This window comes from Nostoc sp. UHCC 0870, assembly GCF_022063185.1.
Taxonomy (GTDB): Bacteria; Cyanobacteriota; Cyanobacteriia; order Cyanobacteriales; family Nostocaceae; genus Trichormus.
The window spans coordinates 5,919,187-5,976,857 of sequence record NZ_CP091913.1; the positions used below are offsets into that span (position 1 = coordinate 5,919,187).

Annotated in this window: 43 protein-coding genes, 1 tRNA gene and 3 pseudogenes (2 of these 47 only partly in view); 30 read left to right on the forward strand and 17 right to left on the reverse strand. The window is 41.0% G+C overall.

Translation table 11 applies throughout. From position 1 onward, the window contains the following. The 6 genes from dapF to L6494_RS25155 form a co-directional block, all read left to right on the forward strand. Nucleotides 1-725, forward strand: partial view of a diaminopimelate epimerase gene (gene dapF, locus L6494_RS25120; RefSeq protein ID WP_237990447.1) — the 3' portion only. It extends 115 nt beyond the left edge of the window; only the last 725 of its 840 coding nucleotides appear in the window; the start codon falls outside the window, past its left edge; it ends in the stop codon at nucleotides 723-725. A gap of 616 nt (nucleotides 726-1,341) precedes the next feature. Then, the gene (locus L6494_RS30995) at nucleotides 1,342-2,625 is read left to right on the forward strand and encodes a hypothetical protein (protein ID WP_330911048.1); all 1,284 of its coding nucleotides are present in this window, start codon (nucleotides 1,342-1,344) and stop codon (nucleotides 2,623-2,625) included. A gap of 629 nt (nucleotides 2,626-3,254) precedes the next feature. Continuing rightward, on the forward strand, nucleotides 3,255-4,526 hold the full coding sequence (locus L6494_RS31000) for a calcium-binding protein (RefSeq protein WP_330911049.1): 1,272 nt from the start codon (nucleotides 3,255-3,257) through the stop codon (nucleotides 4,524-4,526). Between the two features lie 580 nt (nucleotides 4,527-5,106). Next, on the forward strand, nucleotides 5,107-5,454 hold the full coding sequence (locus L6494_RS25145) for a PAS domain S-box protein (protein WP_237990448.1): 348 nt from the start codon (nucleotides 5,107-5,109) through the stop codon (nucleotides 5,452-5,454). 149 nt (nucleotides 5,455-5,603) lie between these two features. After that, nucleotides 5,604-6,929 carry a sensor histidine kinase gene (locus L6494_RS25150; protein WP_237990449.1) on the forward strand — a complete coding sequence of 442 codons (1,326 nt, stop codon included), beginning with the start codon at nucleotides 5,604-5,606 and terminating at the stop codon, nucleotides 6,927-6,929. 240 nt (nucleotides 6,930-7,169) lie between these two features. Continuing rightward, nucleotides 7,170-7,493: a hypothetical protein gene (locus tag L6494_RS25155; RefSeq protein WP_237990450.1), complete on the forward strand. Its 324-nt coding sequence runs from the start codon at nucleotides 7,170-7,172 to the stop codon at nucleotides 7,491-7,493. Between the two features lie 22 nt (nucleotides 7,494-7,515). Here L6494_RS25155 and L6494_RS25160 read toward each other — a convergent pair whose 3' ends face one another. The 3 genes from L6494_RS25160 to L6494_RS25170 form a co-directional block, all read right to left on the reverse strand. After that, a complete protein-coding gene (locus L6494_RS25160; RefSeq protein ID WP_237990451.1) occupies nucleotides 7,516-7,839 on the reverse strand; it encodes a DUF2103 domain-containing protein in 324 nt (107 codons plus the stop codon). Between the two features lie 8 nt (nucleotides 7,840-7,847). Then, the gene (clpS, locus tag L6494_RS25165) at nucleotides 7,848-8,174 is read right to left on the reverse strand and encodes an ATP-dependent Clp protease adapter ClpS (RefSeq protein WP_330911050.1); all 327 of its coding nucleotides are present in this window, start codon (nucleotides 8,172-8,174) and stop codon (nucleotides 7,848-7,850) included. Nucleotides 8,175-8,292: 118 nt separating this feature from the next. Further along, a complete protein-coding gene (locus tag L6494_RS25170) occupies nucleotides 8,293-8,436 on the reverse strand; it encodes a hypothetical protein (protein ID WP_237990452.1) in 144 nt (47 codons plus the stop codon). Nucleotides 8,437-8,644: 208 nt separating this feature from the next. On the opposite strand from L6494_RS25170, the pseudogene L6494_RS25175 reads away from it, so the two are divergent. After that, nucleotides 8,645-9,553 (forward strand): annotated as a pseudogene (locus L6494_RS25175) (IS982 family transposase). Nucleotides 9,554-9,560: 7 nt separating this feature from the next. On the opposite strand, the gene L6494_RS25180 reads toward L6494_RS25175, so the two are convergent. After that, on the reverse strand, nucleotides 9,561-9,911 hold the full coding sequence (locus L6494_RS25180; protein WP_237990453.1) for a hypothetical protein: 351 nt from the start codon (nucleotides 9,909-9,911) through the stop codon (nucleotides 9,561-9,563). Between the two features lie 180 nt (nucleotides 9,912-10,091). On the opposite strand from L6494_RS25180, the gene L6494_RS25185 reads away from it, so the two are divergent. Beyond that, nucleotides 10,092-10,388, forward strand: coding sequence for a hypothetical protein (locus tag L6494_RS25185; protein WP_237990454.1), 297 nt, complete (start codon nucleotides 10,092-10,094; stop codon nucleotides 10,386-10,388). A gap of 82 nt (nucleotides 10,389-10,470) precedes the next feature. On the opposite strand, the gene L6494_RS25190 is transcribed toward L6494_RS25185, so the two are convergent. Continuing rightward, nucleotides 10,471-12,504 carry an FAD-dependent oxidoreductase gene (locus L6494_RS25190; protein ID WP_237990455.1) on the reverse strand — a complete coding sequence of 678 codons (2,034 nt, stop codon included), beginning with the start codon at nucleotides 12,502-12,504 and terminating at the stop codon, nucleotides 10,471-10,473. A 195-nt stretch (nucleotides 12,505-12,699) separates the two neighbouring features. Between L6494_RS25190 and L6494_RS25195 the strand changes: the two genes are divergently transcribed. The 6 genes and pseudogenes from L6494_RS25195 to L6494_RS25220 all read left to right on the forward strand — a co-directional run bounded on the left by L6494_RS25195 (nucleotide 12,700) and on the right by L6494_RS25220 (nucleotide 22,750). After that, nucleotides 12,700-14,898 carry a tetratricopeptide repeat protein gene (locus L6494_RS25195; RefSeq protein ID WP_237990456.1) on the forward strand — a complete coding sequence of 733 codons (2,199 nt, stop codon included), beginning with the start codon at nucleotides 12,700-12,702 and terminating at the stop codon, nucleotides 14,896-14,898. 364 nt (nucleotides 14,899-15,262) lie between these two features. Beyond that, on the forward strand, nucleotides 15,263-16,165 hold the full coding sequence (locus L6494_RS25200; RefSeq protein WP_237990458.1) for a cation diffusion facilitator family transporter: 903 nt from the start codon (nucleotides 15,263-15,265) through the stop codon (nucleotides 16,163-16,165). A 275-nt stretch (nucleotides 16,166-16,440) separates the two neighbouring features. After that, complete coding sequence (locus L6494_RS25205; RefSeq protein WP_237990459.1) at nucleotides 16,441-18,699, forward strand: sensor histidine kinase; 2,259 nt, start codon at nucleotides 16,441-16,443, stop codon at nucleotides 18,697-18,699. 134 nt (nucleotides 18,700-18,833) lie between these two features. Further along, a pseudogene (locus L6494_RS25210) lies at nucleotides 18,834-19,289 on the forward strand (response regulator). 2 nt (nucleotides 19,290-19,291) lie between these two features. Continuing rightward, entirely contained in the window at nucleotides 19,292-21,244 is a 1,953-nt protein-coding gene (locus tag L6494_RS25215) for a hybrid sensor histidine kinase/response regulator (protein WP_237990461.1), read from the forward strand. 84 nt (nucleotides 21,245-21,328) lie between these two features. After that, nucleotides 21,329-22,750: a GAF domain-containing sensor histidine kinase gene (locus L6494_RS25220; protein WP_237990462.1), complete on the forward strand. Its 1,422-nt coding sequence runs from the start codon at nucleotides 21,329-21,331 to the stop codon at nucleotides 22,748-22,750. Between the two features lie 388 nt (nucleotides 22,751-23,138). On the opposite strand, the gene guaA is transcribed toward L6494_RS25220, so the two are convergent. The 5 genes from guaA to L6494_RS25245 all read right to left on the reverse strand — a co-directional run bounded on the left by guaA (nucleotide 23,139) and on the right by L6494_RS25245 (nucleotide 28,295). Continuing rightward, nucleotides 23,139-24,761 carry a glutamine-hydrolyzing GMP synthase gene (gene guaA / locus L6494_RS25225; RefSeq protein ID WP_237990463.1) on the reverse strand — a complete coding sequence of 541 codons (1,623 nt, stop codon included), beginning with the start codon at nucleotides 24,759-24,761 and terminating at the stop codon, nucleotides 23,139-23,141. A 219-nt stretch (nucleotides 24,762-24,980) separates the two neighbouring features. Next, complete coding sequence (cbiD, locus tag L6494_RS25230) at nucleotides 24,981-26,096, reverse strand: cobalt-precorrin-5B (C(1))-methyltransferase CbiD (protein WP_237990464.1); 1,116 nt, start codon at nucleotides 26,094-26,096, stop codon at nucleotides 24,981-24,983. Nucleotides 26,097-26,350: 254 nt separating this feature from the next. After that, entirely contained in the window at nucleotides 26,351-26,647 is a 297-nt protein-coding gene (locus L6494_RS25235) for a DUF7734 family protein (RefSeq protein WP_237990465.1), read from the reverse strand. Between the two features lie 286 nt (nucleotides 26,648-26,933). After that, nucleotides 26,934-27,530, reverse strand: coding sequence for a DUF3177 family protein (locus tag L6494_RS25240; protein WP_237990466.1), 597 nt, complete (start codon nucleotides 27,528-27,530; stop codon nucleotides 26,934-26,936). Between the two features lie 528 nt (nucleotides 27,531-28,058). Then, complete coding sequence (locus L6494_RS25245; protein WP_237990467.1) at nucleotides 28,059-28,295, reverse strand: Calvin cycle protein CP12; 237 nt, start codon at nucleotides 28,293-28,295, stop codon at nucleotides 28,059-28,061. A 453-nt stretch (nucleotides 28,296-28,748) separates the two neighbouring features. On the opposite strand from L6494_RS25245, the gene L6494_RS25250 reads away from it, so the two are divergent. Then, on the forward strand, nucleotides 28,749-29,984 hold the full coding sequence (locus L6494_RS25250) for an FIST signal transduction protein (RefSeq protein WP_237990468.1): 1,236 nt from the start codon (nucleotides 28,749-28,751) through the stop codon (nucleotides 29,982-29,984). Nucleotides 29,985-30,103: 119 nt separating this feature from the next. Here the strand turns inward: L6494_RS25250 and L6494_RS25255 are convergent, their stop codons facing one another. Next, complete coding sequence (locus L6494_RS25255) at nucleotides 30,104-31,222, reverse strand: metallophosphoesterase family protein (protein WP_237990469.1); 1,119 nt, start codon at nucleotides 31,220-31,222, stop codon at nucleotides 30,104-30,106. Nucleotides 31,223-31,426: 204 nt separating this feature from the next. Between L6494_RS25255 and trmB the strand changes: the two genes are divergently transcribed. Next, entirely contained in the window at nucleotides 31,427-32,074 is a 648-nt protein-coding gene (gene trmB / locus L6494_RS25260; RefSeq protein ID WP_237990470.1) for a tRNA (guanosine(46)-N7)-methyltransferase TrmB, read from the forward strand. Between the two features lie 59 nt (nucleotides 32,075-32,133). Here trmB and L6494_RS25265 read toward each other — a convergent pair whose 3' ends face one another. Further along, entirely contained in the window at nucleotides 32,134-33,348 is a 1,215-nt protein-coding gene (locus tag L6494_RS25265) for a TPR domain-containing glycosyltransferase (RefSeq protein WP_237990472.1), read from the reverse strand. 356 nt (nucleotides 33,349-33,704) lie between these two features. On the opposite strand from L6494_RS25265, the gene L6494_RS25270 reads away from it, so the two are divergent. The 9 genes from L6494_RS25270 to L6494_RS25310 all read left to right on the forward strand — a co-directional run bounded on the left by L6494_RS25270 (nucleotide 33,705) and on the right by L6494_RS25310 (nucleotide 43,278). After that, nucleotides 33,705-34,409 carry a cyclase family protein gene (locus tag L6494_RS25270; RefSeq protein ID WP_237990473.1) on the forward strand — a complete coding sequence of 235 codons (705 nt, stop codon included), beginning with the start codon at nucleotides 33,705-33,707 and terminating at the stop codon, nucleotides 34,407-34,409. Nucleotides 34,410-34,571: 162 nt separating this feature from the next. Then, nucleotides 34,572-36,068, forward strand: a complete 1,497-nt coding sequence (locus L6494_RS25275) for an aldehyde dehydrogenase family protein (RefSeq protein ID WP_237990474.1) — start codon at nucleotides 34,572-34,574, stop codon at nucleotides 36,066-36,068. Between the two features lie 283 nt (nucleotides 36,069-36,351). After that, nucleotides 36,352-36,594, forward strand: coding sequence for a hypothetical protein (locus L6494_RS25280; RefSeq protein WP_237990475.1), 243 nt, complete (start codon nucleotides 36,352-36,354; stop codon nucleotides 36,592-36,594). Nucleotides 36,595-36,664: 70 nt separating this feature from the next. Beyond that, on the forward strand, nucleotides 36,665-37,060 hold the full coding sequence (locus L6494_RS25285; protein WP_237990476.1) for a hypothetical protein: 396 nt from the start codon (nucleotides 36,665-36,667) through the stop codon (nucleotides 37,058-37,060). A gap of 254 nt (nucleotides 37,061-37,314) precedes the next feature. Beyond that, nucleotides 37,315-39,939 (forward strand): bifunctional aconitate hydratase 2/2-methylisocitrate dehydratase, encoded by a 2,625-nt coding sequence (acnB, locus tag L6494_RS25290; RefSeq protein ID WP_237990477.1) that lies wholly within the window; start codon nucleotides 37,315-37,317, stop codon nucleotides 39,937-39,939. A gap of 112 nt (nucleotides 39,940-40,051) precedes the next feature. Next, nucleotides 40,052-40,699: a nucleotide-binding protein gene (locus L6494_RS25295; RefSeq protein WP_237990478.1), complete on the forward strand. Its 648-nt coding sequence runs from the start codon at nucleotides 40,052-40,054 to the stop codon at nucleotides 40,697-40,699. Nucleotides 40,700-40,710: 11 nt separating this feature from the next. Continuing rightward, nucleotides 40,711-41,163, forward strand: coding sequence for a hypothetical protein (locus L6494_RS25300; protein ID WP_237990480.1), 453 nt, complete (start codon nucleotides 40,711-40,713; stop codon nucleotides 41,161-41,163). Nucleotides 41,164-41,180: 17 nt separating this feature from the next. Next, on the forward strand, nucleotides 41,181-41,648 hold the full coding sequence (locus L6494_RS25305; RefSeq protein WP_237990481.1) for a restriction endonuclease: 468 nt from the start codon (nucleotides 41,181-41,183) through the stop codon (nucleotides 41,646-41,648). Nucleotides 41,649-42,045: 397 nt separating this feature from the next. Further along, nucleotides 42,046-43,278 carry a molybdopterin molybdotransferase MoeA gene (locus L6494_RS25310; RefSeq protein WP_237990483.1) on the forward strand — a complete coding sequence of 411 codons (1,233 nt, stop codon included), beginning with the start codon at nucleotides 42,046-42,048 and terminating at the stop codon, nucleotides 43,276-43,278. 58 nt (nucleotides 43,279-43,336) lie between these two features. Here the strand turns inward: L6494_RS25310 and L6494_RS25315 are convergent, their stop codons facing one another. The 4 genes from L6494_RS25315 to argF form a co-directional block, all read right to left on the reverse strand. Next, nucleotides 43,337-47,449 (reverse strand): PAS domain S-box protein, encoded by a 4,113-nt coding sequence (locus tag L6494_RS25315; protein WP_237990484.1) that lies wholly within the window; start codon nucleotides 47,447-47,449, stop codon nucleotides 43,337-43,339. Between the two features lie 265 nt (nucleotides 47,450-47,714). After that, the gene (locus L6494_RS25320; RefSeq protein WP_237990486.1) at nucleotides 47,715-49,193 is read right to left on the reverse strand and encodes a DNA phosphorothioation system restriction enzyme; all 1,479 of its coding nucleotides are present in this window, start codon (nucleotides 49,191-49,193) and stop codon (nucleotides 47,715-47,717) included. A gap of 115 nt (nucleotides 49,194-49,308) precedes the next feature. Further along, on the reverse strand, nucleotides 49,309-49,914 hold the full coding sequence (lexA, locus tag L6494_RS25325) for a transcriptional repressor LexA (protein ID WP_237990488.1): 606 nt from the start codon (nucleotides 49,912-49,914) through the stop codon (nucleotides 49,309-49,311). 512 nt (nucleotides 49,915-50,426) lie between these two features. Continuing rightward, on the reverse strand, nucleotides 50,427-51,347 hold the full coding sequence (argF, locus tag L6494_RS25330) for an ornithine carbamoyltransferase (protein ID WP_237990490.1): 921 nt from the start codon (nucleotides 51,345-51,347) through the stop codon (nucleotides 50,427-50,429). A gap of 154 nt (nucleotides 51,348-51,501) precedes the next feature. Between argF and L6494_RS25335 the strand changes: the two genes are divergently transcribed. Both L6494_RS25335 and L6494_RS25340 read left to right on the forward strand, forming a co-directional pair. Beyond that, nucleotides 51,502-51,573 (forward strand) — tRNA-Thr (locus L6494_RS25335). 25 nt (nucleotides 51,574-51,598) lie between these two features. Continuing rightward, nucleotides 51,599-52,336 (forward strand): RNA methyltransferase, encoded by a 738-nt coding sequence (locus L6494_RS25340; protein WP_237990491.1) that lies wholly within the window; start codon nucleotides 51,599-51,601, stop codon nucleotides 52,334-52,336. A 20-nt stretch (nucleotides 52,337-52,356) separates the two neighbouring features. Here the strand turns inward: L6494_RS25340 and L6494_RS25345 are convergent, their stop codons facing one another. Further along, nucleotides 52,357-53,598, reverse strand: a complete 1,242-nt coding sequence (locus L6494_RS25345) for an RNA-guided endonuclease InsQ/TnpB family protein (protein WP_237990492.1) — start codon at nucleotides 53,596-53,598, stop codon at nucleotides 52,357-52,359. Between the two features lie 61 nt (nucleotides 53,599-53,659). Here L6494_RS25345 and tnpA point away from each other — a divergent pair. From tnpA to L6494_RS25360, 3 genes and pseudogenes are all read left to right on the forward strand, one after another. Beyond that, a pseudogene (gene tnpA / locus L6494_RS25350) lies at nucleotides 53,660-54,071 on the forward strand (IS200/IS605 family transposase). A 555-nt stretch (nucleotides 54,072-54,626) separates the two neighbouring features. Further along, nucleotides 54,627-56,981, forward strand: a complete 2,355-nt coding sequence (locus L6494_RS25355; RefSeq protein ID WP_237990495.1) for a PhoX family protein — start codon at nucleotides 54,627-54,629, stop codon at nucleotides 56,979-56,981. 115 nt (nucleotides 56,982-57,096) lie between these two features. Continuing rightward, nucleotides 57,097-57,671: the 5' portion of a beta strand repeat-containing protein gene (locus L6494_RS25360; RefSeq protein WP_237990496.1), read on the forward strand. The gene runs 3,217 nt beyond the window's last position; 575 of the gene's 3,792 nt are visible here — the first part of the coding sequence; the start codon lies at nucleotides 57,097-57,099; the stop codon falls past the right edge of the window.

Genomic DNA, 57,671 nt, shown 5'->3' on the forward strand with positions numbered 1-57,671 from the left:
GCCATTTTGGTATCGGTGCTGATGGTGTGATTTTTGCCTTACCTGGGAAAAACGGCACTGATTACACTATGCGGATTTTTAACTCCGATGGCTCAGAACCAGAAATGTGTGGTAATGGGATTCGCTGTTTGGCAGGGTTTCTGGCAGACTTAGAAGGCATATCCCGCAATCAAGATACCTATCGCATTCAAACCTTAGCTGGTGTGATTTCACCCCAACTCATGCCCGATGGTGAAGTCAGGGTAGACATGGGTGTACCGCGATTGCTGGCTAGTGAAATACCTACTACCTTGGGTGCGGCTGATGCTAAAGTCATTAACCAACCTCTAGAAGTAGAGGGGCAAACTTGGGATGTCACCTGTGTGAGTATGGGTAATCCTCACTGTATTACCTTTGTGGAAGATGTGGCTACGATTCCCTTGGAAAGTATCGGCCCTAAATTTGAACATCACCCCGCATTTCCCCAACGCACGAATACTGAATTTATCGAAGTTGTCAGTCGTGATTACTTAAAAATGCGTGTCTGGGAAAGGGGCGCAGGAATTACCTTGGCTTGTGGGACTGGGGCTTGTGCTTCCTTAGTGGCTGGTGTCTTGACCGAGAAGTGCGATCGCGTCGCTATTGTAGAATTACCTGGTGGTTCTCTGCAAATTGAATGGTCAGAACTAGACCAACGGATTTACATGACAGGCCCGGCTGAGAGGGTTTTCACTGGTAAGGTATAAACAAACTTACCGTTGCAAGACATATAGCAAGTTTCAATTGAGTGGAGTACATATCCTTGTAGGGGTGTAAAGGCGCAAGGCTTTGCGCCTCTATCCATGTACTACCCTTCTTGTGAGAATCCCCCAAATAACCCTGTTTTGTCAATCTGGGAGAAGCCAATCTCTGAAAGCGTTTCGGAGCTTTACTTTTCAACTTTTGGCTATAAATTTTAGTTTCTGTTAGAAAATAAAGGCTCAAAGCTTTATTAAATAAAACTTTCAGAGTTTAGCTTCGATTATTCCTTTCCGAAAGTGATAAAACAGGGATAAGTTTGGGGGATTCTCACAAGCAAATTACAATGATATTACTCATAAAAGTATGTGATTTAGAACACTTACATTAAAAAAAAATTGAGTATATTATCTTTTTAATCAGTTACTTGTACAGCAAAAATATATCTAAAAACCTACTAACTGATATCTTGCACTATTCTCAATCACCTGAAGGTGGGCAATACCAACGACTTAAAAATCGGGGTTTCATGCCACTAAAACCATCGCCCACCCTACACAAATTGGCATTAAATAACTGGTGCAAGACAAAAGATCCCTAAATTTTTCACCTACAAAAAACACTATGACACTCAATCTACGATTAACATGGCTAGCAGAACTTCCTGCAACCGTGCAAGTTGTTTTGACAGTTATTGCTTCCCTACGACCTGTCAAAGTTGGCACAAATAAAGATAATACCCTCATTGGTAGCAACCGTTCAGACTACATTTTTGGTTTGAGTGGGAATGATACTCTGTTTGGTTTCGGCGGTAATGACTGGCTGTTTGGCGGCGACGGTGACGATATTCTAGATGGCGGTGACGGTAATGACCGATTGTTTGGCGGTAAAGGTAATGATACCCTGTTGGGTGGCAATGGCAATGATATCTTCTGGGGTAGTGAGGGATCTGACTACTTGGTAGGGGGCAATGGCAACGATACTGCTGACTATAGCTCTTTTGGTAAAGGTGTTACTCTGCGCTTTGAGTACGAATATATCCCGATTGATTTATCCGCATTTGTTTTTGATGCAACCCCAGCCCTGCGGGTGTTCAAAGATGATGGTATTGCTATTGGTGCGTTACCCCTAGGAACGGCAGGTTTTGGACCTAAAGACACTTTAGAATCGGTGGAAACTATTATTGGTGCTGCGGGTCAGACCAATACCATTAACTTTACTTTCAATTCCCCTGGGTTTGATCTTGGTGGCTTTGCTCCAAGTACCTCAGCCCCAGCTATCAGAGTGGATCTGGCTACACAACAACTCAACTACGATACAACCACTCTTAATATTCAAAACTTTAGCAATGTTATTGGGTCTATAAATAACGATACCCTGTTGGGTGACAACAATGCCAATGTGTTGGACGGCTTTACAGGCAATAATGTGCTAGATGGTCGAAGCGGTGACGATATTCTCTATACGTTTGAGAATGATATCCTCACAGGGGGTGACGGTGCTGATCAATTTACTTTAAATGCCAGTTCGTATGCTATAGGTAGTAATAGTGGGGTGAATTTCTTCAGACTTAACCCCAGCATTATCACTGATTTTACCCCTGGAGTAGATACACTAGCTCTTAACTCTGCTTTCCCTAGGGCGATTGCAAACGGATTGGAATCAAGCCTCCAATACTTTGGATTTGCTGGCTACGACAGCTACACAGTAGCCACGGGACAATTAGCTGCGGAGCGTTTTTTGGTGTTGGGCAGTGGTAGCATTAGCGAGCAAACCCTGTTTACCTACGACGGTACAACTGGCGATTTGTTTTACCTGGGTGCTTATCCTAGTTTGGGTGAGCAAGTGAAAGTAGCTGTTCTACAGGGCGCACCCACCCTTTCTGCAAATGACATTCTGGTCATCTAATATCTTAAGCTTTCGTGCATCTATAGCGTTTCCTAATCACATGAGGTATGTCATAGTCTCCTCCTTTTGCCTTGTTGGGGTTTGTGGGGTTTGGCAGTAGTAGCATTAACTCGCCAACAGTTTTTACCTACAACCGTACAAACGGCGATTTGTTTTACGGAGTTCTTTTAATTTTGGTGGGCTAGTAAACTACCCACTCTACAGCGCGCACCCAACCTTTCATTTACACTCTTATCCTGCTAAGTCCCACTGTTTAATGGGGGATTTAGCAGGATATAGAATTTTTTACTACCAATAAGAGGACTTTCAAACATCTATGCCAATTACTGATAGTAGTTTTACGCAAATTACGATGACGTTAAACATGACAGGATGTGATTTAGAACACTTACATTAAAAAAACTTGAATATATTATCTTTTTAATCAGTTATTTGTACAGCAAAAATATATCTAAAAACCTACTAATTGATGTCTTGCACTATTCTCAATCACCTGAAAGTGGTCAATACCAACGACGTAAACATCGGGGTTTCATACCACTAAAAGTATTGCCTACCCTACACAAATTGGCATTAAATAACTGGTGCAAGATAAGAGACCCCTAAATTTTTCACCTACAAAAAACACTATGACACTCAATCTACGATTAACATGGTTAGCAGAACTTCCTGCAAGCGTGCAAGTTGTGTTGGCAGTTATTGCTTCCCTACTACCTGTCAAAGTTGGCACAGATGAAGATGATACCCTCATTGGTAGCAACCGTTCAGACTACATTTTTGGTCTGGGCGGTAATGACACCCTGTTTGGTTTTGGCGGTAATGACTGGCTGTTTGGCGGCGACGGTGACGATATTCTAGATGGCGGTGATGGTAATGACCGATTGTTTGGCGGTAAAGGTAATGATACCCTGTTGGGTGGCAATGGCAATGATATCTTCTGGGGTAGTGAGGGATCTGACTACTTGGTAGGGGGCAATGGCAACGATACTGCTGACTATAGCTCTTTTAGTCAAGGTATTACCCTACGCTTTGAATACGATTATACCCCCAGTGATTTCTCTGAACTTGTCTTGGAGGCAAACCCAGCCCTGCGGGTGTACAACAAAGATGGTAATTTTAGGAGTCCATTCTTAGGAGAAGTAGGTTCTGGTCCTAAAGACACTTTAGAATCGGTGGAAACTATTATTGGTGCTGCGGGTCAGACCAATACCATTAACTTTAATTTCAATTTTCCTGGGTATGAGCGTTTTGGTTTTGCTCCAAGAACCGCAGCTCCATCTATCAGAGTGGATCTGGCTGCACAACAAATCACCTACGATACAACCACCCTCAATATTCAAAACTTTAACACTGTTATCGGGTCTATAGGCAGAGATACCCTGCTGGGTGATGAGAATGCTAATGTGCTAAACGGCTTTGCAGGCGGTGATGTGCTAGATGGTCGAGGCGGTGACGATATTCTCCATGCGGTTTCGGGGGATACCCTCACAGGGGGTGAGGGTGCTGATAAATTTATTTTAAATGCCAGTTCCTATAGTATTGGTGGTAGAAGTGGGATAGATTTCTTCAAAATTACCCCCAGTATTATCACTGATTTTACCCCAGGGGTAGATACACTAGCTGTTAATACTGATGCTTTCTTTGACTTGTATCGAAGTAGTGAGGACTCAATAATCTCATTGATTGGATTCGTTGGCGTAGGCTGGGGGCAATTACCTGCGGAGAGTTTTTTGGTGTTGGGCAGTGGTAGTATTACTGAGCAAACGCGATTTACCTACAACAGTACAAATGGCGATTTGTTTTACGTGGGGCCTTATCCTGGCTTTGACTTGGGTGAAGTGAAAGTCGCCACTCTACAGGGCGCACCCACCCTGTCTGCAAATGACATTGTGGGAGTCTGAAATCTTGAGCTAAAGCTGTTCGTGCAGCATCTCATAGATTGGGGACTGGGGACTGGGAAGTTGAGATTTTGGATTTTAGATTGAATCCCAATCCAAACTCCACTCATTGAATTGCCCAATACCCAATTCCCAATGTCTAATTCCCAATTTAGGGAGAAAAATCCAATGTATATGAAGAAATGTAAATGGTCGGTAGGGTGTGTTATGCCGTAGGCTAACGCACCTTGTATTGTTGACGGTGCGTTGCGCTATGAGACAACGCACCCTACATTAAAAGTTCTTAACATAGTTGGAAATATTAACACCGACTTACTAACCTTTTTGCGATCGCAACTAACAAAGCATGGTTTGTAAAAGGCTGAAACGACCTATTTAAGTTAGTATACAAGATGATTCCTTTGTAAAGTGCGTAAGTCCTATATATGCGTTAGTAACGAATACAACTTGATTCTTTACCACAGGTTTTGTGTTCGTCACCAACACAAAGAAAATTACTACTAAACTTGGTACTGAATAGATAATCAGCCTCTCATAGTGGGAAGTATAGAAACTGAGGAATCTCCCTAATACAAGAGGCCTAATGAAAACACTGCAAGAAATGAAGGCTGAAGCCGATTTACCAGTCCTGATGACTGACCAGCAAGGCTTGATTATCTATGTGAACGATGCTTTTCAATTTGTGTTTGGCTGGAAAGAAGCAGAAATCATTGGTCAAACATTGGAAGCTGTCATTCCTAGCAGTTTCCATGATTCTCATCATCTAGGCTTTTCTCGCTTTGCCATGACTGAACAACCTACTGTTCTCAATCATCCGCTACAACTCAAAGCTGTCAGGAGTGATGGTAGCGAAATTGATGCCGAACATTTCATTACAGCAGAAAAGCAGGAAGGAGAGTGGATTTTTGGGGCTATACTCCGCCCATTATAGTAGGGAGTGGAGAAGAGAAATTGAATGTTTGTGATTGCTTTCCTTCTCTACATTATGGTCGCAATGACAAGCTGCGAGTGATTAACTTGTAAAAAACTATCGCAGCTATCAAGTGTATTGCATAGCTGAATGGCATAGGAGTATTAAGTGTGAAATCGGATTCAGCCCCTTTAGTTGATAAGTTACGAGCAACCCTAGGAAGAATGGAGGTGGCACTTGGTACTATTATTGATGCCATCACATGGACTGATGAAAATGGCAAAATCAATTGGTCAAATGCAACCTTTGATCATTTAGTTGGTAAAAATCGTTTTCAGGTTCTTGGTGCTAACCTTCTCGACTTGCTACCACTAACTCAACAAGGTCAAGCTGTTCCCAAAAATTTACACCCACTTTCTCGCGCCTTACAACATCAATTAAATGCTACTGATGTTTACGAATTTCAAAAATTAGAAAAAACATTAATTTTAGAAATTTCTTGGGCTTATGTGCAGATGAAAGGGGCTAATGCTAGTGCAGTTTTAGTTGTACGCGATATTACTGCTAAACAAATAGCAGAAGAAGAACTCCAGCGACATCGAGAACAATTACGGGAGTTGGTTGAGGAGCGCACTGCAAAATTAGTTGCAGCTAATGAACAGTTAAAAAAGACTCAAGTACAACTTGTACAAACTGAAAAAATGTCCAGTTTGGGGCGACTGGTTGCTGGTATTGCCCATGAAATTAATAACCCGGTGAATTTTATCTATGCAAATCTCAGCTATATCCAAAAATATACTGAAGACTTGCTGAATCTTTTAGGTGTTTATCAAAAATGTATTTCTGATCCTCCTGCAAATATTATTAAGCAAGCTCAGGAGATTGAACTAGACTTTTTACTTGAAGATTTACCTAAAGCTTTATCTTCAGTAGAAATGGGTGCTGAACGTATTAGACAAATTGTTTTGTCTCTACGTAACTTTTCTCGTTTGGATGAAGCCGAACTGAAAAAAGTTGATATTCATGAGGGTCTTGACAGCACCCTAGTTATTTTGGCACATCGTTTAAAAGCCAGTGCAGATTCTCCAGGGATTGAAATTATTAAAAAATATGGCGATTTACCTTTGGTCTATTGCTATGCTGGACAAATCAATCAGGTGTTCATGAATATTCTTAGTAACGCGATTGATGCTATAGAAGAATGCAACAAATATGAGACATACCATCAGAATATCATTACCATCACTACAGAATTCTTAGTTCCCGACTGGATTAGTATTCGCATTGCTGATAATGGACTAGGTATACCAGAGAGTATTAAGTCTCAAGTATTTGATCCCTTTTTTACAACCAAAGAAGTTGGGATGGGTACAGGTTTAGGTTTATCGATTAGCTATCAAATTATTGTCGAACAGCACAAAGGTAAAATTTGGTGCAATTCTGGACTAAGTAAAGGAACAGAATTTGTGATGGAAATTCCAGTGAGGCCAGTTTGACGGACTGGGGACTGGGAAGTTTAAATTTTGGATTTTAGATTGGGATTTAATCTAAAATCCACTCATTGAATTGCCCAATTCCCAATGCCTAATTCTTAATTTAGTAAAATTAGTATATTTATCGTTGCATTTGTTAACAGAAATTGCATTGTTATATTGCACTTTGTAACTGTTTTTGATGATTGTCAGGAATATTCCTTTAGACTGAATTTCAATGGCAAAAGATGGGAATAAATACAAATGCACGCAAGCAATTTATTGTGTCACGAATTTGTAGTTGCTGTATCCTTTATGGCTTGTATTCTTGGCTTAGGACTACTGTGGAATTGCCAAGATACAAAAAATGATGATCAGCAAGAAACAGAGATAATTTTGTTCAGAATGAGCTTTACTTATTGGCTCGTTTATTGTGTGGCGTTTGGGCTAGAAAAGATGGTTTTCCACGATTATGAGCCTGTACTCATGACGTTAAAAATAACGACAGCATTGTCATATTTTTTAACTTTTTCGTGTATTTTGAGTTTACCGCTACATAAATTTGCAGTACACCGAGTTGAAGAATAGGCAATAGCCAATATTTATTTTTTCATTGTTTCATGGCGATCGCAATCATTTCTTCAAGTTTATCCTGAGCATGAGCCGTCAGGATAAACACCTCCTGGACGGTCTTACCCTGTCTAGCAATGACTTTATAACCACCAAGAATGGGAACAGACACACGCAATTGCATCTTGGGTGCGTGGCCTCTGACTCTGCCAATTACCCCTGGTGTAATGGTTTGAATCCCATGCTGTTGACAGAGACGCTCTAAAATTGGGATTAAACCAGGCAGATGAGTGGAATGATTCCAGACTAATCTACCATCTTTGTGAGTATTGGCTTTTGGAGTGTCTGCGCTGGATTTGCCCATGATATTTATTAAGCTGCCTCTAATGGGGCCATTGTTAACCCAGCCCGACGCAGCTGTTGATGATACAATTCTGCTGGTTCTTGAGGGCCTACCCAGACAATGGCTTGCCCTTCGTGATGTATCTGATTGGTCAAATCCCAAGCCAAATCACTAGTCATACCTGGAATATACTTGATCAAACACTCAGCTACGTGTTGAAAAGTATTGAAGTCATCATTTAAAACTATCACCTTATAATTCGGATAAGTCTTACGGACGGTTTGACTAGTCTTTTCTGGAGTGACAGTTGGTGCTGTACCCATAGCGAAGACCACTGCTGAACGTTTTGTGACCATAAGAGCAGTTAACCAAGGGAATTCTACAAAACTACATTACAACTAACTAGTTTAATCTATGTTTGGGGACTGGGGACTGGGAACTGGGGATTGAGGAAACCTAACTTTTGTATTGTCTTTAACTATGAGAGGAAAGGATACCTACAAGCACTCGGACTAATTCTTCTAAGCCTTCAGGAACACGATACAGTTTAATATCTTCTGAAATCAGTTGATTTTCCCGGTTGAGAGTACCAAATTTCCAGTCATCTCCATTAGTCACTGCTCCATATAAGATAGCTGTCTCATTGTCAACAGACTTTTCTAGGGCTATTAATTCGACTGCTAATTGCGTAAACCCCCTTCTGATATCTGATTGCTTGGCCTCAAGTACCAATAAAGAGTTAAATTTACGTAAGTAACCTGAGTTCGGGATAAGGAAAAGGACAGGTAGTAAGCTGAAAATAACAACAAATCCAGCAGCCTGTCCTATGTTTAGTTTAGATGCTTTGTTCTGTCATGTAGATGATTTCTGTAAAGCGTTTGAAGCGCAATGGCACAAAAAATTGTTAAATCATGGAGGAATAAAACGTTTTCGTGCTAAAAGCTTATGTTTAAGTGAAATCATGACAATTATCATCGCTTTTCATCAAAATCACTACCGGAATTTCAAGCATTTTTATTTAAATCAAGTGAAACAACAGTGGAGTTCTGCATTTCCAGGTCTTCCTTCTTATCAACGATTTATTGAATGGATGCCATCAACCTTGATACCTTTGTGTGTCTATCTGAAGCATTGTTTTGGACAATGTACAGGTATCGGTTTTATCGATTCAACTTGCTTGAAGGTATGTCATAATCGTCGGATTTCTAGGCATAAGGTGTTTGAAGGTTTAGCCGCTCGTGGCAAGACTTCTGTGGATTGGTTTTTTGGTTTTAAGCTGCATCTGGTCGTCAATGAGTTTGGTCAACTCTTAAATGTATCTCTGACTCCTGGTAATGTCGATGACCGTCAACCAGTACCCGATTTACTGAGTGGTCTGTTTGGCAAAATATTTGCCGATAGAGGTTATGTTTCACAAAAACTTGCTTCTCAACTTTTACAAGACTTCGGAATTGAATTTTTTGCCAAACCCCGTCGCAATATGAAGAATAAGCTAATGCGTCTTCATGACAAGCTTTTGTCCCGTAAACGCTCAATTATTGAGACGATTAATGACCAACTCAAAAATATTTCTCAAATTGAGCATTCCAGACATCGATAGCGAAGCGGTAGCCGGTACCCCGGCGTCAGCCCTGTTAATTTTTGCGTTAACGTTCTTTGCGGATTAATCGCTTATTGTCATCAACCTAAGAAACCTAGCCTTCAACTGGAGTGGCTTTTACCTCCTTATCTTTAACCCGAACTCAGGTTAAGTAATAATCTAATGTGCCTTTAAGTTTTTCACCTACATTAATAGGATATTCACTATATAACTCAGCGTTTGTTTGGTCGCACACTTCAGCCAGAATAGGAGCAATTAAAAATTCTCTGATTGATATTTCAGTAACAGGATTAAAAAGTCTGATATTACGTTGTAAGTATCCTTGCAAAAATTCTAAATATTTTATTTCATCAGCATACCTCGGTAAATCTAAATTTGTCCGCTCATAGCTGTATTCAAATTCAGCCAAAATCTCTAATGTTGGGTTTGGTAGTTGAAAATATTGGCTGAAAGTATAGCTCTGGTCTGGGTTTAAGATTCTATATTTGCTCATAGTTTTTCCTGTACAAATTATATTGCTCATTTTTGGTCAGGAAATTATCAAAATGTTCGCTGGCTATAATCATTAAAATATCTTCACACAATATTCGAGATTATTACTGATTGATAAATATACATCGGTGTAAGAAGCTAGAAAAAGAAAGTTTGTTACCCATTTATTTTTTGTGCATCTATGAAATTAAGCCAACTATTCAAATTAGCTGCCTTTTCTGTTTTAACAGCGTTTAGCCTTGTGTCTACATCAAATACAGCACTGGCTGAGTATTTAAGTAGCGAAGGAATGGGAGGTAATTATCGTTATGAATTATGGCAAAGCGATAATAACAATTATTATTTGAAAATTTGGTTAAGAGAAGCAAGTTCAAATAGTAATCCATACAGGATAACTAGACAATTCTCCTCTAGTAGAGACGCTCTGATTCATTTTGATTGCAATTACGCCAAGAGAAATTTACCAGAATGTTCTTGATACTGTAAAAATCGATTAGGTTTATATCCCCGACTTTTTGGAAAAGTCGGGGATATTTTTGTTCACATAGGCCATGAAATCACTACCGCCAATCTTCCCAGTCTTGATTGAAAATCGAAGTATCAGGGAAAGCGGTGGGGTTGCTATTCTTTTTTAATAGACGTTTGAGGGCTTGCAGTTGCGGTTCTGGCTTGGGTAAATCGTCTACAAGTTGGTAAGGTGCAATGTTATTTTTGAGGGCGAAAGAGGCGACAGTTCCCGCCGCCGCACCAGCAGACCATTCAAAGGAGTGAACCCGATAAGCAGCCGCCGCTATGTGACTGGTAGCAATACTTTTACCGCCGACGATTAAATTGTCAACTTTTTGGGGAATCATTGCCCTCAGTGCAATTTGGAAGGGATAAGCCTGTCCCCCGCCCCGTCTTTCCCCTGGACGTTCTGTATTACCGGGTGCTTCTGGTGGGCTTTTCGTCATGCAAGGATGGAAGTCAATGGCGTAGTGACCAATACCCACTGCATCGGGAAAAATTGTGGAACGGGTGCGGCGCATGGCTTTATCTGGGGAAATTTGACCAGAAATTACCGATGTCGCCTCTAAACCTGCCAAGGCTGCTGTTAGCTGGCGATACATATTTGCTGGCAGGGTTTTACGGTAATATTCATCGTTGTAATTGCGGCGGGAAATATCAATTTCCCAAATAGTAAAACCTCCTGGTTGTCCCCAACTAGGACGGCCGATGATACGCCGCCCTTCCCGCATATAAGGATATTTGGATAAGCCATGTGCTGTCCCCATCGGGGAATTTAACCCTGATAAAAAGCGGTTATTGGTTTGTTGCTGTTTCACACCTTTCCCTAATTGAGAGTCGGTTGTTCCAGCTACTAGCCAGTAATAGTAAGACAGGGCGTGTTCTTCAGCTTTGCGGAAAGTTTCGGTTCTGAGTCCACCCATCCAACCGCCTGGTTTTAATTGTCCTGTGGCTTGCAACTGCTGGCGAGTGTAAACTAAGTTATCTTTCGCAGTCCCAGGGCGGTAGTCATTACCCCATGTCCAGTTTTGCATGGATATATCCCCTGGAGTGGGCGCGGTAAAATTCACGCCTCTAAATGTGGTGGGTTGTCCCTTGTTCGGACTCCAAATGCGGCGATAGGTAAAAACTAAATCAAAGTTGGCTAAACGCTCTAACTCATAACTGAAGTAGGGAGAGTATTGTAGATAAAAAGGCGGCATTTTCTGCGGCTGGGGTTCTTTTGTCGCCTCCATTGCAAAGGTATAAGTAAAGCCTTGTGTACAGTAGGGGTCATTGCTGGTGCTGGAAGATGAAGGTTCTAGGAAGGAACGCCCATCAATACCTAGACGGTAGGGAACATCAGCTAAAGCAATAATTTCTCCAGTTTCGCTAGCGTCTACAACATACCAGGGAATATTACCTTTGGTTTGCTTGGGAACTAGGCGAATAATACTTTTAGTGAAACGAGACGAGTTGTTGTAGCGATAAGCATCGTCAATAGTTTGCGATAGGGGAAAGGTGTTTAGAGGGGGTGCGCCTTTCGCTGGTTGATGTTGGATAGCGATCGCGCTATTAATTAACTGCCCACCTGTACTAGTATTATTCTTGGAGACTCCCAGTTCTTTAATTACCGTATTGGGAAACCATTCCAACTTACCTTTACCCTTTTTTTCTGCATCTTTGAGCATTTGCGCCAGAATGGTATGAGCATCACGCGGGATAAAACAGGAATCACTTACCCAACAATCTCCAGGGTTGAGTTGACCATATTTTTTTTGAATGCGGTTGCGTAGTTCTAGATAGCCACGAGAATAAAACTGGCGACTGCGTTGAGTGGGTCTTTCATCTAATGCAGATGTCCCTTGAGAAGAAATTTGTCCTCCCAACCAGTCGGTAATTTCTGTTAAGCAAACCCTTTTTCCGGCTAACAAACCTTCATAAGCTGTAGCTACACCAGAAAGTCCGCCACCTACAACTAAAATCTCACAGTTGACCGTTTTGTCTGGGCTTCTCGGTGGTGCAGCGATGATAGCAGAATGTGGTACTAGGTAGCCAGAGATGAAAGTAAGACTAATCAGTGAGGCTACTTGGTGTCTGCGCTTCATGATGTGAGAACCCTTTTTACTCTGTGCGGACTTGTAGACGTTACCATTCTAGGAATGTTCATGGCAAGAATAGGTGACAGGTGACAGCTTGCGGTATCCTGAGCATATCCCCATCCACCTTAGACAACAAAATTCTGTTATAGATTAGAAAATAAGCACGCCGCAAAAACTGACCAACACATCAGGATGGTTGTGATGAAGAGCAAGAACCAATTTGTTTTATCCTTACTTTTGAAAAGCACCATTGTCTTTTCCCCCTTGCTGCTGTCTGCTGAGATTAGCAATGGACAAACTACACCATCCACCTCCCCCCAACAGCTTACCGCCCCAGGGGAAGCATTAGCTCAAATACCAACAGAAAAGCGGGTTTTAGAACAAATACAAACAGATTTTGAGCGCGCTTTTAGTCGTACAACTGTCTTGCTGAATATTTGGTTAGTTATCTTAAGTTTATTTCCCGTAGCGATTATTGCTCTATTTTGGCTACTACGGCGGGTGGCTATTCGTGAAATTGTCAATAGAGCCATGTCACAGTTGCAAGGAGTGGAAAACCTCGAAGGACAACTAACTCTAGTTAAACAAGATGCAGAAAATCTCATCCAAGAAGCTAAAGGGATTACTCGCGCTTTAGAAAGGGAAGCGGAAAATCTACAGCAAAAAATCAAAATTGAACACGATAATTTATCTTTTGTCACATCAGAGATATTGCAAGCTAAGGCAGATAATTTAACTAAAATCTCGACAGAAGTCACAAATTTCCAACAAAAAATTGAGCATTTAGTCGCTGAGTTTGCTAGCCAAATATCTCAATTAGAGTTAGAGATACAACAGAGAAGAGATATAACCTTAGAAAATATAGCCAAGACAGAATCAGAGATGGTTACTAAACTTGGAGAATTACAAAAAGATGCTGTAATTCACAAAAATTTAGTTGGAGAAGATTTAGAAAAATCAAAACTGGAATTTAATCATCAGCTTGGTAATTTATATACTGATACTCAGCAGCATCAAGATAATATGATGGCAAGTTTAACTAACTTAAAATCAGAATTTAGTGTGCAGCTATCTAGATTACAGGAAGATGTCCAGCAGCAAAAAGATATCAAATTAGAAAATCTCCAAGCGATAGAAAGTCAATTCCAATCTCAGGTTTCAGGATTGGAAGCTGATACTCAAGAACACAAAAATACTCTGTTGGAGAATTTGACAAAATTACAAGCAGAGTTTGCACAGCAATTATCTAACTCTCAGTCAGAAGTCCATATACAAAAAGATAATGTATTACAGAATCTGCAAGAATTAGAAAATTTATTCAAAGCTCAAATATCTGAATCACAGTTACATATTCAACAGGAATTAAAAAAATTACAATCAGAGTTCGCATCTAAGCTAGCTGAGTTACAAGTAGATGCTCAAAAACGCAAAGAGCAAATTATGGAAAATTTAGAAAAATCAGGTTCGGAGTTTGTTTCACAATTTTCAGAATTACAATTAAATGCTCAACAACAAAAACTCTTGATTTTAGAAAAGCTGGAAAAATTAGAAACAGAGTTTGTCTCACAACTATCTGAATTGCAATTAGATGCTCAACAGCGCAAGGATATAATTTTAAAAGAATTTGCTGAAGTTCAACCCGCAGTAATTACAATCGAAGAACCAACCCCAGCACCTCAGCCAGTAATAGAAAATGAGCAGACAAAATTAACTGCTGATGATTATATACAGCAGGGAGATGATTCATTTTCACAAAAGCGATATGCAGAAGCGATCGCAGTTTACGAGCAAGCGGTGAAAATTCAGCCTGATGATGCTATACTATGGTTTAAGTGTGGGATTACCTTCGCTAGACTGAAACGTTATAAACAAGCGATCGCAGCTTATAATCGAGCAATCAAAATCCAACCAGCTTATCACCAAGCATGGTGCGATCGTGGTGTTGCATATGGTTATCTACAGCGACATCAAGACGCTTTTACATCTTTTGATCAAGCCACGCAAATTAAACCAGAAGATGCCGTAGCCTGGATGAATCGCGGTTTAGCTTTGATAGAATTAGAACAATATGAAGCAGCAATTACTTCTTTTGATCAGGCATTAAAATTTCAACCAGATTTGCCAAAAATTTGGGATAAACGCGGTTACACTCTCGTCAGATTAGGACAGGATGAGGAAGCCATAATTTCTTTTGACAAAGCATTAACCATTAAACCAGATTATGCCAGTGCTTATTATAATAAGGCAGCCTGTTATGCACTGCAAAGACAGGTTAATTTAGCTGTAGAAAATCTGCAACAAGCAATTAATCTCAATTCTAGATATCAAGAAGATGCTGCAAATGATATAGATTTTGATGAGATTGCAGATAGTGAAAATTTTAGAAAATTAATTCAGTAGCTAGAAGCGTAGACATCTCCAGAAATTAAATATGCGTTTTCCAGAAACCTTGTAGAGCAACGTCTCTACATCATTTATTTGGTGCAACTTCATAGAGAATTTGTATCAGTTACAAAAAAAGTTGGAACAATTCAACCATGACTAATGCTAAAGATATGCTTCTAGCTCTAAAGGATAAGTGAATCTTTATCTAGTTTGTAGCCTATTTTAGTTGAAATTAATCTCAATAAATATAGTTAAAATTTGCCGACTATAGCAATATATAATCCTTACTGTGTAAGAGTTTGATACATTTTATAGATGTTTAAAAAATGACATTAGAAGTACACTGATAAGTCACAGAGTTTAATATCAAAAAATATCTATGACTTACGATAACCGCGCAGAAGTAAGAAAAGTTTTAATTATTACCCTATTTCTCAACTTGTTTGTGATGGGATTAAAAGCATTTGTAGGGTATTTGACAGGTTCTCTCAGCTTATTGGCTGATGCTTTGCATAGCGTGACAGATAGTGCCAACAACATTTTAGGACTAATTGCTAGTAAATTTTCTTCTCCCTACCCCGATCGTGAGCATCCCTATGGACACCACAAATTTGAAGCTGTGGGAGCATTAGGAATCGCCGCGTTTCTAGGAATTGCTTGCTTTGAAATTCTCCAAAGTGCAATTGAGCGCATACTTAAAGGTAGCGAACCGGTGAGAATTTCTGCGCCTGAATTGTGGATACTGCTACTTGTTTTGGGTGTAAATATTTTTGTGGCGTTTTATGAGCGCAATGTGGGTAAGCGAGTCGGTAGCCAAATTTTAATCGCTGATGCTACCCACACCATGAGTGATGTCTGGGTGACAATCTCCGTCATTGGTGGTTTAATTGGGGTTTGGTTTGGTCATCAATGGCTAGATATAGTCTTAGCTTTCCCTGTAGCGTTGATGGTTTTTTGGAGTGGTTGGTCAGTTTTAAAAGATAGTTTACCTTGGTTAGTGGATCAAATGGCGATCGCACCTGAAGCAATCCACGCCATTGCTACTGCTGTTCCTGGGGTAATTAATTGTCATGATATCGCCTCACGCGGCGTTTTAGGTCGTCAAATTTTCATTGAAATGCACTTAATCGTAGATGCGCCAGATGTGGAAACGGCTCATCGCATCACAGAAGAAGTAGAACGTCAACTAGAAACACGCTTTACCCCAGTCAGGATTTTAATTCACGTCGAGCCACCGACATATGAATCGGAGCAAATTAGCTTTGATACAGGAGAAAAATAGGAAGTGATGACTATTTTACAAAATTTAATTTTTTAGAATTTAGCATAAATAGAGATTTAGTTGTAAATACAGTAATTTTTAACTTACTCATGTAGCTAGCCATTAGTCATGAGCGCAGATGAAATTAATCACATCTGTACTAATCTTTATGCCGTGGTTGTAGACTGTTGTTAATGATAGAAGCATACTCTACTTTTATCAAATTAATCCAGTAACTAAATCAACAGTATATTAGAGTCAGTCTCATATTGCGTCATCATTATAAGGACTGAAAGGTGAACACTGACAATACTGGTACGACATTTCAAGTTGACCTCAGTAACTGTAACAAAGAACCAATTCATATTCCTGGTTCTATTCAGCCTCATGGAGTTATTTTAGCTTTACAACCAGCAGAATTAACTATTTTACAAGTTAGTAATAATACATTTGATTTTTTTGGTATACATCCAGAAGACTTAATTAATCAAAATTTAGCTATTTTATTAGGAACAGAACAAATAAAACTATTAAAGGATTGTCTAGAAAATGAAGATTTACCAATTGTTAATCCCATAGAATTTTGGATTAAATTAAATGGTAAAAATATAAATTTTGATGGGATTGTTCATCGTTCTCATGGTTTTATTATCTTAGAAATAGAACCAAATTTTTCAGAAAAAAATAATGCTTTTTTTAAGTTTTATCACTTAGTAAAAATAGCAATGCTAAAATTACAAGCGGCGACAAATGTCTCTGAAGTTAGTCAAATTTTAGCAAAAGAAGTCAAAAAAATTACTGGCTTTGATAGAGTAATGGTCTATCGCTTCGATAAAAATTGGAATGGTACAGTCATTGCGGAAGAAAAACAAGAATATCTCACATCATATTTAGGTTTATATTACCCAGCTTCCGATATTCCCCAACAAGCTAGAAAGCTCTACACTGAAAACTGGCTCAGACTCATACCAAATGTTAACTATCAACCAGCAATAATTATACCCACAAATAATCCTCTGAATAATCAGCCTCTTGATTTAAGCGGTTCAGTATTGCGTAGTGTTTCGCCTTTACATATAGAATATATGCAGAACATGGGGGTAACGGCTTCTATGTCTATTTCTATTATCAAAAATAAACAACTGTGGGGATTAATTTCCTGTCATCATCAGTCACCAAAATATATACCCTATGAAATTCGTAGTGCTTGCGAATTATTAGGTCAAATGACTTCTCTGGAAATGAGCGCACAGGAAGAGAGTGAAGACACGGAATCCAAAATTAAAGTCAAATCTGTGCATAGCAAATTAATAGAATATATGTCGATAGACAATAATTTTATTGATGCGTTAATTAAGCATCAGCCGAATCTGCTAAACTTAGTAAATGCAGCAGGTGCTGCTGTCTGTTTTAATGGTCAATATTATCTTATTGGTAATACGCCAACAACTCAAGATATTCATAATTTAATAGATTGGATTAGTCAAAATCTGCATGAAGAGATTTTCTACACTGATTCCCTAACAACAGTTTATCCAGAAGCCGAAAAACTGCGGAATGTCGCTAGTGGTTTAATGACACTTTCTATTTCTAAAAGTCAGAAAAACTATATTTTGTGGTTTCGTCCAGAGGTAGTGCAGACTGTAAATTGGGGGGGTAATCCTCATAAACCTGTTGAGGTAGTAGCTAACGGAGGTATGCGCTTATCACCACGAAAGTCTTTTGAATTATGGAAAGAAACAGTTCTTCTCAAATCTCTACCTTGGAAATCTTATGAAGTCAATGCAGCCGTAGAATTGCGAAGTGCAATTATCAGTGTGGTACTGCGAAAGGCTGATGAATTAGCTCAATTAAATATAGAACTAGAACGGAGCAATAAAGAATTAGATGCTTTTGCTTATATTGCATCTCACGATTTAAAAGAACCACTGCGGGGGATTCACAATTACTCTAACTTCTTAATAGAAGACTACGGTGAAATTATCAACGACGAAGGTAAAGCAAAGTTAATGACTCTGATTCGTCTGACCCAACGAATGGAGGATTTAATTGATTCACTCTTACATTTTTCTCGATTGGGAAGAGTGGATCTTGTGATGCAGCCTACTAACTTGAATGATGAAGTACATCGGATTTTAGATATGTTAAGCCTTCGCATTGAGGAATCAGGCGTAGAAATCCGCATACCCAGACCACTACCAACAGTGTATTGCGATCGCGTCCAATTAGGTGAAGTCTTTAGCAACCTCATCGCCAACGCCATCAAATACAACGACAAGCCCAACAAATGGATTGAAATTGGCTACTTGGATCATTCACCACGACCAATCACATTCTATATCCAAGACAACGGCATAGGCATTCGCGAAAAACATTTTGACTCGATTTTTCGCATTTTCAAACGACTACACGGCCCCAGCAAATACGGAGGTGGTACAGGCGCAGGACTCACCATCGCTAAAAAAATTGTGGAACGGCATGGCGGTACAATTTGGCTAGACTCAACCTATGGTGAAGGCAGCACTTTCTATTTCACATTACAAGAAACAGATTGACATCCTCTATCTTCCCGTAGACCTCCGTTCCCTTGACTTTTAACTTAATTATGCTTCCTACAGTCATTAAACCCCACCCCCAACCCCTCCCCGTTCACGGAGAGGGGAGACAATATGAATTTTAATTTATACCCATGATTGGCAACATCACCCAACCTTTACTAGTAATTGAAGACAGCGATGAAGATTTTGAAGCTTTGCAGCGATTCATTCAAAAAGAAGTCATATTAAACCCTGTGTTTCGCTGTGCAGATGGTGATGAAGGCCTAGATTTTCTCTACCATAACGGAGTTTACAGTGATCCTGAAACTGCACCACGACCATCAATTATTTTGCTGGATCTCAATTTACCAGGTACTGATGGGCGAGAGATTATAGCCCAAATTAAACAAGATCCAAACCTCAAATCTATTCCTATAGTTGTATTTACTACTTCTTCTAACCCCAAGGATATTGAAATATGTTATCAATACTGCGTTGCTAGCTATATTCTTAAACCAATTGATATCAATTGACTAGTAACAACAATTCACAGCTTTTTAACGTACTGGTTGGATATTGTGATTCTTCCCGATACTGTTAACAAATAGTCATGGCACAACCGCTAACTATTTTAATTATTGATGATTCTCCTGAAGACCGTCAGGTGTACCGTCGTTATCTCCAGCAAGATCAAGAGCAATGCTATCAAATTTTAGAACAAGAATCAGGTGAAGACGCATTGGCATTATGTCAAAAATTACAACCTGACGGGATTTTATTAGACTTTTTATTACCCGATTTGGATGGACTGGAATTTTTAGCAGAACTGAAAACACTAAACCAGGACAAGATACCGGCTGTAGTGATGTTAACAGGCTACGGTAACGAGGCGATCGCAGTCGAAGCGATGAAAAGTGGTGTTCATGACTATCTCGTTAAAGGAGAAACCACAGGTGAACGTTTGCGTTTAACTGTCTACTCAGCCATCAAAAAAGCTCAGTTAAGTACCGAGTTGCGGCGGAGTGAGGAACGGTTACGAGAATCGCAAAAACTCATCGAACGTATCGCCGAAACCACACCGGGAATTTTGTATGTTTACGATTTGGTCGAAGGAGAAAATATCTATCTCAACGGACAGGTAACAAACTTACTTGGCCATACTCCCGAAAAATTTCAAGCTTTGGGAAAAGAATTTTTAGTGCAATTCATGCACCCTGATGATTTTGCTGAACTTCCCAACGTCTTCCAACGGTTTGATACGGCGAGAGATGGTGAAGTTCTAGAACATGAGTACAGAATGCTATGTGCTAACGGTAAATGGCGATGGTTTTGTAGTCACAATTCTATATTTGCTAGGAATGCTGACGGTTCACCACATCAAATAGTTGGGACAGCCTTTGATATCACAGACAGGAAGCAAACAGAACAAGAATTACGTGACAGTGAACAACGCTATCGCTATTTATCAAATGTTGTACCTCACTTGGTTTGGATTAGTAATATTCAGGGAGAATGTGAACATCTTAATCAACGCTGGTACGAATTGACTGGTAGAACTGTTGAGCAATCACTGGGATTTGGTTGGCAAGAAGTTATACATCCAGATGATGTCTCAGGCGTGATCACAGAATGGATGAAAATTGTGAAAACAGGAGAACCTTATGAACAAGAAATTAGATATCGAAAATATGATGGTAGCTATCGCTGGCATTTAGCAAGAGCCGTACCCATCAAAAATGAGCAAGGACAGATTGTCAAGTGGTTTGGCTCAAGTACAGATATTGATGATTACAAACAATTAGAGGCGGAACGTGACCGACTTTTACAACTAGAAAAAGCGGCTCGGACTGAAGCGGAAGTAGCCAACAAAGCGAAAGATGAGTTTGTGGCTATGGTATCCCATGATTTGCGATCGCCACTCAACGCTATTCTCGGCTGGGCGCAACTTTTACGGACTCGGCAATTTGATCAAACTCATTTTAACCGTGCTGTAGAAACTATTGAATACAATGCTAGATTTCAATCAAAACTCCTAGAAGACTTGCTAGATATATCGCGTATCTTGCGAAGCAAATTAAAATTAGAACTCAACCAAGTTAATCTATCCGCAATTATCGGTGTAGCCATAGAAACAGCTTACCCCTCAGCCAAAGCGAAAAATATCATTCTAGAGTCTAGAATAGATCAATCAGTTCCCACGATTACTGGCGATATCAATCGTTTACTACAGGTTTTAGGTAATCTCCTCTCCAACGCCATTAAGTTCACGAATCCAGGGGGAAAAGTATTAGTACAGCTATCAGAAAAAAATTCTCAAGCCCAAATTACGGTGACAGACACAGGTATAGGCATTAGCCCAGAGTTTTTACCCCACGTTTTTGAACGTTATCATCAGGCAGATATTCATTATACACAAGGAGGCTTAGGACTAGGTTTAGCGATCGCGCATCATCTAATAGAATTACACGGCGGGACAATTGACGTTACCAGTCCAGGCGCAGGACAAGGTACTACCTTCACCATTCATCTACCGTTACATGAATTTTCTATGAACCTTGGGTGATTTTTCTTTGGTATTAGGAGTTATCCCTTTGAAGTGGGAAAACTAAATCTTGAGAGCAATTTACTTTTTTCCAACATCCTCAAGATGCAACCTAATGTTATGCGAACTCCCCATTCAACAGAAACTACAATTAAGTTACCAAATCAAACGTTTCACCAAGAAAATATTAACTTAAAACTGATTGTAGAAGGGATTGCATCTCAAGTGGGTGAAGCTTTCTTTCAAGCTTGCGCTCATTACTTAGCTGAGGTACTCCAAATTCAGTATGCTTTAATTGCAGAGTTTATTGATCAAGAGTCGCCACGAGCTAGAGTTTTAGCTTTTTGGACAGGAGAAGACTTTGGCCCCAATTTTGAATACGATTTAGTTGGAACTCCTTGTGGTGTCGTTTATGAAGAAGGCATCCAGATTTACCCTAACTGTATTCAACAAAAGTTTCCCGAAGACCTAGACTTGGTTATGTTGAATGTTGAAAGTTATCTAGGCATTCCCATTTTAGATCCTAACGGTAAGCCTCTAGGTCATATTGCTGGGTTGCATACTAAACCATTAGAACGCAGTTACGAAGAACAAGAGTCTATCTTAAAAATCTTTGCAGCTCGGTCAGCAGCAGAAATTGAACGTCAGTTGGCAGACACAGCACTTAAACAACAAAATATTTACTTGGAACAAACCCTCAAACAGTTGCAAACAACCCAAGCACAACTGATTCAAGCAGAGAGAATGTCTAGTTTAGGGCATCTTGTTGCAGGTATTGCTCATGAAATCAATAATCCCATTGGTTTCATTTATAGCAATATTGCCCACACTAAAGAATCTATCAATATCCTTTTAGAACTGATTGCGGCATATCAATCAGAATGTCCCGATCCGTCTAGCTTACTGAAAGAAAAAATTCAAGCAGCTGACCTAGAATTTTTACAAAAAGATGTTTCCAAAATGCTCAATTCTATGGAAGCGGGAAGCAATCGCATTCGTGATATTGTCCTGAGTTTACGTAATTTTTCTCGCCTTGATGAATCAAGCAAGAAATCAATAAACCTGCACGAAGGAATAGAAAGTACCTTGCTAATTCTGCAACATCGATTACAAGCAAATCAGATGTCACCTCAAATTCAGGTGATTAAAGAATATCAGCCACTTCCCAACGTCAATTGCTATGCCAGCCAAATCAATCAGGTGTTGATGAATATTTTGAATAATGCAATTGATGCCTTGAGGTCTGATTCTAATAAAATTGCCCAGCCAATTATTGAAATTAAAACAGAGGTAGTAGCTTCAGGAGATGCAGTTAAAATTTTAATTATGGATAATGGAATTGGGGTAAATGGAGCAATATTATCCCAAATCTTCGATCCTTTTTTCACTACGAAACCGGTTGGTTCAGGTACTGGTTTAGGACTTTCTATCAGCTATCAAATTATAGTTGAGCAGCACGGTGGCAAGTTAAATTGTATTTCTTCCCCAGGACAAGGTGCGAAATTTGAAATTGAAATACCTATTTAAATATAAGAATCCGGTTGAATTTTTGGACAAAATCAAGCTAAATATCCTCAATAGAGACGCGATAAATCGCATCTGATCATACCAATATTCTACACAAATAAAGCGGTTTGCAGTTGAGTTTAATACAGACCTAACCCCCAACCCCTTCCCTACAAGGGAAGGGGAGTAAGCCTCAAAGCCTCTCTCCTACAAGGAGAGAGGTTTGGAGAGAGGTTAGAGTGTATTGCATACAAACGAGAAGTTCTATAAACCTTAACTCTTAACTGAACACTATTAATTCATAGCAAAAAAAGTAGAGATGTGGCATTTCAACATCTCTACTTTTTTACGAATTACGAATTACGAATTACGTTAGCGGAGCGGGGCGGGAGCATCGTTACGAATTAAATCATTCCCACTCAATAGTTCCAGGTGGCTTAGAGGTAATATCAAACACCACGCGATTCACGCCTTTTACCTCATTAACAATGCGGTTAGAAATCGCTTCCAGCACATCGTAAGGTACACGCGCCCAATCTGCCGTCATGCCATCTTCACTCTTGACAATCCGTAAGACAATGGGGTAAGCATAGGTGCGTTGATCACCCATTACACCTACACTACGGATTGGCAACAAAACAGCAAACGCTTGCCAGTATTCATGATACAAGCCACGTTGGTTGATTTCTTGCCGTACAATCAAATCAGCATCACGTAAAATATTCAACCTTTCGGCTGTGACTTCACCCAAGATGCGAATCGCTAAACCAGGGCCAGGGAAGGGTTGACGTTGGACAATTTCTTCCGGTAAACCAATCGAACGTCCTAATTTGCGGACTTCATCTTTAAATAGTTTCCGCAGAGGTTCTACTAACTTGAACCTTAAATCTTTGGGTAAACCACCGACATTATGATGGCTCTTGATTTTCACTGCTACCCGTTCCCCAGTTTTGGGATCAACGTTGGTATCAGCAGATTCGATCACATCCGGGTAAAGAGTCCCTTGAGCCAGATAATCGAAGGGGCCAAAATGTTTCGATGCTTCTTCAAATACCTGAATAAATTCATGTCCAATGCGACGGCGTTTTTCTTCTGGGTCTGTCACCCCGTCCATCTTTTCGAGGAAGCGATCGCGAGCTTCAACATATTCTACAGGAATATGAAACTGTTCTTGGAATAACTTCACCAACCTTTCCGGCTCATACTTCCGCATAAAGCCTTGATCGATAAATACACAGGTGAGTTGTTCACCAATAGCTTTGTATAGCAAGAAAGCTAACGTCGAAGAATCAACTCCCCCAGATAAAGCCAGCAGCACCCGCTTATCGCCAACTTTCGCCCGAATTTCCCGAATCGCTTCTTCTACAAAAGCGGCTGTTGTCCAAGTGGGTTCACACTCGCAGATGTGATAAACAAAATTGCGAATTAACGCTAAACCACCGATGGAATGTACAACTTCAGGATGGAACTGTACACCATAAAGTTTTTTCTCGTGGTCAGCGACAGCAGCACAGGGAGTATTTTCTGTATGAGCTAAGACTTCAAACCCTGGGGGCATTTTTGTAACTGAGTCGCCGTGACTCATCCACATTGTAGTGCCATCTTCGACGTTAGTTAATAAATCTGTAGGGTCATCAATATATAATGATGCTTTGCCGTATTCACCCCGGTCGGCTTGGGCTACTTCCCCACCGAGTTGATTGACCATCAACTGCATACCGTAGCAGACACCCAAGATGGGAACTCCCAAATTCCAGATTTCTGGGTCACAATGGGGTGCGCCATCACTATAAACAGAGTTGGGGCCGCCAGAGAGAATAATACCTTTGGGACTTAGTTTTCTTAACTGTTCAGCTGGGGTGCGATAAGACAAAACTTCAGAGTATACTTGAGTTTCGCGGATGCGTCGGGCTATTAGTTCCGAATACTGAGAGCCAAAGTCCAAAATGACGATGATTTGACGCTCAAGCCGCCCAAACTCTTCTAGTGCTTGAGGGGCTTGTTCGGTTGGTAGAGTCACCACTGTATTCATAATCAGGGAAGTGCAGGTTAGATGTAGATGATTGCTCTGTGTTTCAGATGTACGGTTTTGCTGCCTGGTTAGTCAGCAAATACTAGATTAGACAATTAAAAACGCCTGTAAGAAGCGTTTGCTAGGCCGATGTGGCAAGGTATTAAAAGGTATAAGTTACCCTAGGGTTGCTACTGAAAAAGTTATTTATTTGGATTATTTATGATTATTCATAATAAATTAACATAAATTTCCAATTAAGTTACAAGCAGTTTTGCTCTTTACAATAATTTTGCGATCGCGATCAAAGAGAATTGATCCACAAACTGTAGTTAAAACCTCCCTATTACTATGGCTGTGGAGATATTCTAGGCAACGGGAATCGATAGTTTCGGCGATCGCACTGTAAACTTGATTTACCCAATCACTACCTGTAGCACTATCTAACGCTCTTAGGTGTTTAAGTGCGGCTTCAGCCGTCGGACTGTGAAATACTATTTCTATATCTTGTTTGTCTAACCCAGCCAAAGCGCAGTGAGTAGTTAAAACTTCCCGTCGCCCATCAGCTAAGTGATGGTGAGTGTGAAAAATCCCACCAGCCAGCTTCATCAACTTCCCGTGATAGCCGAACAATAAGATTTCTTTAACACCCAAAAGTTCTGCTTCCACTAACATTGGCCCCAACCAATTAGCAGTTTTTACCAGTTTCTCAGGGTTAATACCGATTTTTGGGGCTAAATCTAAGCCATTCTCGCCAATGCAAAAGACCAGACTTGTAAACTGACTAGCTTTTTGTTGTAATTCAGTACGAAAAGTATTTAACTGCTCAGGTGTACTTAAGGGTTGAGAAATACCGGATGTTCCCAATAAAGAGAGTCCCTCCACAACACCAAAGGCAGCATTAGAAGTTCTCTTAGCAAGCGATCGCCCCTCTGGTAAGATAATCGTCACCGTGATTTTTTCCGATGCTGCTAGTAGTCGAGACAAATTATCTTGCAAAAGCCTCTGAGCATAACCATAAATCGCTGGGTTATTGTCAGCATTGATTTGCTTACCAATACCCTCCCCACCTTGAATAGTCACTTGCTCATCCCCAACCCCTCCCCAAGAAACCATCGTCCAAACCGGAGTATTTTTAGTTAAATCCAGATTATCACCGGGATCAGAGCGAGTAATAGCCAAAGCCATATTCTCAGATAATCCTGCTACCTGTTCTATAGGGATCTCGGCTATTTGTGCAGGTGTAATTAAATCTACTGCTGCCACTAGTAAAGTTTGACGGTGGCGTAACCAATGTAAAGCCGCCACAGCCCCAGCACAAGCAAAAACAGGTAAAGTGTATCCACTACGAGTCAAGTCGCTTCGCTCCAATTCAAAATTCAAAATTCAAAATTCAAAAACGGTCATTAGTCAGAGTGGGCATTGTATTTTTCTCCCCCTGCTTCCCCTGCTTCCCCTGCTTCCCCTGCTTCCCCTGCTCCCCTGCTCCCCTGCTCCCCTGCTTTCCTGTCACCTGTCACCTGTCACCTATCACCTATCACCTGTCACCTGTCACCTGTCACCTATCACCTGTCACCTGTCACCTGTCACCTATCACCTATCACCTACCCCTACACCCCCACTTCCGCCAGAATAGCCTGCATCGCTTCCCAAGAAATTTGTCTTTCGATATAACGGGGAGCTTCAGGATTATAAGGGCTAGCTATGCGGTCAATGCTAATAATTTTTGACCCATCTGGTATCACTGGGATTTCGGGATCAAATGCAGTGGGGAGCATCAAAGAACTGGAAAACCCTTTGAAAATTGCTACCTTATCTTGCTCATCAGAGATTTCCACTGTCACCAGTAAGACTTCTTGAGGACGTTTGAGAGTGTATTGTTCTAATCGCTTGCCAATGGAACTCATTTTGAAAAATAGGAATTTCTGGAAGGAATTTCTTTTTCCGTACCGGATGTTGGAGCTTCTCTACAAAATGCTACGAGTAGCATTCTTCCCTAGAAGGGTACAAACCTTTTGTGCTGTTAGCGGTGACAGGGCTTTAAACAGCGCACAATTAATTTTACTGTTTTACTGTTATTACTCCTGACCCAGCACTCAGCACCGGCTAAACGCCGCGCTACCGCTAACACCACTCAGCACTCATTACTCATTACTCAGCACTCAGCACTCATTACTCAGCACTCATCACTCCTTACTGTTGTGTAGCCGAGCGTCCCTGCTTGCCCAACTTCACCAGAACAAAGTAACTTAAGTAAACCACGTAAATTATTAAACCAACTATGCCCAGAAACCCTAGCATTGCGTGTTTACTATTGTGATGAAAATACTCTTTAAATAACAATGGAGCTTCAAACCAGACCAGACACTCAGGCGTTTTGATGGCATTGCTAGAAAAAGCACAACCCAAAAAAGGTACAAACGCTATTGCGCCTAACAAGCAATATAGGGTTACAGCCCATCGCCAAGAGGTAAAAGTTAGCTTTAAAAGGGTACTTGGCAAATATTCAATTTCATCATTGAGATCCACCCAAAACCACAGCGAAACCGGAATGAGAATCAACCCTACTAACCCAGAAATAAAGCTAACTTGGTACTGGGCAATCATCAAATAAACTGTAATGACAAGGAGACTGGACACTCGCCAGTAAATCATTAACAGTCTTTGTATCCCTTCAACTTTTTGGACATAAGCCCAAATCAAGACAATTAAGGGAATCATCACTAGAAATAATACTGCCAGTCGGTAGTCAATCCAGACTAACTGGCGAAACCAAACGTCATTTTGCATAGTTCACGTCAAACGCTTAATAATCATTAACTATATTCATAATCGGCAATGGGGCATTGGGTATTGGGCAATTCAATGAGTGGATTTTGGATTGGGGATTTTGAATTGAGATTTAATCTAAACAGGACTTAGGCAAGTGTCACAATCGATGGTTGGTGCGTGACGCTATAAGTCTGATGACTACGTTCCAATACTTTCGCAGCGTCACACACCCTACATAAAAAATATGCCAGTTGTGTAAGTCCTACTAAAATCCAAAATTTAAAATCTAAAATTTCCCTACTTCCCTGCTTCTTGCTATCTGTTAGTCTTCACTCCTCATGTTCAAAAAACCTGATATAGAAAAAACAAGCAACTCACAGAGTATGAGATTGACACTCCCCCGACTGCAAAAATTTGCTTTATTTTTGCTCCGCAATGTCACCGCTAACGGCAAGCTACGCGAACCCTATCGCTCATTTTCGCAAAAAGTCGTGTCTACAACTTCTGGTTGCTTGTCTCTCAGGTCAAAAATGCCAGACTTAATGCTTATTCGTCATAAAGTCTGCACTCAGCTGCATCTGGGTTGTCATCGCAGTACTGTTCTAGAGAATTTTTCTTTTTGTCTTGACGTTGGTGGGAAGCTTCAGCTTGTAATTCTTCCACTGCATCCCAAGCGGCAGCACACTCGGCCGAGCTACCACCTGAAATATCACAAACAGCACGAGCTTGTTCTACTTCTTCTTGAATTTGATCTTGAATATCTTTGGCTTGAGTATCAGTCATTGTTTTCGTCTCGTTGCGTGATGTTAGTACCAGTATAGAAAAGTTCCAAAAATTGCTATTTTTGTGTTCTATCGATCACCATTGTACCCAATTAACTGATGCAGCTAATTTTGTAGCTATGATGTATCGATAACAATTACAACAATCTGTGAAATATATACCAGATTCCCATTTATCTTTTAAGATTTTATAGATCGGAACTACAAAAATCCAACAATACACTATTATTTAAGTGAATGTAAGCAGACATATTACACCCAAAAAACTGGGTGGATTAGCCCCGCAGTCAAGATAAAAACTTCTCTTCCCCAGTCCCCAGTCCCCAGTCCCCAGTTATTTAATTTTGAATTTTGAATTTTGAATTGATTTGTCCCCACTCGCCAACCTCTATTCTCAATCTAGGATAAAAAACTAACAACCACTGGCCACAAAAGAAACAACAGCCCAAAACACATGGCAGATCAAATGCAATGGGCAAACGCCCTATCAACTCGTCCTTCCCTAGAAGCAGCTATAGCAGATGTGGTAGAACAGACTGTCTCATCGTTAACAGCACCTGCGGATTTAGGGTTAGTGTTCATTTCGTCTGCTTTTGCTAGTGAATATTCTAGGGTTTTACCTTTGTTGGCAGAAAAATTGTCTGTACCTGTCCTAATTGGTTGTAGCGGGGGCGGTGTAATAGGTACTACCCTTGGTGGACAAACCCAAGAATTAGAAGCAGAAGCGGCTTTGAGCTTAACTTTAGCTCACCTACCAGGGGTAAATTTGCAAGTCTTTCATGTGATGGCTGAAGATTTACCTGATTTAGATAGTTCTCCAGATGCTTGGGTAAACTTGATTGGTGTACCGTCATCACCAACACCCCAGTTTATTTTGCTGTCTAGTGCGTTTTCTTCGGGGGTTAACGATTTATTACAGGGATTAGATTTTGCTTATCCTGGTTCAGTGATTCTGGGTGGACAAGCGAGTGCTGGGGGTTTTGCTGGTCGTCTGGCGTTGTTTGCTAATGATACCTCTGGTGAAATTAACCAAAGCTTATACCGTGAAGGGACAGTGGGTTTAGCGTTAAGTGGCAACATTGTTTTAGAAACGATTGTGGCACAAGGATGTAAACCGATCGGTAAGCCACTGCAAGTCACTAAAGCTGAACGTAATATTATTTTGGAAATAGATGAGCAAGTACCTTTGATGGTACTGCGAGATTTAATTTCTAGCCTGAGTGAACATGAACGCGCCTTGGCGCAGCATTCGCTGTTTGTTGGTGTGGCGATGGATGAATTTAAACTGTCTTTACAGCCGGGTGATTTTTTAATTCGCACTATTTTAGGGGTAGATCCATCTGGAGGTGCGATCGCAATTGGTGATCTTGTCCGTCCTGGTCAACGCCTACAATTCCACCTGCGGGATGCTCACGCCTCTGCCGAAGATTTAGAATTCCTCTTAGAGCGATATCAACAACAATCAAGATTAGATCATGCTGCTGTTGGTGCTTTAATGTTTGCCTGTGTAGGCCGTGGTGAAGGATTGTACGGCAAACCAAATTTTGATTCTGAATTATTTCGGCGTTATGTTCCAGATATCCCCATCGGTGGCTTTTTCTGTGGTGGAGAGATTGGCCCTATTGGTGGTAGAACTTTTCTACATGGTTACACCTCAGTCTTTGGGATTTGCCGACAAAGTGAGTTGTGAGTGCTGTTAGCGGTAGCGCAGCGTTGATCTGGTGCTGTTAGCGGTAGCGGGGCGTTACGAATTACGAATTACGAATTACGAATTATAGAGACGCGATGAATCGCGTCTCTACTCAAAACTCAAAATCCAGCACTTTTTTCTAACAATAAGGTACTGTTATTATCAATAAAACTGGGCGTACCAGTGTGAGCGATCGCGCTGTAGGTCTGAATGTAATGGCGCACTTTTTGGGGAAAATGGGGATAATCTAACAAAGCATCGCCATCGGCAATAGTTGCCCAAAAATCACGCAAACTGGGAGCTAGTTCTTGTGCCTGGTTTATGGGTAAATTTAATGGTGGTAGGCTAAGTAATTTAACTAAGAAAGGAAAAGAGCGATCGCCCATCCATTGCTTTGATAAATGCTGCAAGTTAGGGAAATCAGGTACTGACTCTACACGATGAGACAGAATTTGTAGCCATTGTTTTCCTAGTTGGTCTTGATGAAACTCTAAAACTCGATAAGGATGAGGATAACTAACTAAAGAACCAGTCGTAATATCATATACACCCTCATCACAAGCAACATCTTGAACGTGTAAATGACCCGTAAATACTAGTCTGACTCCATAGCGTCGCAGTAGGTGCAATAATTCCGGGGCATTTGCCAACATATAACGATTTGCCATAGGATGGCGCGATTGATGGGGTAAATGCTCAACTACGTTGTGATGCACCATAACTAACACCAGTTCATCTACTGCGGCGGCTAGTACCTCTTCTAACCATCTCAGTTGTTGAGGATCTAAACGTCCTACTTGCTCACCCTGTTCATTAAAACAGTTAGAATTTAAACCAATTAACCGCACCCCCGGTAACAATTGCTGTGTGTAATAAAGTTGATTGGTATTTCTATAGCCAAACTTGCGATAATAAGTGGGAAAATCAGCACAGGCAATTGATTGCTGATTAGCCATCAACACAGGAACGTCGTGATTACCAGGTACAACATAGGCAGGAAAAGGTAATTTAGATAACCTTTCTTGCAACCAAATATGATTTTCTGGTTCACCGTGTTGTGTTAAATCTCCTGGCAGTAGAATAAAATCTAAATCAAGTTCTTTTAAATGTTCTATCGCACTTTCAAAAGCAGAAATACTCACTTCCACTAGATGAAACCGACTAGGATGATCCCAGATGGTGTGAGGAAGAGCGATGTGTAAGTCGCTAACTACGGCAAAGCGAAAATTTAGCACCATTGATTTCAAACTATTATTAAAAACGGTAGTTAAAGGCACACTTTTTTAAAAAGTATAACCTCATCCTTTGTCAAGCTGCGTAGGATTGCTTATACTTAACATTTGTACACTTGAGGAATGGGGAAGCAGGGGAGGAAAAAACGAATGAATGTTCAATACCCAATTGACTAATTACTAATGACTAAATTATCAGGAGTATAAATTTTGCCATTTATCCGCGTCCGTCAACACGTTAATCCCCTAGCGAAGAAGTATCAACAAGCAGTAAATCCCGTAGAGTGGGAAAAAATTTATGCTAATTTACACCAGCCGCTACATTTAGATATTGGCTGTGCTAGAGGAAGATTTGTGTTACAAATGGCGCAGATAGAACCACATTTGAATTTTCTTGGTTTAGAAATTCGTGAACCCTTAGTCATAGAAGCTAATAAGTTGTGTTCTGAACTAGGTTTAACAAATCTGCATTATTTGTTTTGTAATGCGAACAACTCATTAAAGGTGTTGTTATCTTCTCTACCTCCAGGTATTTTACAGCGAGTTACTATTCAATTTCCCGATCCTTGGTTTAAAACTCGTCACGCTAAACGCCGTGTAGTACAACCAGAATTGGTAGCAGACTTAGCTAATTATTTGCCAGTTGGGGGAGTCGTATTCCTGCAATCAGATATGGAATTTATCGCAGTAGAAATGCGTGATCGCTTTGCAGAAAATCCGCATTTTCAACGCATCGGTACAGGTGAATGGCTAGCAGAAAACCCCCTATCAGTGCCAACGGAAAGAGAACTTTCAACACAAAACAGAGGTGAACCCGTGTATCGGGCTTTATTTGAAAGAGTTTCCCCTGATTGCTGAGTCATATAGCAGTTGAAAGCCTTTTGTTGTCTCCCCAATCCCCAATCCCCAATCCCCAATTAAATCAACCCCATTTCTCGCAACCCTTGACGGAGTTTATTTGCTTCTGGGGGGTTATTTTGCTCATGTAGGAGAATGGCATTTTTAAAAGCGGTGACACTAGCTTGCACATTGCCCACTTTTAACTGCACTACCCCTAAATTTTGATACGCTTCTGCATATTGGGGTTTGAAACGAATTGCCTTTTGGTAAGCTGCGATCGCATCAGTAAACATCCCCAAAGCTTTGAATATCATCCCCAGATTGTAGTACCCAATAGCAAAGTTGGGGTCAATCGTTAATGCTGTTTCGTAAGCCTTTTTTGCACCATTGATATCCCCGGCTTCCTTGAGTAAGTTACCGAGATTATTGTATGCGCCTAACTTCAGTATGGGATAAATAGGTAACTTAATCGCCGCTTGGTAATGAGAAATCGCTTGTTGAGGATTGTTTAAGCGATTAGAAGCAATACCTAAATGGTAATAGAGTTCATACAAAATTTCGTAATTTTCCTCATACTTGATATCCTGACGAATTCTTTGCGCCGAGTTGAGACCCCGTTTTAATAACTCTATCCCTTGGTTAATTTTGCCAGTTTCCACATATAAAGCCCCCAATTTGCTGCAAACATAGGGGTCATGGGGGTGAGTTGCCAAAAAGCCTTCCATCGTAGCTTGGGCTTTAGCGTGTTTGTCATTTTGAGCGATCGCGCTTTTTTGATAACCTGAGTGCAGAATCGCCACCCCTGGTAAATAACCGATTTCCCAATTCGGGTCTTTTTGCAGGATAGTTGAGACACTATCATCAATTAAGGCATGATAGGGACGGTCAAAACAGATATCTGGATGGTTGCGAAACAGACGAGACACCAGAGAATAGGGAGATTGTTCTGCATCGACTTCATGACGTACAAGATTAATTAGCAAATATTCATCTTGTGCGATCGCATCCTTCATCTGTGGCACAATTGCTGGTGTCAAAGTCTCATCCGCATCCAAAACTAAAACCCAATCACCAGTGACATACTTTAAAGCCGCATTACGAGCTGCACTAAAGTCATTACACCAAGCAAAATAATGCACCTTCGCACCAAATTCTTGAGCAATTTCCGGGGTGCGATCAATAGAACCTGTATCCACCACTACCATTTCATCTACAATATTTTTAACGCTGCTCAAGCATTTAGGCAATGCTGTTGCTTCGTTTTTCACAATCATACACAGGCTAATAGTCATAAGATAATTGTTATATTATTTACTTAGAAATACAGGTGATAGGTGACAGGAAAGCAGAGGAATGAGGAAGAGTGTTTTTTGCATATGTTGCTAGTGCGTAGCCACTAAAAACATAAATACTTTTAATCAAACATTTGCGATACTCCCTCACCTCCAAAAATGTATTTTACATTTGAGAAAGCAAGCAGAGTCCTTTTATTCAGAATTGGTTAAGCATCACAAATTAGATTAGTGTAAAAATCAAGATTAATGAGTCAGTAAGTAATTTATTTTAGGAGAAATGGTAAATTTAATGCTGAGTCAGACAATGGGTGGACGCTACCAAATTTTCACTCAGTTAGGTGTAGGGGGCAAGTTTGAATACGATTACTTTCTCACGCGTTATTCACTTAAGCCATGTGATTGACACCAATATTCCCCAATGGCCAGGCGACCCCCCTGTAGAATTTACTCCTGTCGCCGAACTCCAAGATGATGGCTATTATCTGCGGTGTTTCTCCTTGGGTGAGCATAGTGGCACTCATATCAATGCTCCTAACAGTTTTTATCAAGCTGGTGTGGGTATTGACCAATACTCTGCTCAGTCTTTAATTTTACCTGCCGTTGTGATAGATATCTGTGCAGTGGCAGCTATAAATCCTGATTATGTTCTGACTGTTGCCGATGTTCTCGCTTGGGAGGGAGAACACGGTGAGATTCCCGTTGCTAATATGGTACTACTGCATACAGGTTGGCAAGCTAAATGGTTTGATAAGACTGCTTTTCTCAATCAGGACTTGCAAGGAATTATGCACTTTCCCGGTTTTAGCCGGGATGCTACTGAGTTCCTAGTGAACAAGCGGCAAATTGCTGGGGTAGGCATTGATACGCATGGTGTAGACTCTGGACAGGATCATAGTTTTACTACTAACCGTCTAGTCTTGGCACAGCAAGGTATTGTGTTAGAAAATCTCACTAATTTAGAGCAACTACCGCCTACAGGGACTACCTTAGCTATTGGTGTGATGAGGTTACGGCGTGGTTCTGGTTCTCCTGTGGGAGTGTTGGCATTAGTGCCTTAATTTTTGTATCTGTCTTGACTGTCTGCCTGCAATTTTCTCTAGTAAACGATAACCTGTAATTCGTAATTCGTAATACTCGCAAAGCGAGAAGCAAGCTACGTAATTCGTAATTAAGAAAATTAGATTTTATTTTGTCTTATTTGAGAATATTGGTATACGTACATGATAACTCCGCTAAAGAGCCAAAATTATATTAATGGTCAGTGGTTGGATGCTACAGGCGAAAATATCCTGGCTAGTCACAACCCTGCTAAGAAAACTGAAGTTGTGGCTACTTTCCCCCGTTCTCAATCTGAGGATGTAGACCTTGCAGTAGCCGCCGCTAGGCAAGCTTACCGATGTTGGCGACAAGTTCCAGCCCCAGCTAGGGCAGAATATATCTTTCGCGTCGGGGTATTATTGGGTGAGCATAAGGAAGAATTGGCACAGTTAATTAGTCGGGAAATGGGTAAACCATTAACTGAGGCTAGGGGTGATGTGCAGGAAGGGATTGACTGTGCTTTTTACACGGCTGGGGAAGGACGGCGACTGTTTGGACAAACGACACCTTCGGAAATGCCCAACAAGTTTGCTATGACGGTGAGGATGCCGATTGGAGTTTGTGCTTTAATTACTCCCTGGAATTTCCCAATGGCGATTCCTTGCTGGAAAGCAATGCCGGCTTTGGTGTGTGGTAATACGGTAATTCTCAAACCTGCTGAAGATACCCCCGCCTGTGCTACTAAATTAATTGAAATTTTCGCCGCCGCAGGTTTACCGCCAGGAGTGATTAACTTGGTACATGGGGTAGGTGAAGAAGTTGGGAAAGCTTTAGTTGAACATCCAGAGATTGATTTAGTTTCGTTTACTGGTTCGTCAGAAACTGGTGCGTATGTGGGCGCGACTTGCGGACGGACTCACAAACGGGTCTGTTTAGAAATGGGTGGTAAAAATGCCCAAGTGGTGATGGAAGATGCAGATTTAGAACTGGCCCTAGAAGGTGCAGTATGGGGCGCATTTGGCACAACTGGTCAACGGTGTACAGCTACCAGTCGTTTGATTTTGCATCGTGATATTAAAGAAAAGTTTACGAGGATGCTATGTGAACGTGCTGGTAAGTTACGCTTGGGTGCTGGTAATGACCCTGATACAGATATCGGGCCGATAATTAACCATAGACAACTGCAACGGGTCAATGAGTATATGAAAGTTGCCCGTGAGGAAGGGGCAGAAATATTAATTGGTGGGGAAATTGCCACGGAAGGGGAGTTAAAACAGGGTTACTTTTTTCAACCTACAGTTTTAGATAAGGTTACACCAGAGATGCGGGTGGCTCGTGAAGAGATATTTGGCCCTGTGGTGGCATTAATTGAGGTGAGTACGTTCGAGGAAGCGATCGCTATTCTGAATGATACCAAATATGGTCTGTCTTCCTCAGTTTATACCCGTGACATCAACCGCGCCTTTGCTGCCATGCGCGATATAGAAGCTGGAATTACTTACATCAACGGCCCTACTATTGGCGCAGAAGTACACTTACCCTTTGGCGGTGTCAAGCAAACAGGTAACGGACATCGGGAAGCAGGAACAACTGCCTTAGATGTTTTCACTGAATGGAAAAGTGTTTATGTTGACTTTTCTGGTAGCTTGCAACGCGCCCAAATAGATAATCGTGATTAAAAAGGGGGATTTAGAGGAAACTCAACTAATTTGATACATCGTTAATCGTCAAGGAAGAGGACAAGGGGCAGGGAGCAGGGAGCAGGGGGGAGAACCCCATAAATAAATTTAGGGGCTTGAAATAAGGACGCATTATTTCTCGTGCTGTGCATCTCGAAATAAATATTTTTATTTTTGGGCATAAATAAATTTAGGGGCTTGAAACCCTTGTGGCAGGGTAATTACAGAATCTTTCCCCCTGCCCCCTGCCCCCTGCTCCCCTGCCTCTTCGGTCAATATTAAAATGTTGACGCTTGAAGTTACAACATTAAGCCTTGAGGTTATAATATTAAGCCTTGAGGTTATAACATTAAGCTTTGAGGTTATAATATTAAGCTTTGAGGTTATAACATTAAGCCTTGAGTTTACAACATTAAGCCTTAAAATTAAAACGATCGCTCTTAACTCTGCACTAAAAAGGCGATGTATTGAGGCAATTCCGGGAAATCACGGACATAAATCAAAAAATTGGCAAAATAAAATGTGAATTTTGCTGAACTAGAATCTAGATTAATTGAGACAAAATAGCTTTATAAAGTTTTGCAACGTGTAAAATTATGGCTAGAAAAAAGCGTAGTTCCCGGATTCTAGAAAAAGCAGAGTTTAGAGTCGCCGGACTGAAAGCAATTGATCCAAATCTCAAGTTTGATGATACTTGCAACTTACAAAACTTGACGCAATTAATCCAGCAGGTTCAAAAAATGCTCGATGATTATAATGCTGAGATAGCAATAGTTGATTCCTCTAAAATCAGGCTAGATGAAATGGAAAAAACCTTAAATCAGATTTCAGATAAAATGCTGATGGGAGTTGGTTTTAAGTATGGTAAAAACAGTAATGAATATGAACTTGCAGGCGGAGTTCGAGATAGTGAACGTATTCGTAAAAGCAGGTTGACACGCTTAAAATCTAATTCTAAAAAAACATCAAATGAAACTGCTATAACTGCCTAGTATAATAGTTTCCAATTGAGTGTAATACATATTATTGTGGGGGCAGGATATATTTTGCCCCTAGCTGTGTAACCAATTGCAATATCTTCAGTGTAAATTTTGCACCAAAACTATACTTTAAGTATAAAATAAAATCTTCATAAGCGATTACCAGTAAGGCTTTTAGACAAAAAATCGAGTAAGCTTTGATAGCTAAGTTTTGTCTAAAAATACTTCATAATTAAGGTAAGAACATACAAAGAGAGAACACAAAAATGTTAGAAAAATATCGTCAACACGTTGCTGAAAGGGCAGCCCTCGGTATTCCGCCCTTACCGTTAGATGCACAGCAAACCACAGAATTGTGTGAATTACTGAAAAATCCGCCCCAGGGTGAAGAAGATACATTATTACATTTATTGCGCGATTGCATACCCCCTGGTGTAGATGCAGCTGCTTATGTGAAAGCTGGATTCTTGACAGGTATTGCTAAAGGCGAAATCAGTAGCCCTTTAATTTCCTCAATTGAAGCAGTAGAATTACTGGGAACAATGGTAGGCGGTTATAATGTGCAGTCTTTAATTGAGTTGTTGCAATTCTCCACTAAAACCTCAGAAGCGGACACACCTTTGGTGATGGGAGGAGAAGGTAAAGAACCCATCGCTGCTTATGCCGCTACCGCCCTCAGCAAAACATTACTAGTGTATGATGCTTTCCATGATGTGTTGGAATTAGCGAAAATCAACCCCTACGCCAAGCAGGTAGTTAATTCCTGGGCAGAAGCAGAGTGGTTTACAGTTCGTCCCCAGCTACCAGAATATATTAACGTCACCGTGTTTAAAGTTCCTGGGGAAACCAACACCGATGATTTATCTCCAGCCACCCACGCCACCACCCGCCCAGATATTCCCCTCCACGCCTTGGCTATGTTAGAGTCACGGCAACCGGGAAGCTTAGAAACCATTATTGAGTTGAAGAAAAAAGGACATCCTGTAGCTTATGTCGGGGATGTAGTGGGTACTGGTTCATCTCGGAAATCAGCGATTAACTCTGTTTTATGGCATATGGGGCAAGATATACCCTATGTTCCCAACAAACGCGCTGGGGGTTATATTTTAGGTAGTGCGATCGCGCCAATCTTTTTCAACACTGCTGAAGATGCCGGTGCTTTGCCTATTCAGTGCGATGTCACCAAACTCGAAACCGGCATGGTAATTACCATCTATCCCTACAAAGGCGAAATTACCAACGAAGACGGCGAAGTCATTTCTACCTTCAGCCTCAAACCAGACACCATCCTCGATGAAGTCCGCGCCGGTGGACGCATCCCCCTACTTATTGGACGTACCCTCACCGACAAAACCCGCCAAGCATTAGGTTTAGAACCCAGCACCGTCTTCATCCGTCCCTACCAACCAGGCGACACAGGGAAAGGCTACACCCTCGCCCAAAAAATGGTCGGTAAAGCTTGCGGTTTACCCGGTGTGCGTCCCGGTACATCCTGCGAACCCATCATGACTACCGTTGGTTCTCAGGATACTACCGGCCCCATGACCCGCGACGAACTGAAAGAACTCGCTTGTCTAGGTTTCAGTGCAGACTTAGTAATGCAGAGTTTCTGTCACACCGCCGCCTATCCCAAACCCGTAGACATCAAAACCCACCACGACTTACCCGATTTCTTCTCTTCCCGTGGTGGTGTCGCCTTGCGTCCCGGTGATGGTATCATCCACTCATGGCTCAACCGGATGCTGTTACCCGACACCGTAGGCACAGGTGGAGACTCTCACACCCGCTTCCCCTTGGGAATATCCTTCCCCGCCGGTTCTGGGTTAGTCGCCTTTGCTGGTGCATTGGGTGTCATGCCTTTAGATATGCCAGAATCAGTATTAGTCAGATTCAAAGGGGAATTGCAACCCGGTATCACCTTAAGAGATATTGTCAACGCCATTCCTTACGTCGCCATGCAACAAGGTTTGCTAACTGTCGAGAAAGAGAACAAGAAAAACATCTTCTCCGGCAAAATCTTGGAAATGGAAGGCTTACCAGATTTGAAAGTAGAACAAGCCTTTGAACTTACAGATGCTTCCGCCGAACGTTCATGTGCAGGCTGCACCATTAAACTAAGTGTAGAAACAGTTTCGGAATATCTGCGTTCTAATATTGCCCTATTCAAAAATATGGTAGCCAGAGGTTATCAAGACGCGCGTACTATCATGCGCCGCGTCGCTAAAATGGAAGAATGGTTAGCAAATCCTGTATTACTAGAAGCCGACGCAGATGCAGAATATGCCGCAATCATTGAAATTGATTTGAACGAAATCAAAGAACCAATTGTAGCTGCACCAAATGACCCCGATAATGTTAAATTATTATCGGAAGTTGCTAATGATCCAGTACAAGAAGTATTTGTTGGTTCTTGTATGACAAATATCGGTCATTATCGGGCAACAGCGAAAGTTTTAGAAGGTGCAGGGGAAGTCAAAACTCGCCTGTGGGTAGCACCACCCACCCGCATGGATGAACACCAGTTAAAAGAAGAAGGCGTATATAGCGTTTTTGGTGCGGCTGGTGCAAGAACAGAAATGCCTGGATGCAGTTTATGTATGGGAAATCAGGCAAGAGTTGCTGATGGCACAACTGTATTTTCTACCTCTACCCGCAACTTCAATAATCGCATGGGTAAAGGTGCAAGAGTGTATTTAGGTTCTGCCGAATTAGCAGCAGTTTGTGCTTTGTTTGGACGCATTCCCACAGTGCAGGAATATCTTGATATTGTGGCGAGTAAGATTCATCCTTTTGCTGAGAATTTATATCGGTATTTGAACTTTGATCAAATTGCCGGTTTTGAGGATGAGGGAAGGGTGATTTCTCAAGAGGAGCAGGCTTTGTTGGTATAGTCTAGATCATGGTGGGTATAATGCCCACCTGCATGATCATCATGGTATTTTATGAATTAATATAATGTAATGTATTACATAAACAACGTATTTTTAATCAGGAAAGTAAAAAGTGATAATTCTTTGCACTCACAATGATGGAGGAGTAGGCAAAACAACTTTAGCTGTTCATACTGCTGGAATTTTTTTGGCACTATCAGAAACAACACTTTTGGTAGACTGTGATGACCAAGCGGATTTTTGGAAATTTTATACGGGAAGAGAACCTATTAAATCTCAAGATGTACATATTGAAGGATACAGAACAATTATATCCAATAAAGAACGTAAACCTATTAAGAGTTTAACTTTAAAAGGATATGATAATGTCGTTTTAGATATTGATAGTCCTTTACAAAATACTGTTCAAGTGATTGTTGGTAACAATCCTGATCTTATATTAGTTCCGGTCAACAAATCTCAAAGAACAAAATCACTAAATAATTTGCCGAGAACACTATCCGTAATTTCTAAACTTTCTAAACCAGGTTTTTTTCCACAAGTAATCATAGTTCCATTAGGTGTTCCAAGAAATTTAGTTACTCAGGTAGTAGATAAAATAAATATTGAAAATAAACCTCAAAATTGTAAAGTAGCCGAGGAAATGCCTGATTTGCAGGAAGAAATGCAACTTGCAATTTATGAAGATAAAAAATACATTTGGGAATATGAAAATTATAGAAATTTACAAAAATACTTTTATAATTTAGTAAAAATATGAAGGAACAGTATATGTCTGCAAGTGTTTCTACAAATCCATCTGATGACTTTATGATTAAACAAGCTATGACTGAAGGTAACTTACAAGCAGTGGAACTTGAATCAGTAAAGAAAATTGCTATTATCTTTACTGATGAACAACTGAAAAAAATTCAAGATATTACTGAAGCATTAGCATTATCTGTGACTGAAGTTCTAGATTCAGCAATTAGCTATGTTTATTTTTATAAAAAAAATCATCAAATAAAAGATATGTTATTGCTTGAACAAGGAAATAAAAACAAACCTGAGCAAATCAAAAATCAAAACAATCATAATGAAATGTATATTCATGCTCATACAAAATATTTGAACTTAACAACAGTAGTGAATCATAAGTTAGAAGAATTAGAAATGAAAGAAAAAATATCAGAATGTGTTTCTGCTGGAATAAATTTGCTTTATGAAAAGCTGATCATTCAATAGCAATCATTAAATAAATAATGAAATATTTAGAAATTAATGCTTTAGTAAGTGGAATTATTTATTCCCATGAAGCCGTAAAACAAGAATTAGGTAGACGTTTTGCTCATTATCTCGGTTTAACACCGGGAAAATTAGGTAGTGATGGCGGAATAGATGGTTATGCAAATATCAATAACAATATAATTTATTTTCAATCTAAGTTATCTCAGAATATACTTGATGCTCCTTATGCAGCAGAATTTATCGGCAATATTGTGATTCATGAAGCTGATATTGGCATAATGTTGGCTGGTGTTGGCTACACAGATGGATTTCGTTCTCGTTTACAGCAGGCTTGTCAAAGTAAGCTACTGAAGATACGGGTAAAAACCCATCTATTAAGTCTTGAAGATGTTTTTGGAGAAACTGAAGTCTTTCAAAAAGCATCTCAAGATTTACCTCAGTTAAGAAAATTGAGCAGTGATGAATGGACTAACTACAGATAGCTGATATTAAAATAGGAAATTTGTAATTGTTCAGAGGTGAGACAATATACTGTATTTGCAACAGCTTAGAATGGTTAAAAGCAAAGAATAAGACTTATTCTTTTATGGTCTATACTTTGTTAAGTAAACTTGCCATCAATGAGCCATGAATAATTGTAGCGAAAATAATATTACCGTAGATATCGCCCCCTCTTTCGCCCAGGGGTTTAGGGGTGTGATACCTACGGTAAGCTACCGCTAACGTATATAAAGAACGCCCAAATCCCAAAGTGCGATCGCGCTAAATTATTAATAAAACTGTTCAGCAAGCCCTATTTACATCTAATGTACAAAATTAGGTGTGTTAGTCCATTTAGGATGGAATGTTGACTAAAATTAATAATTTGAGGCGATCGCTATGTTATCAGTCAGGGATGCAGCAGATATTATTTTTAATTTAGTTCAACCGCTAGATAGCCAACAAGATACAGAGGTTGTAGATTTATTCGCCGCCAATGGTCGCATTTTAGCAACGCCTGTCACCAGTCCCCTCGATTTTCCTCATTGGGATAATTCGGCGATGGATGGCTACGCGGTACGTTATGAAGATGTACAAAATGCTAACGCCGAACAACCAGTAAAGTTAGAAATTATTGCAGAAATTCCCGCAGGCTATCAACCAAAGTTTACCCTACAACCGGGACAAGCTGCGCGAATTTTTACCGGGGCAGTGATTCCCAAGGGTGCGGATACTGTAGTCATGCAAGAGCAGACGCGCCGGGAAGATAACTGCGTTTTGATTCTCACTGCATCCCAACCAGGGGAATTTGTCAGACGCAAAGCTGCTTATTACCAAGCTGGAACACAATTATTACCAGGCGGGATTAGGTTAAATGCGGCGGAAATCGCCGTGTTAGCAGCAGCACAGTGTCCGCAAGTCAGGGTTTACCGTCGTCTTCGTGTAGCAATTTTTTCTACCGGGGATGAATTGGTGACAGTTAATCAACCCTTACAACCAGGACAAATTGTTGATTCCAATCAGTATGCTTTAGCTGCTTTAGTGCGACAAATGGGGGCAGAACCGATATTATTAGGCATTGTTAAGGATAACCCAGCAGCTTTAGAAGCAACTATTCAGCAAGCTATCGCTAACGCCGATATAGTGATTTCTTCTGGTGGTGTTTCTGTGGGGGATTATGACTACGTTGATAAAATTCTGGCTTCATTGGGTGCGATAATTCATATCCGTTCTGTAGCCATGCGCCCAGGAAAACCTCTCACAGTCGCCACTTTCTCCCAGTCCCCTATATATTTCGGTTTACCGGGAAATCCGGCGGCGGTGTTGGTAACTTTCTGGCGATTTGTGCAACCAACAATCCAGAAACTGGGGGGACTGGCTGAGGGTTGGGAAGCAGAATTAGTGAAAGTGCGATCGCATGATGAATTGCGATCGGACGGGAAGCGGGAAACTTATATTTGGGGACGGTTGCGTTTAATTGATGGAATTTATGAATTTCATCAAGCTGGTGGTAGTCATAGTTCTGGGAATTTAATTAATTTAGCTCAAACTAATGCTTTGGCTGTGCTGCCGGTAGGTCAAACATTAATTTCACCGGGGGAAGAAGTGCGAGTTTTACAGATATTAGGATGATTCACTCACCAGGAGCATTCGCCGGAGGGTAGGCGCAGAGAGAAGAGAGATTTATTAACTACTTATGAGAGAAAGTAGTTAATAAATCTCTTGCTGTGTAGGGTTTAGATAAGAAGGCTGTCGCACCTACGAAAAGGGCTTGTTGGCGGTTGGCAGGTAAACCACTGGTGGCAATTATCGTCACTTTGGGGTTGAGGGTTTTCATGGTGCGGATGGTGGTTAATCCGTCCATGTTGGGCATGAGCATATCTAGTAAGACTACGCTGATTTCTTGCTGATGTTGTGCATAAAGCGCGATCGCCTCAATACCGTCATTAGCTACAAGGGTTTTGTAGTTATAATTTTCTAAGGTTTCCTTGGTTGTTTCTTGGACTATTAATTCATCGTCTACTATCAAAATTAACTCGCCGTTACCTCTGGGCAGTTCTCCTTCTATTTTGGACTCGGCTAATGTTCCTTCTCCTATTGGCAAGTACACTTGAAATTGTGTACCTCTGCCTACTTGACTCGATACTTGCACAAAACCACCGTGGTTTTTAACGATACCTAAAACTGTTGCTAGCCCTAGTCCTGTACCTTGATCTATTTCTTTAGTTGTAAAAAATGGCTCAAAAATATGCTCTAATAACTTTGGAGGAATACCTATTCCTGTATCGGAGACTGTCATAACGATGTAGTTTCCCGGATGAGCATCAAGGTACATCCGTGCATAGGTTTCGTCAATTATCCGATTTTCCGCAGAGATAGTCAATATCCCACCATTGGGCATAGCATCACGGGCATTGACTGCCAAATTCATCAATACCTGCTCTAGTTGGGTAGGATCGGCTTTAACCATCCACAGTGTGTTGCTGGGAATATGAGTCTGAATTTCTATAGTTTTGGGAAATGTCTGTGTGATAACTTTAACTAATTCTTTGAGCAGATGTCCAGGTTGTAATAGAATCGGCTTCCCTTCTGTACCACGGGCAAAGGTGAGAATTTGTTTGACTAAGTTAGCTCCACGCTGAGAACTATTTTCTAGTGTTTTGAACAGTTCTTGAGTCCGCGCATCAACATTTTTGCATCTGGAAGGCAGTAATTGAGCAATCATCATGATGGGCGCAAAAACATTGTTGAGGTCGTGAGCAATACCACTTGCGAGCGTTCCTAAACTCTCCAGCCGTTGAGCGCGATAAAATTGTTGCTCTAGTTGTTTTTTCTCTGTAATATCGGTGTTGACTACTAGGATGGATTGGGGGTTTCCAAATTCATCGCGTACCAGTGTCCACCGACTCGCAACGATAATTTTTTTCCCGGTTTTGGTGATTTGCTCCAACTCCCCTCGCCAAGAACCTTCCTCAATTGTTTCTTGCATACCTATTGCAAGTTGTGATGATAATCCTTTACAAAATAACTCATCAGCTTTCTTACCCAAGCTTTCCTCTGTTGTCCAACCGTATAAGTTTTCAGCACCTCGACTCCAAAATAGAATACGTTTTTCTAAATCTCGAACAAAAATAGCATCGGTAGCGATATCAATTAAAGCTGCTTGCTCTCGGATTTTTTGTTCTGCCTGTTTGCGCTCAGTTATGTCAGTGGAAATACCGCAAATGGCATAGGGTTGACCAACACTATCACAAAGGGGGAACTTGATGGTGAGGTAAGTGTGCAGCCCATCATCAAGCTGAATGTCTTCCTCAAACTCCCAAGAGGTTACAGAATTTAGGACTTTTTGATCGTTTCTGGTCAAGGCTTCCGCAAGGTTAGGAGAGAAGATTTCAGCGTTAGTGCTATTTTTAACTTCCTCTCGTGTCAGGTGCATAATTCTTTCAAATTCTGAGTTAACTAGAATATGCTGCCCTTGAAGATCCTTGAGATAGATGATAGCAGGACAGTTATCGATAATTCCCTGAAGTCTTTGCTCACTTTCTCTTAGAGCTATCTCAGCATATTTGCGATCGGTAATATCATGATGCGCCCCAATCATACGCACTGGCTGACCAGTTTCATCGTAGAATACTTTGCCTTTGCCATTAGCCCAGTGTACTGTACCATCAGCCCAAACTACCCGAAACTCAATATCGCAGATAGCTTGCTCATCAATAGCCCGTGTCAATGACTGCTCTACGAATTCACGGTCTTCTGGATGGACGAAATTAAAAAATGATTCCAACTTACCGTCATGTGTATAGGGATTGACATCAAATAAAGGGAACATACTCTCAGACCAGATCACCTCATTAGTTTTGAGATTCCAGTCCCAAATACCTGTGCTGCTAGCTGAGAGTGCAATTTGCAGCCGTTGCTCGCTTTCTCTCAAAGCAACCTCAGCATATTTACGCTCTGTAATGTCCATATTCACCCCAATCATTTGGAATGGCTGACCAGTTTGATCGTAGAATACTGTTCCTTTGCATAATGACCAGCCAACTGTACCATCAGGGGCAATAAACCGGAACTCTATATCATGGGGTACTTGCTGGTCAATTGCTCGCAAAACTGACTGATGCAGCCGTTCACGGTCTTCAGGATGGACAATTAAATTTAAAAAATTTTCATAGTTAACATCAAATGTATCGGGAGTTTTACCAAATAAAGAGAACAGATTCTCAGACCAGATTATCTGATTAGTTTTGAGATTCCAGTCCCAAATACCAATATTTCCAGCCCAGAGTGCGAGTTGTAGCCATTGTTCGCTTTGTCTGAGAACTATCTGAGTCTTTTTCTGTTCTTCAATGTCCCGCGCAAATCCCCAAGCCAATTCTTGTCCTTGTAATTTTAAGTAATTGGCGTTGATTTCTAAAGTAATTAGCTCGCCATCCCTACTGCGAAGCTGGCTCTCAAAAACTATAGAGCCTTGCTGCTTCAGCCTTTGCCAAAAATCAGCCCAAATTGCAGGTGTACACATATCCACATGAACATCATACACTGACATCGACAATAATTCGGCACGAGAATACTTTAGGGCATGACATATAGTATCGTTGACATAGATATATCGACCATTGGAATCAATATAGGCGACTACATCTATTGCCCGATCAAGGCAAAATTGGTTTAACTGTAATGCTGTTTGTAGTTGTTTGCGCTCTGCAATTTCCCTTTGTAAGCGTGTGTTCGCCTGTACCAGTTCAGCTGTCCGTTCTGCTACTCGCAACTCTAATTCGGCTTGGGCTTGCTGGAGTGACGTTTCTAGCTGTTGGCGTTGTATTACCTCTTGCTGTAACTTTTGGTTGGCTTCTTTCAATTGCGCCGTCTGTTCTTGTACTTGTTCTTGTAAGACTTGCATGACTCCTAGTATTTGTGAGGGGTCAAAAATTTGTAGTAAATTTGTTTGCGTTACGAGTCCTTGGAGTTCTCCTTGCTCCCCTACTACCACGACTCGCCGCACCCCTTGCGCCTGCATCAACTGCTGCACAGTCCACAATGACGCAGTTGGACTAACGCTGTATACAGGCTGACTCATCACCGCTTCCGCCGGAGTTTGGGCGATATCTAGCCCCTGCAACTGAAAATTTACAATATCTCGCTCAGTCACTATCCCCACGGGCAATAGAGGGTTGCTTTTTTCCCTCTGGCTCTGTTTTGCTACAATAACTACACAACTGATATGGCGATCGCCTACGGTGGGCGGAACGCCAACGCTCATGAGTTGGGCTAATTCCCACACCGATGCAGTTGGTGGCGCATGAACTACTGTAGTTACCATCACTTCCGCCACAGTGAGAAATTTCAACAAGTGTGCTGGCTCAACCACCTGACGAATCCTATCTTCGGTAATCAGCCCGATTAATTCTCCCTTTCCATCTACTACAGGTAAGTGACGAATCTGATGCTGACGCATGAATAATAAAGCAGTCAGGGCATTTTGACTTTCAGCAAGTGTCAGGCTAATCACTGGCTTTGTCATCACCTCAGCAATTCTTACCCCAGATAAATTTCTCCCTGAAGCAGTAAAATATCCTACATCTCGTAGCGTAAATATTCCTACTAACCTCGTTCCCTCTACAATCAAAACACAACTGTCTTGCTGGGGCAATATTGCATCAGATAAACTACCATCAACACTTATTACCCGATTCATTAAAGCAATCACATCTTTGAGCAGGGTATATGGTGTTACAGTCCAAGGAGAATATTGAATTACTAGGTCTAGAGTAGGCGAATCCATAGCATACGGTGAATTCATTCTTCAGCCGCCTGTTAAATAAAGGCTTAAATTTGCAAAGGAGTTATCTTAAAAGTCTCAATAGTAAAACAGAAGCTGGAAAATAAGAGCATTTCACCACATAGGCGATAGTTTCCATTTCTATGCAAATAAAATTGTGATGTTATTTTGACTATGCTATTAAAGTCACATTTTGTAATATAGTCTTGGTCATAGAGGTTTTCTTATTCATGATATAAGTTTTTACAATAACTTCTTAGCGATCGCCACTATGAATAATTTTTTATCAAAACTCTAACAGGTCATACCGCTTTTGTAAATCAAGTAGCTTGATTCTAGCTTCACCCGCATTATCAGCTAAATCAGCAAACTCCACAAACCTACGTAACTCTTTTCTTAACAGATTGCGTTCTACTTCTATGGTTTCCCGATCTAAATCTGGTGGCAAAACAATCATATCAAATATAGTAGCTCGTTGCTTATTGGGGTGAGGGCGTAAAACTCTGCCTCGTCTTTGAATGAACTGGCGGGGATTACCAGAACTTGATAAAATCACCGCCGTTTGAATAGCGGGAATATCAACTCCTTCATCTAAACAGCGAATTGCAACTAAACCTTGTAATTCACCATTTTCAAATTGATTTCGTAAAATTTCTCTTTCTGTTAAAGGTGTGTGGGCTGTATAGGTACTGACTTTATAACCTAATTCTACCCCTAAAATTTTAGCAACAGCTTTGAGTTGTCGCAAAGATGAACGCTGTCCTGTTTCTAGAGAACCATCACTACAATAAAACAATGTATGGCTAGTTTCCCGGCGAGTTGCCATTAAATCCCGCAGGGCATTTAATTTATTGGTGGCTGCACCAATTAATCTCGCCCTTTGCATTAATAATGGTTTTAAATCTTCATTATCTTCAAAGTTGGATGATTGCCCATTTTCTCGTTCGCGGTAGAGTAGAGACCTACCGATTTTTTTCGTTAGTTTTAAATAGGCAATACTTTCAGCTTCAGTTAATTCTACAAGTATGGGATAATACAAATAATGAACCAAAGCCCCTTGAGAGATGGCATCTCTTAAAGTGAACTCTGGCTGCAAAACTGTCCCAAAATAATCAAATAAAGATTGCGTACCATCATCATCAAAATATCTTTCTGGTGTAGCAGATAATCCCAGTCTCAAACCGACACTTCTAGGTAAACTTTCTTCTAATTTAGGTGCGCCTAAATTGTGTGCTTCATCACCAATAATTAAAGTTTTGACCGGAAAATACTTGAGTTGTGATTGAAAACCATCACCAATTAATGTGGAGTTAGTAGTAATCACCGTGACAAAGCTTTGAGAACTAGAACGCAGATTGTAGAGTTGGGTAGAAAGTTGACTTTGCCAATTGCGGACATTCTCAAAAGCTAAAATTGGTTGTAAATTAAACTTTTCGCATTCTCGCGCCCATTGGGTGACAAGATGGCGATAGGGACACACCACCAATAACACCTGCAAGTTAATTTGTTTGTACAATTCACAAGCTACAGCCAGTGCAGTGATAGTTTTACCACTACCAGTAGCCATTTTTAGTGTACCTCTGCCGTTATTGGCAAACCAGTTAGTAATAGCTTGTTGCTGATACTGGCGCAATTGCAGAGATGCTGGCATTTTAGGGCATCCTGGTAATGGTTGAGTTTGGTAACTCCCCCCACCTTCCTTAACAAAGGGTAATTTCAGGCGGAAAGAGGGTAGTTGCTGCACTGGATTTAGCGTCAGGTACATAACAATTCAAAATTCAAAATTCAAAATTCAAAATTCAAGAAATCTTGCAGATTTGGCATGAGGTATTGGCAAGAGACAAGGTAGAAATGCTTTCTTGTCCCAGTCCCTACTCTATTCAGACGTAACCGCGCCAAACGCCGACAAGAGAACCTTGTACCTGTACTTGCATAGCGGAGACTTCGATGGGGTTGTATTTGGGGTTGGCGGGTTTGAGGGTGACGCGATCGCCACTTCGATAAAAACGTTTTAATGTAGTACCGTAGCCATCAACTCTGGCTGCAACAATTGTGCCATTTTTTAAATGTTCAGGTTCGGGAACTGGACGCAGAAAGACTAAATCGCCATCACTAATTAAATCTTCAATCATGCTATCCCCAGCTACCCTTAAAGCATAGGTTTGGGGTGGTAAGGTAAAATTAGAAAAATCGATATGGTCTACAGCATCAGTAAAAGGTTCTATTAAACCACCAGCCGCAATTGTTCCTAAAACCGGCACACCTTGCTTGATAGATTGTAAAACCCTAATAGTTCGAGCTTTGCCTTCAGTCCATTCTATGTAGCCTTTGTTGCGTAAATGTTCTAGCCGACTTTGAATTGGTGCTGGCGATTTTAAATTCATCGCTTGCATCATTTGCCGAATCGAAGGAGAATGCTGGTGAGTTCGGATATATTCTGCCAGCCATTCATAAAGTTCTTGTTGCGCTGCTGTTAGCCTTTCCATAAAATATGAGGGAGGTAAATATAAAAGTCCCTAGAACATTAGTACTATAAAATATCATTAATCACAAGATAAAAATAAAAATAAGTAGTTGAGAAAAGAAATAGGGGAGAGGGGACAGGTGATAGGGGACAGGGGACAGGTGACAGGTGACAGGTAATTAATTTTGTGTGATTAGTTATTTAAAGGTAAAAGAACAGAAACTTCTTTCTTTTACCTTTTGACTTTTCAAACTGCTTCTGAGAAATACAGGTGAGAGAGGTTGAAACTAATGACTCATGACTATAGCGTTTCTTGGTTGAGTTAGGTAGAAGAACCCCACCCCCAACCCCCTCCCCGCTAGCGAGGAGGGGGCTATCATATATCTCATTTAATTAGGAAACGCTATAATAACTCTTACCTAAGCACTCAGCACGGCCTAACGCCCCGCTACCGCTAACAGAACTCCCCACTCAGCACTCATCACTCAAAACTCAAAACTCAGCACTCACCACTCAGCACTCACCACTCACCACTCAATCTGCACCTAAGAGACTGACTAATAAAGCCTTTTGTGCGTGCAATCGATTTTCAGCCTGATCCCAAACTCGTGATTGTGAACCTTCAAGCACTTCTTCGGTAATTTCTTCACCACGATGGGCAGGTAAGCAGTGTAAAACAATGGCATTGGGTGCGGCAAGGCTTAATAACTGCTCAGAAATTTGATAAGGTTGGAAAATCGGAAAGCGATCGTCTGCTTCTGCTTCTTGCCCCATACTTGCCCAAACGTCAGTGTAGAGTACGGTTGCGCCTTTAGTTGCTAACTCTGGATCATTAGTAATTAAAACTTCAGTTTTATCCCCTGCGATCGCGCGTGTTTTCTCCACAATGGTAGGATCTGGCTCATAGCCTTGAGGAGTGGCAATTCTGACATTCATTCCAGCTAAAGCACAGCCTAGCATCAAAGAATTAGCAACATTGTTACCATCACCAACATAGGTTAAAGTTAACCCCGCAAGAGTGCCAAAGCATTCTTGTGCTGTCATTAAATCAGCTAATATCTGACAAGGATGTTCTAAATCGGTGAGTGCATTAATTACCGGAATTTTGGCATAGTTAGCAAAAGTTTCTAATTCCTGTTGTTCAAAGGTGCGAATTGCCAGAATATCCAGATATCGATCTAATACTCGCGCCGTATCTTGTATGGGTTCTCCCCGACTAACTTGGGTGACATTAGGATTAAGATCAATGACTTGTCCACCCAATTGATACATTGCCACAGTAAAACTAACTCGTGTGCGAGTTGAGGCTTTAGAAAACAACAACCCCAAAACTTTGTTACACCGCAACTGCAACTGTTGTGATTTCAACTGAGTTGCCAATTGCAGCAGTTCTTGAAGTTCCGTAGAATTCAAGTCTGCCAGACTTAACAAATCTCGTCCAAACAATGCTGCCATGCTTCTATTATGTAAAAAATAATTATATGCTTCTGTTCCTTTCCCCTGCTATATCAAAAAGCAACGAGATACTAGACAAATGAAATACTAGACAAATAATTATGTTGTGATATAATTTAAAATCGGTGAGTGCTTGAGAGTAAGCAACAAACCTGCCAGCATAGCACAGTGGTAGTGCATCCGACTTGTAATCGGAAGGTCGTCGGTTCAAATCCGACTGCTGGCTTTGAGAGAAGCTAGGAGTGTGAATAATGGGATTTGCTGGGGTACGAATTATTTTGGTAGAACCAGCAGGCCCTTTAAACGTAGGCTCAATTGCCCGTGTGATGAAGAATTTCGGGTTAGAGCATTTAGTATTAGTGAATCCCCAATGCGATCGCCTATCGACAGAAGCGATGAGAATGGCGGTTCATGCCAAAGACATTTTAGAGTCGGCGGTAGTGGTGGATACCCTACCAGAAGCCTTGCAAGGATGTGTGAGTGCGATCGCCACCACCGGACGCGATCGCGATTTTTCAGTCCCCTTAGAAAGTCCTAGAACAGCCTTACCTTGGTTATTAGAACCTGTTAACCAACCCGCCGCCTTGATTTTTGGGAGGGAAGACAGGGGATTAAGCAATGAAGAATTAAATTATGCCCACAGGTTCGTTCGCATCCCTAGTAGTCCGAATTATTCATCTTTGAACTTAGCTAGTGCGGTGGGTATCTGCTGTTACGAACTAGCACAACAATTACAGTTGGACGAAACGCCAACCGTCACAGTTACCGAACTAGCTCCATTAGAATTAGTCGAGACATACTATCAGCAATTAGAATCGTTACTCCTAAACATTGGTTATCTGTATCCCCATACCGCAACCAGCCGCATGGAAAAATTCCGTCAACTATATAATCGCGCTCATCTGCAAACAAACGAAGTAGCAATGTTGCGCGGTCTGCTCCGACAGGTAGAATGGGCAATTAACAACCAAACTGATAAGTTGTCATAAAATGAACTACGTGCATCCGGCTACGCCTGAGATGCACGTTTCTGGTGCTTCATTTGAGCAACTTGCTTGAAGCTTCCGCACCAAGTAGAGGTTGACTCATCTGCACCTAAAGAGGCACGTTCCATACCCCTTGCATAATTAAGTATCACCATTGCTGCTGCGACATCCCTATCACATTGGTATCCACATTTTTCGCAATAGTGAACCCTGTCTGCTAATGACTTTTTCTTTTGATGACCACAATTAGGACAGGTTTGAGATGGCTTAACTTTTTGTGTTGGAATCTCAATGTAAAAACCACCTGCTTCAGTGACTTTATACTTAATTAAGTCTTTAAGATTGCCAATACCAACATCAAGCAAAGACCGATTTAACCCAGTCTTTTGATGTTTTCTCTTGCTGCCCTTCTTTGCCTTACGGGTCATCGCTTTGAGGTTTAATTTCTCAGTAGCTACCAAGCTATTACAGCTAACTATTTGTGTAGCTACTTTATGATGCCAATTCTGCCTTTGACGAGCAACTTTTGATTGTATTTTAGCTATAGCCTTATTCGCTTTCCTCCACCTTCTTGAAGCTTTAATACCCTTTGATGGTGGTCTTTTTCTGCGACTGATTTTAGCTATTTTATTGATTTTAATTTGTGTAGTTTTAACAAATCTGGGATTCTCAATTGTATTGCCATTAGAGTCAGCAATTACATGATGAGTACCAAAATCTAAGCCAATTGCACCTGTGTCAGTTTGTGGACGAGTTGGAATGCAATCAACAGTAATTGAGGCGTACCATTTCCCTTGTTTAAAGATGATTGTACAGGTTTTGGTTTTACCCCAATCCCTAGCTTGACCACGCATCTTTACGTTACCTAAGTTAGATATCTTTAGATAACCGTTTTTGCCGTTGGTGCAAGCTTTCCATCCTGAATTACAGGGATAAGTCCACCCTTTGTAGTAGCGACTTGACTTAAATTTTGGATAACCAGACTTGAGTTTAAAAAACCGCTTGAAAGCAAAATCAACACGCTTAACAGTATCCTGCAAAGCATGGCTACCAAGTTCTTTGTACTCTACCCATTCTTCTTTAAAGTTAGGTAAACAGTTCTGTTGATCAAAATAATCTACTGACTTACCAAGTTTCTTGTAAGAAGTTCTGCGATGCTCAACACAAGCATTATAGAGATCCTTGTGGAGTCGTCGCCAATAGTGCATTTTGTTAGCTTGCTCTTTTGATGGATAAAGTCTAAAAGTAATTCGCTTAGTAGCCATAACATATCGACCTGTCTGTTATATTTGAGTATGCTAATATTTTTGGGTGTACCCTGTCAATATGCAAGTCAGGAAAGGTTCTCATAGCGTTTTTAGTGTTAGGCTGCACTTTGTTTTTGTAACGCACTACCGACGCAAGGCTTTAAATGCAGAAATGCTCAACCGATTACAACAAATGATTGAGCAGGTATCGAATAAAATGGACTGCCAATTAATTGAGTTTAATGGGGAGTCAGACCACATACATATCTTGCTGGACTTCCACCCAAAAAACTCTATTGCTGCTGTTGTTGGTAGCCTAAAGAGTGCGACAGCAAGAATGCTAAAAAAAGAATTCCCTCAAGAAATTAAAAAGTATTATTGGGGAAAGGTTTCTTTCTGGTCTAATTCGTATTATGTTTCTTCTTGCGGTGGCGCACCAATAGAAGTGCTTAAAAAATATATCCAGCAATCTTGACACCCCAAAAAGTTAATTGGTGATTTTAGAGGCATCGAACCTCTAAAATCACCATGCTATCCTTCCCTAATCCGCTTCGCTGAGATTGGGGACTGCCGCACAATATGTTCAAAATACCTGCGGCTTCTCCTGCTTCCCCTCTTGTCCCCAGTCCCCAGTCCCCTACTAGCTGTTTAAATCAGCGAACCGACCGTTAATTGGTTGCTAAATGCCAATTAGTCCAAACTCAAGCTTATAGTGACACTTTGAGAAAACCCAATTAAGATGTAGGCGGTCATATTTTTAGCTGTAGCAATCCGAATTAAAGCGAGAGAAAATACGGAGATTAAAATATCTTATTTATAAGCTTTTCAGCGATTTTATCTCTCACAAATGATTCCAGATTGCTATTAGATATGCAGATGAATCACAAATTTATGCAGTAACAGAGTTGATTTAAAATTTTGCAAATGATTTCAACATAGTCAGACTAGCAAGCAAATGCTAGTTATTTTCTCGTACCAATTTTTCGGTAAATACGTGAGCAGTTGCTCAAGCCAATTTGTAAATCACGGAAGGAAATTAAAATTTCATGTCTACACTTAGTCGGAGACAACTTTTAATCTTTTTTGCCGGTAGTGCTGGTGTTGCTGTCTTAGGGGATGCCATTTTAGATAGTTTTTCTAGCCAGACATCAGCGCAAACCACACTCACCTTTACACCAGTGCGTTTACCTCATCCTCTACCAGTTTACCAGCAGGTTAAGAGTTTTTTACCTACAGGAATTGCCCAGGGACAAGTCGTAAACCCATCCACTGATGTCAAGTTAGCTAGTTACAGCGTGATCGATGATGTCATCGTACCACCAGAATACGATCGCTATGTCATTGTGGGTTGGGGGGATAAAGTATTTCCTAACCCTGATGAATATGTCGGCTACAACTGCGACTATACAGCCTTTATTCCCATCGGTAGAAGTTCCGATGAAGGCTATTTGTGGGTAAATCACGAATATGTGAGCTTTCCCATTTCTGGGTTAGCACCCGGAACACCAAATGATGTACAAGCACTACCCACTACATTTACACCAGTAACTGGATATTCCTTATCCACTACCAGAAATTTAGAATCAGACGGGGAATTTTTATATAACTTAGGCGGTTCAATCATCCGTATTTCTCGCCGTAACACAGCCAGACGTTTTGTAGTTGTTTCTGATGCCCAAAATCGCCGTATTCATGGGCTGTCTGGGTTAGGTATCAACAGTGAAAGAAACGATGGATATCAGAGTATCACTGCTTGGGGTGGCCGGAGTTATCAACAAGGCGATCAAAACTATTTAGAAGGGACTGGCCCAGCCGCTACGCAAGTATTTAACCTCAGTGCTGATGGACTGGGTAACAAAATTATTGGTACTGCTTATAACTGCTCTGGTGGTACAACACCTTGGGGAACTATCCTATCGGCGGAAGAAAACTTCCAAGGTGGTGGTTCATCTTTCGTGGGTGTGACAGAAGCCGTTAAACCAGATGGCACACAGGTAGGTTACACTGCCGGAACTACTGGCACAACCTTCGGTTTAGTTGGCGAAAAATACGGCTGGATGGTGGAAATTGACCCCGCAGATCCTAATTTTCGCCCTAAAAAGCATACTCGGTTAGGTCGTTATCGCCATGAAAATATTGCTATGCGGGTAGAAGCAGGTAAAAAATTAGTTGCCTATATGGGTGATGACAGACGCGGTGGACATACCTGGAAATTTGTCAGTAATGGTACTGTTGGTACAATTAGGAGTAAAACCAATAGTCAATTATTTGAAAGTGGTACTCTCTACGTTGCCAGATACAACCCAGATGGCACAGGGGAATGGATACCTCTACTATTAACCATTCCCACTAATCCTATTCCTCCCTCAACATTGGCTTCTGTGGAATTTGCCGCTTTGGGTTCAGCCCAAAGAAATGGCCGTTTACCCTTACCTAGACGTAACGGTATAGCAGGGCAAACTGTAGACGGTGGCGCATTCAACTGTGATACTACCAACGAAGCCGTCGCACTTCCAAGTTATCAAAACAAGATATTACAGAACTTCTACACCTCTCAAGGTGCGATTCTCTGTGATGCCTTTTTAGCTGCTAACCTAGTTGGGGGAACTCCCACCGCCCGTCCAGAAGACATCGAAGTTCATCCCACTACCAAAGAAGTATTTATCGCCTATACTGATGGCGCACCCGGTAGCGATGGTTATCCCGACTCCCGTATTTTCCAAGTTGCCAAATTAAGCGGTAATGTCAACGCCACCCAACAATCAGGGGGATTATACAAAATTATTGAAGTTAGTGCTGATGGTACAGGTACAACCTTTACATGGCAAAAATTCGCTCAAGGTGGGGAAGCTGGTTCAATTGGCGGTGCTGGTTTTGCTAACGTTGATAACTTGGCTTTTGACAATCAAGGTAACGTTTGGGGTGTAACGGATATGTCCACTAGCACCCACAACGGTTTTAATGTTGGTGTAGCAGGTAATCAAACCACCATTAATCACAGTACTTTGGGTAATGTTTCCAACTTTACGGGTGTGTTTGGTAATAACTGGCTATTTTACATCCCTACCAGTGGGGCTGATGCTGGCAAGGTTATACCCTTTGCTTATGGGCCAGTTCGTTGTGAAATCACAGGCCCGACTTTTTTGGGTGATACTCTCATTGTTTCTGTGCAGCACCCAGGGGAAGATTGCCCGATTAACGACGGTACAATGTTGAGCCGCAGCATTGAAATGCTGGACTTGAATGGCACTACATTTAATCAAACTCGGACTGTATCCCGTGGTAGTAGCTGGCCTAGTAATATTCCGGTTAGTGATGGTGGAAATGGTCAATCTACGGGTGTTCCTCGTCCTTGTGTCATTGGGATTCGCCGTAAAAATTCTACCAGTAGGTTTGTCTAAGTTTTGGGATTTTGGGAGACGTTGCATTGCAACGTGTCTAAATTAATTTTGCATGGCTGTATTTGATTTTGAATTTTGAATTTTGAATTGATTCATATACCAGGTGTACCAACTAATGAATAATTTGCAATATTTGGGCTGCTTTGCTGTGCTGGGGGTGTTGGCTTCTGCTTCAACTGCTATGGCTCAAACATCTACAGCACCAACCTTTACACCCCGCTTGGGAGTACGCTACACCACGGAAGGTTCGGGATATGAATCTTTCAGCAGTTTTGAGGGATTTTTACCTGTTTTCCAAACCCCAGGAAATAGTCTGACTTTTTTGCAGGGGAAAGTTTTATTAGACAATGACTCGAATGTAGCTACCAATATATTGTTAGGACATCGAATTTTTAGCCCAGAAGGTAATCGTGTTGTTGGGGGTTATATTGCTTACTCTACCCGTGACACTGGTAAGAGTAATTTTAACCAGTTAGGATTAGGTTTTGAAACTTTAGGTAATTGGGATTTTCGCTTTAATGCTTATTTGCCGCTAGGGACTTCTGAAAACCAAGTATCTGTCATCAATACGGGTTCAGGTTTCCAAGGTAATTCCTTTCTACTTGGTAGACAGCGTTCATTTGAAGTGGCGATGTCTGGGGTAGATGCAGAATTTGGTACGCGTCTAGTACCATTAGGCGCAGGTGATTT

Bases quoted from the DNA above. Each gene is read 5' to 3' on its own strand.
- L6494_RS30995 (WP_330911048.1), top strand. From the start codon at position 1,342: ATGACACTCAATCTACGATTAACATGGCTAGCAGAACTTCCTGCAACC.
- L6494_RS31000 (WP_330911049.1), top strand. From the start codon at position 3,255: ATGACACTCAATCTACGATTAACATGGTTAGCAGAACTTCCTGCAAGC.
- L6494_RS25145 (WP_237990448.1), top strand. From the start codon at position 5,107: ATGAAAACACTGCAAGAAATGAAGGCTGAAGCCGATTTACCAGTCCTG.
- L6494_RS25155 (WP_237990450.1), top strand. From the start codon at position 7,170: ATGCACGCAAGCAATTTATTGTGTCACGAATTTGTAGTTGCTGTATCC.
- L6494_RS25160 (WP_237990451.1), bottom strand. From the start codon at position 7,839: ATGGGCAAATCCAGCGCAGACACTCCAAAAGCCAATACTCACAAAGAT.
- clpS (WP_330911050.1), bottom strand. From the start codon at position 8,174: ATGGTCACAAAACGTTCAGCAGTGGTCTTCGCTATGGGTACAGCACCA.
- L6494_RS25180 (WP_237990453.1), bottom strand. From the start codon at position 9,911: ATGAGCAAATATAGAATCTTAAACCCAGACCAGAGCTATACTTTCAGC.
- L6494_RS25185 (WP_237990454.1), top strand. From the start codon at position 10,092: ATGAAATTAAGCCAACTATTCAAATTAGCTGCCTTTTCTGTTTTAACA.
- L6494_RS25190 (WP_237990455.1), bottom strand. From the start codon at position 12,504: ATGAAGCGCAGACACCAAGTAGCCTCACTGATTAGTCTTACTTTCATC.
- L6494_RS25195 (WP_237990456.1), top strand. From the start codon at position 12,700: ATGAAGAGCAAGAACCAATTTGTTTTATCCTTACTTTTGAAAAGCACC.
- L6494_RS25200 (WP_237990458.1), top strand. From the start codon at position 15,263: ATGACTTACGATAACCGCGCAGAAGTAAGAAAAGTTTTAATTATTACC.
- L6494_RS25215 (WP_237990461.1), top strand. From the start codon at position 19,292: ATGGCACAACCGCTAACTATTTTAATTATTGATGATTCTCCTGAAGAC.
- L6494_RS25220 (WP_237990462.1), top strand. From the start codon at position 21,329: ATGCAACCTAATGTTATGCGAACTCCCCATTCAACAGAAACTACAATT.
- guaA (WP_237990463.1), bottom strand. From the start codon at position 24,761: ATGAATACAGTGGTGACTCTACCAACCGAACAAGCCCCTCAAGCACTA.
- L6494_RS25235 (WP_237990465.1), bottom strand. From the start codon at position 26,647: ATGAGTTCCATTGGCAAGCGATTAGAACAATACACTCTCAAACGTCCT.
- L6494_RS25240 (WP_237990466.1), bottom strand. From the start codon at position 27,530: ATGCAAAATGACGTTTGGTTTCGCCAGTTAGTCTGGATTGACTACCGA.
- L6494_RS25245 (WP_237990467.1), bottom strand. From the start codon at position 28,295: ATGACTGATACTCAAGCCAAAGATATTCAAGATCAAATTCAAGAAGAA.
- L6494_RS25250 (WP_237990468.1), top strand. From the start codon at position 28,749: ATGGCAGATCAAATGCAATGGGCAAACGCCCTATCAACTCGTCCTTCC.
- L6494_RS25255 (WP_237990469.1), bottom strand. From the start codon at position 31,222: ATGGTGCTAAATTTTCGCTTTGCCGTAGTTAGCGACTTACACATCGCT.
- L6494_RS25265 (WP_237990472.1), bottom strand. From the start codon at position 33,348: ATGACTATTAGCCTGTGTATGATTGTGAAAAACGAAGCAACAGCATTG.
- L6494_RS25275 (WP_237990474.1), top strand. From the start codon at position 34,572: ATGATAACTCCGCTAAAGAGCCAAAATTATATTAATGGTCAGTGGTTG.
- L6494_RS25280 (WP_237990475.1), top strand. From the start codon at position 36,352: ATGTTGACGCTTGAAGTTACAACATTAAGCCTTGAGGTTATAATATTA.
- L6494_RS25285 (WP_237990476.1), top strand. From the start codon at position 36,665: ATGGCTAGAAAAAAGCGTAGTTCCCGGATTCTAGAAAAAGCAGAGTTT.
- acnB (WP_237990477.1), top strand. From the start codon at position 37,315: ATGTTAGAAAAATATCGTCAACACGTTGCTGAAAGGGCAGCCCTCGGT.
- L6494_RS25300 (WP_237990480.1), top strand. From the start codon at position 40,711: ATGTCTGCAAGTGTTTCTACAAATCCATCTGATGACTTTATGATTAAA.
- L6494_RS25305 (WP_237990481.1), top strand. From the start codon at position 41,181: ATGAAATATTTAGAAATTAATGCTTTAGTAAGTGGAATTATTTATTCC.
- L6494_RS25310 (WP_237990483.1), top strand. From the start codon at position 42,046: ATGTTATCAGTCAGGGATGCAGCAGATATTATTTTTAATTTAGTTCAA.
- L6494_RS25315 (WP_237990484.1), bottom strand. From the start codon at position 47,449: ATGAATTCACCGTATGCTATGGATTCGCCTACTCTAGACCTAGTAATT.
- L6494_RS25320 (WP_237990486.1), bottom strand. From the start codon at position 49,193: ATGTACCTGACGCTAAATCCAGTGCAGCAACTACCCTCTTTCCGCCTG.
- lexA (WP_237990488.1), bottom strand. From the start codon at position 49,914: ATGGAAAGGCTAACAGCAGCGCAACAAGAACTTTATGAATGGCTGGCA.
- argF (WP_237990490.1), bottom strand. From the start codon at position 51,347: ATGGCAGCATTGTTTGGACGAGATTTGTTAAGTCTGGCAGACTTGAAT.
- L6494_RS25340 (WP_237990491.1), top strand. From the start codon at position 51,599: ATGGGATTTGCTGGGGTACGAATTATTTTGGTAGAACCAGCAGGCCCT.
- L6494_RS25345 (WP_237990492.1), bottom strand. From the start codon at position 53,598: ATGGCTACTAAGCGAATTACTTTTAGACTTTATCCATCAAAAGAGCAA.
- L6494_RS25355 (WP_237990495.1), top strand. From the start codon at position 54,627: ATGTCTACACTTAGTCGGAGACAACTTTTAATCTTTTTTGCCGGTAGT.